Origin of the sequence: Marinobacterium sediminicola (assembly GCF_022343685.1) — a bacterium.
GTDB classification, from domain to species: Bacteria; Pseudomonadota; Gammaproteobacteria; order Pseudomonadales; family Balneatricaceae; genus Marinobacterium; species Marinobacterium sediminicola.
In genome coordinates this window covers 3,454,425-3,509,958 of record NZ_CP092123.1, presented here as the reverse complement: position 1 = coordinate 3,509,958, position 55,534 = coordinate 3,454,425, and the positions used below count along the sequence as shown (strand labels likewise).

The window sequence follows — 55,534 nt, the reverse complement described above, 5'->3', positions numbered from 1 at the left end:
AATGGTTGACATCGAAAATCGGCGTAGTAAGATATGCGCCTCGCTTGAGACAACAGGTTGCGCTACGGCGCGGTTGGCCAAGCCCGCTCTTTAACAAATTGATCAGGTAATATGTGTGGGCGCTTGTCAGGATTGAGCACGCAAAGCTTAATCAAGGCAAGCAACCTAACTGAATATTCATTTAGCGTTGTGTAATACCTTGAGCCGAGTCTGAAGGGATCATTCCTCCTTTCGTAAAAGACTCAACCAAAGATTTAAACTGAAGAGTTTGATCATGGCTCAGATTGAACGCTGGCGGCAGGCCTAACACATGCAAGTCGAGCGGCAGCGGGATCTAGCTTGCTAGATCGCCGGCGAGCGGCGGACGGGTGAGTAACGCGTGGGAATCTACCTGGTAGTGGGGGACAACAGTCGGAAACGACTGCTAATACCGCATACGCCCTTCGGGGGAAAGTGGGGGATCTTCGGACCTCACGCTATCAGATGAGCCCGCGTCGGATTAGCTGGTTGGTGAGGTAAAGGCTCACCAAGGCGATGATCCGTAGCTGGTCTGAGAGGATGATCAGCCACACTGGGACTGAGACACGGCCCAGACTCCTACGGGAGGCAGCAGTGGGGAATATTGGACAATGGGGGCAACCCTGATCCAGCCATGCCGCGTGTGTGAAGAAGGCCTTCGGGTTGTAAAGCACTTTCAGCAGTGAGGAAAGGTGTGTCGTTAATACCGGCATGCTGTGACGTTAACTGCAGAAGAAGCACCGGCTAACTCCGTGCCAGCAGCCGCGGTAATACGGAGGGTGCAAGCGTTAATCGGAATTACTGGGCGTAAAGCGCGCGTAGGTGGTTTGGTCAGTCAGATGTGAAAGCCCCGGGCTTAACCTGGGAACTGCACCTGATACTGCCAAACTAGAGTACGGTAGAGGGCAGTGGAATTTCCGGTGTAGCGGTGAAATGCGTAGAGATCGGAAGGAACACCAGTGGCGAAGGCGACTGCCTGGACTGATACTGACACTGAGGTGCGAAAGCGTGGGTAGCAAACAGGATTAGATACCCTGGTAGTCCACGCCGTAAACGATGTCAACTAGCCGTTGGGGGACTTGATCCTTTAGTGGCGCAGCTAACGCGATAAGTTGACCGCCTGGGGAGTACGGCCGCAAGGTTAAAACTCAAATGAATTGACGGGGGCCCGCACAAGCGGTGGAGCATGTGGTTTAATTCGAAGCAACGCGAAGAACCTTACCTACTCTTGACATCCTGCGAACTTGGTAGAGATACCTTGGTGCCTTCGGGAGCGCAGTGACAGGTGCTGCATGGCTGTCGTCAGCTCGTGTTGTGAAATGTTGGGTTAAGTCCCGTAACGAGCGCAACCCCTATCCTTATTTGCCAGCACTTCGGGTGGGAACTCTAAGGAGACTGCCGGTGACAAACCGGAGGAAGGTGGGGATGACGTCAAGTCATCATGGCCCTTACGAGTAGGGCTACACACGTGCTACAATGGCCGGTACAGAGGGCCGCGAACCTGCGAGGGTAAGCTAATCTCAGAAAACCGGTCGTAGTCCGGATCGCAGTCTGCAACTCGACTGCGTGAAGTCGGAATCGCTAGTAATCGCGAATCAGAATGTCGCGGTGAATACGTTCCCGGGCCTTGTACACACCGCCCGTCACACCATGGGAGTGGGTTGCACCAGAAGTAGCTAGTCTAACCTTCGGGAGGACGGTTACCACGGTGTGATTCATGACTGGGGTGAAGTCGTAACAAGGTAGCCCTAGGGGAACCTGGGGCTGGATCACCTCCTTAAACGATTGCGAAGTTCTGGCAAGCGTTCACACATATTACCTGATCGAAAGTTGAAGCAGACGGAGCTTTAAAACGTGTACTCATAGCTGAGTCCATCTTTTAAAGCTTCTTAGCTTTAAACGCTCTTTAACAAATTGGATCTGAAAGATTGTCTTGTATTGTTTGATACAAGCGCCAACCGGCGATAATCGTTACGAACCATTCATTTTTCCAGACGCCTTCGGGTTATATGGTCAAGTGAATAAGCGTGCACGGTGGATGCCTTGGCAGTCAGAGGCGATGAAGGACGTAGTAACCTGCGATAAGCCTCGGGGAGTCGGTAAACAGACTTTGATCCGAGGATTTCCGAATGGGGAAACCCACCCGCTTGCGGGTATCTCTTAACTGAATACATAGGTTTTGAGAGGCGAACCCGGGGAACTGAAACATCTAAGTACCCGGAGGAAAAGAAATCAACCGAGATTCCCTTAGTAGCGGCGAGCGAACGGGGACCAGCCCTTAAGCTGTGATGTGGTTAGCAGAACACTCTGGAAAGTGTGGCCATAGTGGGTGATAGCCCCGTATGCGAAAACCTATTTACAGTGAAATCGAGTAGGACGGGACACGTGTTATCCTGTCTGAATATGGGGGGACCATCCTCCAAGGCTAAATACTCCTGACTGACCGATAGTGAACCAGTACCGTGAGGGAAAGGCGAAAAGAACCCCTGTGAGGGGAGTGAAATAGACCCTGAAACCGTGTACGTACAAGCAGTGGGAGCCGTTTTCGGACGGTGACTGCGTACCTTTTGTATAATGGGTCAGCGACTTACTTTCAGTGGCAAGCTTAACCGTTTAGGGGAGGCGTAGGGAAACCGAGTCTTAATAGGGCGCCAAGTCGCTGGGAGTAGACCCGAAACCGGGCGATCTATCCATGGGCAGGTTGAAGGTTGAGTAACATCAACTGGAGGACCGAACCGACTACCGTTGAAAAGTTAGCGGATGACCTGTGGATCGGAGTGAAAGGCTAATCAAGCCCGGAGATAGCTGGTTCTCCTCGAAAGCTATTTAGGTAGCGCCTCATGTCTCACCTTGGGGGGTAGAGCACTGTTTCGGCTAGGGGGTCATCCCGACTTACCAACCCGATGCAAACTCCGAATACCCAAGAGTGCAATCATGGGAGACACACGGCGGGTGCTAACGTCCGTCGTGGAAAGGGAAACAACCCAGACCGCCAGCTAAGGTCCCAAAGTTCTAGTTAAGTGGGAAACGATGTGGGAAGGCTTAGACAGCTAGGAGGTTGGCTTAGAAGCAGCCACCCTTTAAAGAAAGCGTAATAGCTCACTAGTCGAGTCGGCCTGCGCGGAAGATATAACGGGGCTCAAACTAGACACCGAAGCTGCGGATGCCTTAGGGCATGGTAGAGGAGCGTTCTGTAAGCCGTTGAAGCGGAAGCTGTAAGGCACCGTGGAGGTATCAGAAGTGCGAATGCTGACATAAGTAACGATAAAGGGGGTGAAAAACCCCCTCGCCGGAAGACCAAGGGTTCCTATCCAACGTTAATCGGGGTAGGGTGAGTCGGCCCCTAAGGCGAGGCTGAAAAGCGTAGTCGATGGGAAACAGGTTAATATTCCTGTACCGCGCATAACTGCGACGGGGGGACGGAGAAGGCTAGGCCAGCGCGGCGTTGGTTGTCCGCGTTTAAGGGTGTAGGTTGAGGAGTTAGGCAAATCCGGCTCCTTAAGACTGAGACCTGATGACGAGACTCTTTATGAGTCGAAGTGGTTGATGCCATGCTTCCAGGAAAATCCTCTAAGCTTCAGGTTATGCGGGACCGTACCCGAAACCGACACAGGTGGTCAGGTTGAGAATACCAAGGCGCTTGAGAGAACTCGGGTGAAGGAACTAGGCAAAATGGTGCCGTAACTTCGGGAGAAGGCACGCCGGTGTTGGTGATGAGACTTGCTCTCTAAGCTGATGCCGGTCGAAGATACCAGGTGGCTGCGACTGTTTATTAAAAACACAGCACTCTGCAAACACGAAAGTGGACGTATAGGGTGTGACGCCTGCCCGGTGCCGGAAGGTTAATTGATGGGGTTAGCTTCGGCGAAGCTCTTGATCGAAGCCCCGGTAAACGGCGGCCGTAACTATAACGGTCCTAAGGTAGCGAAATTCCTTGTCGGGTAAGTTCCGACCTGCACGAATGGCGTAACGATGGCCACACTGTCTCCACCCGAGACTCAGTGAAATTGAACTCGCTGTGAAGATGCAGCGTACCCGCGGCTAGACGGAAAGACCCCGTGAACCTTTACTATAGCTTCACAGTGGACTTTGACATTACTTGTGTAGGATAGCTGGGAGGCTTTGAAGCTCGGACGCCAGTTCGAGTGGAGCCGTCCTTGAAATACCAGCCTGGTACTGTTGAGGTTCTAACTCAGGTCCGTAATCCGGATCGAGGACATTGTGTGGTGGGTAGTTTGACTGGGGCGGTCTCCTCCCAAAGCGTAACGGAGGAGCACGAAGGTACCCTCAGGCTGGTCGGAAATCAGCCAATGAGCGCAAGAGTAGAAGGGTGCTTGACTGCGAGACAGACACGTCGAGCAGGTACGAAAGTAGGTTCTAGTGATCCGGTGGTTCTGTATGGAAGGGCCATCGCTCAACGGATAAAAGGTACTCCGGGGATAACAGGCTGATACCGCCCAAGAGTTCACATCGACGGCGGTGTTTGGCACCTCGATGTCGGCTCATCACATCCTGGGGCTGAAGCCGGTCCCAAGGGTATGGCTGTTCGCCATTTAAAGTGGTACGCGAGCTGGGTTTAGAACGTCGTGAGACAGTTCGGTCCCTATCTGCCGTGGGCGTTTGAGATTTGAGAAGAGTTGCTCCTAGTACGAGAGGACCGGAGTGAACGAACCTCTGGTGTTCCGGTTGTCACGCCAGTGGCATTGCCGGGTAGCTACGTTCGGACGGGATAACCGCTGAAAGCATCTAAGCGGGAAGCCTCCTTCAAGATGAGATCTCACTGGACCCTTGAGGTCCCTGTAGAGCCGTCCGAGACCAGGACGTTGATAGGCTGGGTGTGTAAGCGTTGTAAGGCGTTGAGCTAACCAGTACTAATTGCTCGTGAGGCTTGACCATATAACGCCCAAGGCGTTTGAAATGAATGGTTAGAAAGATTATCGTAGCTCGTAAGAGCACCGGTTGAACGCTTGTAGCGACAACACAGACAGTCACGAATTTCAGATCTGATTTGTACCAGTTTTGCTTGGCGACCATAGAGACGTGGAACCACCTGATCCCATCCCGAACTCAGCAGTGAAACGCGTCATCGCCGATGGTAGTGTGGGGCTTCCCCATGTGAGAGTAGGTCATCGCCAAGCACTTATTTAAGCAGAACCCCGGTCTCGTTGAGGCCGGGGTTTTGCGTTATGGGGCGGTAGAACCGAGCGCAGAAAAGCAGCAGATGCTGGCTATGCCATTAGGAGAGCGAACTCATGCCTCCTTGCGGAAATGCGGCGGCATGAGTCCCCGCTGTTATTGCATGGTATCGATTAGGGATTCTCTTACCGACAGATAGTCGTATTCGGATATGGCCAGGAACCGAAGTGCTGCTTGTACACGGCTATTGGTATCGTTCGCTTGTATACGCCAGTAATAGCGGTACTCTGCACTGATATCCTGGGCCAGTGTCAGTACCGAAAGCAAATGGCGGCACTTCTCGCTGGCATCGATTCGATCTTCCAGCGTCTCAATTAGCTCGGGTTGCAACCGGATCGATTCGACGATGGCCTCTGGCAGGAACCAGCGCTCGGCCATCCGAGCTCCCAGCTGATAATGGGAAAAGCCATAGCGCGCGACTTCCTGCTGTTGGAGCGAGGTACAATCATAACCCTGGATATTACTTAGAAAGTCCCGGTAATCCTGGAACCCCTGCACCATCAGTGGAAGACCACAGTCATGCAGCATGCCCAGAGTATAAAGGTCATCCTGGTTAACTTTGAGGCCCAGTTTTGCTGTCAGTGCGATTGATAGTTGGGAAACGTCCTGTGCTGTATCCCAAAAACGCTCCATACGGCCGGTTTTGCTCAATGTATTCCGTAGAATGATTAAACGGACCATGCTGAAAACTTGGTTGATGCCAAGCAGGCTGAGTGCATGAGGGATCGAAGTGATCTGATTTGAGAGACCGTAGTAGGGGCTATTGATGACCTTCAGAATCGACGCATAGACAGCGACATCACTGCTGATCAAACGAGCGATGTGGGCTGTGTCCGGGTCATCCTGTTGGCACAGTCGGCTCAGCTGAAGCAGAACCTCAGGCTGTGGAGGAATCAATGAGCTAAAGGTGTTAGGCATGGTTTAAATCACCTGGGACGCATGTCTTGTGTGCATGTAAAGCCCCAAGTATAGTGCCGGGCTGGTCTGGATTCAGCAGGTTGTATGGTGAAAGTAGAAAACCCTCCCCGAAAACCCTTTGTTGCTCGAGGCTCAGGTGTCGTGAGGTGTGATGACTGTCGACTGCCTCAGGAAGTCTGCATCTGCGAGTGGCGTTACACAGTCCCGGCAAAGTGTCAGTTTTGGCTGCTGACACATCGATATGAACTGTATAAACCAACCAATACAGGCCGCTTGATTGTCGATTCGATAGCGCAGACCCGTATGTTTGAATGGTCCAGGACGGAGCCTACAGCAGACCTGTTGGCCGCGCTTGAGGATCAGCGGTATGCCCCCTGTCTGGTGTTTCCTGCGGGTGAGGATTACCAGCACAGGATGGTTGACGAGGTCGGAGGAGATGGGCGGATCCCGGTGTTTATAATCCTGGATGGAACCTGGCGACAGGCACGGCGGATGTTTCGCCATAGCCCATATTTACAGCACTTGCCGGTGATTGAGCCTCAGACTGAACGGTTGAGTCGCTACAAATTGCGACGCTCCACTATCGATCATCATCTTTGTACGGCAGAGGTGGCAGTTGCCCTGCTGGAACAGGTCGGTGATCAGGCGGCTGCCGATCATTTGGAAGAATATTTCGAGCGCTTCAACAGCAGTTATATCGCGACTCGCAGGCGCTGGGCCAAACGGGAGTTTGGCGAATAGACTCCCGTCTGACAAGGTGCCTTAGTGCGTCTCTTCAGCCGCTGGCTGCTCTTCGGCGCGTTGCTGCATCTGCTGAGCATAGAGCGCGTCAAAGTTGACCGGAGCCAGCATCAGCGGAGGGAAGCTGGCCTTGGTGACGAAGTTGTCGACTGCTTCACGTGCGTAAGGGAAGAGCAGATTAGGGCAGAAAGCACCCAGAGTGTGGTGCAACTCGGCGCCCTCGATACCGGCGATCAGGAAGATCGCGGCTTGCTGAACTTCAACCAGAAACGCGGTCTCGCCCGCATTCTTGGCTGTCACTGTCAGAGTCAGCACAACCTCGTGGTGGTTCTCATCCAGCGCATTGGTGCGCGTATTCATTTCCAGATTGATTTCTGGCTGCCACGGCTGAGTGAATGACTTGGCGCCCGCAGGTGTTTCCAGTGATGCATCTTTCAAGTAGACGCGCTGCAGTGCGAATTGAGGCTGGTTTGCAGTTGCTTCAGACATCTGAGAATCCTTGTATCGGTCTTGTTATGTTGGTTCAGCCGGCGAGCATTGGGTCGAGCTTGCCCTGACGCTCGAGTGCGAACAGGTCATCACAACCACCCACATGGGTTTGGCCTATGAAAATCTGAGGTACCGTACGTCGATTGCTCCGCTGCATCATTTCCTGACGCAGAGCCGGGTCGGCATCGACATCGATAGCCGTGTATTCCACCTGTTTGCTATCCAACAGAGCGACGGCACGGGTGCAAAAAGGGCACCAGCGCGTCAAATAGATAGTAACGTCAGTCATGGTTTTCACTTAATGATCGGCATGTTTTGGCCCTTCCACTCGGTCATGCCGCCACTGAGGCGCACAACCTGCTGGAAGCCGGCCGCTTTGAGTTTCTTGGCAGCGGTGCCTGCAGCCTGGCCGAGGTTACACACCACGATAACAGGCTTGTCCTTGAATTTGTCCAGTTCGCTCAGGCGGCGGTCAAGGTCGGCCAAAGGAATATGATGGGCATTGGTGATGCGACCAGTATCCCACTCCTTGCGGGTCCGAATGTCCAGTACGACACCGGACTCCTTGTTGATCAGTCGGGTGGCTTCAGCCGGGGTGACCGATTTGCCGGCCTTGCGCTTTTCGGTGGCCAGCAGAATGAGAAGTGTCAGTACCCAGGCACCGACCAGATAGTAGTGCTGTGTTGCGAATTCGATCAGGCGTTCCATAGTCATTCCGGTCAAAGGGACGGATAGAAAGTCAGCAAGTATACAATGCCACTGTGACAGCGATAAGGGCATGAACTCAAAACCTGTGCCTGAGTGGTTAGCTAATCGAGCCGCAAGACAGTAAAATAGTTGCCTGTTTTTTAATCGACCGGACAGACGTAGCACACCATGACAGAAGCACGCGCAACCAAGGCCTTGATTATTCTTGACGGCTTCGGCGTGGAGTCCACGCCCTCTTCAGCAATCGAAGCAGCCAATACCCCGACCTGGGACCGCCTGCTGTCGCAGAACCCCAATTCCCGAATCCAGACTTCCGGCATGGCGGTAGGCCTGCCGGATGGCCAGATGGGCAATTCGGAAGTGGGCCATATGAATATCGGTGCGGGTCGAACCGTGTACCAGAACTTTACCCGTATCTCCAAGTCGATCGCAGACGGCGATTTCTTTGAGAACAGTGCTCTGTGCGAAGCAATGGACAAGGCGATTGCAGCCGGGCGTGCCGTACATGTGCTGGGTTTGCTGTCACCTGGTGGTGTACACAGCCATGAAGAGCACATTTTTGCGCTGTTGGAAATGGCGGTTAAACGGGGTGCTAAAGAGGTGTATCTGCACGCAATTCTGGATGGGCGCGACATGCCGCCACGCTCGGCCGAACCCTCATTGCAGGCGGCTGAAGCGGTATTCAAACGACTGGGTACCGGCGCTATTGCCACTGTCATAGGTCGTTACTTTGCCATGGATAGAGACAACCGCTGGGATCGCGTCGAACAGGCCTATAACGCGATGACTCAGGGGCTGGCACCGCAACAGGCGGTATCTGCCGTTCAGGCGCTGGCGGATGCTTATGCCCGCGATGAAAACGACGAGTTTGTTCAGGCCACGGTTATCACGGATGCACAGGGTCAGCCGGTGGGAAGTGTTCAGGACGGTGATGCGCTGATCTGCGCAAACTTCCGTCCGGATCGTGCGCGCGAGATTACACGCTGCTTCGTGGAGGACAGCTTCGGTGGCTTTTCTCGACAGGTGCGTCCGGCACTGAGCGGCTATGTCATGCTGACTGAATATGCAGCCGACATCCAGGCGCCGGTGGCTTTCCCGCCGGAGGCGATCCGCAATGACCTGGGTGAGTACCTGTCCGGTTTGGGCAAGACCCAGTTGCGTATCTCCGAGACTGAAAAGTACGCCCATGTCACGTTCTTCTTCAATGGCGGCCAGGAAGCGGTTTACCCGGGCGAAGACCGGATTCTGGTTCCGTCCCCGCAGGTCGCTACCTACGACCTCAAGCCGGAAATGAGCGCGCCTGAAGTGACCGAGAAGCTGTGCGAAGCGATCCGCAGTGGCAAGTACGATCTGATCATTTGCAATTTCGCCAATGGTGACATGGTTGGACATACCGGCAACTTCGATGCAGCGGTGAAGGCTGTCGAAACGGTTGACCAAAGCCTGACTCAGGTGCTGGATGCATTGGCTGATGTACAGGGTGAAGCACTGATTACCGCCGACCATGGCAATGTGGAGCTGATGCGTGACCCCAACAGCGGGCAACCACACACAGCGCATACTACCTGGCCGGTGGCATTGATCTATGCCGGTCCGCGAACTGAGCAACTGACACTCGCCGACGGCGCTCTCTGTGATCTGGCTCCGACCCTGCTGGCCCTGATGGGGCTGGACGCACCGGCTGAGATGACCGGACGCTCTCTGGTCACACTGGCCTGAGCCCCACTGGAGTGCGATTTTTCCCCCGACTGCTGCTCCTGCTCTGCCTGAGCCTTGTTGGCTTGACGGTGCAGGCGGCACAGGATCCGGCCAAAACCGAGCAGCAGCTCAAGCAGGTCAAGCAGCAGATCAGTACGCTGCAAGCCAAGCTGGCCAAACGCAAGCAGGTGTTGGCCAAGGCCGAATCTGAACTGCGCAGTTTCGACAAGCGCATCGGGGCTGTAACGGCAGAGCTGCGTCAGCTGGATGACCGCCAACAACAGCTGGAGACGCGACGCGGCAGCCTCGGTGATGACGAGGCTCGGCTGGCGGCACAGTTGCAACAGCAGGAAGCGCTGATTCGCGATTTGCTTCGCGAACAGTACAAGCTCGGCCGTCAGCCTGCTATTGAGCTGCTATTATCACAGCAGGACCCTCAGCAGTTGTCGCGGATGCTGCACTACTACGACAGCCTCACCTCACGTTTAAGCGACGAGTTGCAATCCTATCGTGCGCGCTTGCAGCAGTTGACCGAGACGCAAAGCGCCATTTCGATGACGGACGATGAGCTGCTGGCAACACGTACACGGCTGCAGCAACAGCGCAAGGCACTGGCCGAGGCACGAGAAGGTCAGGCCCAGACACTCGCCACGCTGCGCCAGGCTCACCAGCAGGACAGTCGACAGCTTGGACGGCTGAAAGACGATCAGGCAGAGCTGGAGGCGGTCCTGAAGGAAATCCGCCGCTCACTGGAACAGATTCGGCTGGAGCAGGATGGACTTAAGTTCAGTCAACGCAAGGGCAAGATGGACTGGCCCGTCGCAGGTGGCGTCCAGCGTGCCTTTGGTAGTCGAGTCGATAATGTGTCTTACGAAGGGATGTTGATCTCGGCCAAGGCCGGCGCCACCGTAAAGGCGGTCCATCATGGTCGAGTGGTGTTTGCCGACTGGTTGCGCGGTTATGGTCTGGTCCTTATTCTGGATCACGGCAACGGCTACCTGTCACTCTATGGACATAATGAAAGCCTGCTGCGCGAGCCCGGTGAGTGGGTTGGTACCGGTGAGAGTCTGGCATTGGCGGGCAGCAGTGGTGGCAGTGCGGAACCCGGACTCTATTTCGCTATCCGATATAAGGGGCGTTCGATCGATCCGATCGTCTGGCTAAAACGGCGCTAACTTACCTGCAGGGAATCTGATGATGAAGCTTTTCAGTCGTGTACCACTCGCAGCTGCCCTTCTGGGCTGCACCCTGGGCCTGTCGGCTCCGGCTCTTGCAGAGGAGGTGGTTGAGAGCGAGCAAAAGGCCCTGCCCCTGACCGAATTGCGCATGTTTGCCGATGTGTTTGATCGCATCAAGCAGGCATACGTTGAACCGGTGGATGACCGTCAGCTGCTGGAAGATGCGATTCGTGGCATGCTGACAGGACTGGACCCGCATTCAGCCTATCTTGAGGCTGAAGCATTTGAAAGTCTGCAAATCCATACCACCGGCGAATTTGGTGGTTTGGGGATCGAAGTGGGACTGGAAGATGGCTTCATTCGCGTGATTGCACCGATTGACGATACCCCGGCGCAGAGAGCCGGTGTACGCGCTGGTGATCTGATCATCAAGCTTGACGATACGCCGGTACAGGGCATGGACCTGAATGAAGCGGTCGACATGATGCGCGGGGAAGTGGGTACGACGATTCGCCTGACGATCATGCGCGATGGGCGAGATCAGCCGCTGGAGCTGGACATTGTGCGTGATGTGATCAAGGTTGCCAGTGTGCGCCACGAGCTGCTTGAGCCCGGATACGGCTATCTGCGGATTTCCCAGTTCCAGGCCCATACCGGTGAGGACCTGATCGCGGCAATTCGCAAGATGCAGCAGGATGACGTCTTGAAAGGCCTGGTACTGGACCTGCGTAACAACCCTGGTGGGGTACTTCAGGCCGCGGTGGAAGTGGGTAATGCATTTCTCGATGAAGGTCTGATCGTCTACACCGAAGGCCGCCTGCCGAACTCTGAGCTGCGCTTCAGTGCCAGCGAGGAAACCGTGGCACCCGATACACCCCTGGTGGTACTGATTAACGGTGGCAGCGCGTCTGCCTCGGAAATTGTGGCGGGGGCTCTTCAGGATCACCAGCGGGCCGTGATCATGGGGACCGACAGCTTTGGCAAGGGCTCGGTGCAGACGGTGCTGCCGCTGGGCGAGGATCGTGCCATCAAGCTGACAACGGCACGTTACTTCACTCCGAATGGGCGCTCCATCCAGGCGCAAGGGATCAAACCGGATCTGCGTGTCGACGATGCCCGCCTGACACGGATTGAGGGAGGCAGTCGGATCAAGGAACGCGACTTGGCTGGCCATCTTGAGAATGGCACCAAGGGGGACGTGACCGAAACGGCGGAACAGTCCTCGGATCTGTCTGCACGGGACTTCCAGCTCTATGAGGCCCTGAATCTGCTCAAGGCGATGCAGATCCTGCAACGCAGCCAATCGAGCGGCTGAAATGACAAGGGGGCTTAAAGCCCCCTTGTCATTTTATGCCGGCCTGTCGATCAGGCCGTTAAGGGTCTGAACAACCCGGCAGCAAGACGGCCCCACTGTTCAGCCCAAAGCTCTGTAGGGCGGCGTTTGAACTCAGAGCGCACGAATTGACGAATCCTGCCTTCGGCCGCGGCCAGCATCAGGTTAGCGGCGGAGCCGGCAGGAATTTCGGTCCGCAGGCCTTCGCGCAGCTCGGCTTCCCGCATCACCTGCTTAAGCTGCGTCTCGAGGCGCTCAAACAACTGGTTGACCCTGACCCGCAGGCGCTCGGTCTCGCCTGAGAGGGCATCCCCGGTCAGGATACGTGCCATCCCCGGATTTTTTTCCACGAACGCCAGCAACAGCGTCAGGATCTGTTCGCACTGGCGTGTTGCGGATATCTCGGAGCCGATGATTAGCTTGATTCGTGAGAACAATGTCTCCTCGATAAAACCGATCAAGCCCTCGAACATCCGCGCCTTGCTGGGAAAATGGCGGTAAAGAGCGGCTTCGGATACGCCGACCTCGCGTGCCAGGGCGGCCGTGGTGATCCTCTGTCCGGGGTTGCTTTCCAGCATCTGTGCCAGCGCCTGCAGGATCTGCTCACGGCGGGATATCTTCTGTGCCTTGTCTGTCATGCCGCCGGAATCTGATTGCTGGTGTTGGTGATCAGGGTACCCACACCCTCGTCAGTGAAGATCTCCAGCATGCAGGCATGCTCGACGCGACCGTCGATGATGTGCGCGCTGCTGACACCGCTTTTCACCGCGCTCAGGGCGCAGTCGATCTTCGGCAGCATGCCACCGTAGATGGTGCCGTCCTCGATCAGCGCGTCCACCTGAGCGGTCGTCAGGCCGGTCAGGACATTGCCTTCCTTGTCGAGCAGACCTGAGATGTTGGTCAGCAGCATCAGCTTTTCGGCCTTGAGGACCTCGGCTACCTTGCCGGCAACCAGGTCAGCGTTGATGTTGTAGGCGTGACCATCCTCGCCGACACCGATGGGTGCGATGACCGGGATGAAGTCGGAATTCACCAGCATATCGAGGACCTGGACATTGACGCTTTCCACTTCGCCCACGTGGCCGATATCAATGATTTCCGGTGCTTCCATTTCCGGAGTCTTGTGCTTGACCTTCAGCTTGCGGGCGCGCAGCAGTTCGCCGTCCTTGCCGGTGAGGCCGATGGCCTTGCCGCCGGCAGTATTGATCAGGCCCACGATCTCCTTGTTCACCATGCCGCCCAGCACCATCTCGACCACATCCATGGTCTTGGAGTCGGTTACGCGCATGCCGTTGATGAAGTGGGATTCGATCTTCAGTTGCTCCAGCAGGCTGCCGATCTGAGGGCCGCCGCCATGAACCACGATCGGGTTGATGCCGATCAGCTTCATCATCACGATATCGCGGGCAAAGCTTTCCTTGAGCTTCTCGTCGATCATGGCATTACCGCCGTATTTGATGACGATGGTCTTGCCGACGAAACGCTGAATATAGGGCATGGCGACTGACAGCACGTCGGCGGTCGAGATCGCTTGGGTACGGGACAGAGGCATAATCTCTCCTTGCTTGGTCACATCCGGTTCAGGCGTCTGGAATCAGGAGCGCACTGTCGATGGCGCTCAGGCGGGCCTGAAACTCGGTCTTGATTCGATTGAGGGCATTGGCATTCTCCGCTTCGAAGCGAAGCACCAGCACGGGTGTTGTATTGGACGCGCGCATCAGGCCCCAGCCATCAGCATAGTCGACACGGACGCCGTCGATATGGCTGACGTTGCCACCCGGGAATTCGGCCTGCTGCAAGGCCGCGACCAGTGTGAACTTGTTGTCTTCACGTACTTCGATGTTGATCTCGGGAGTGCTGACGTCTTCCGGATAGGCGGCAAAGATGGCGTCGGCATCCTCGTGACGGCCAGACAGAATCTCCAGCAGACGAGCCGCGCTGTAAAGGCCGTCGTCAAAGCCATACCAGCGCTCCTTGAAGAAGATATGTCCGCTCATCTCACCGGCCAACAGGGCGCCACAGGCCTTCATCTGGCGTTTGATCAGCGAGTGGCCGGTCTTCCACATGGTTGCCTTGCCGCCTGCCTGCTCGATCACCTGCGGCAACAGGCGCGAACATTTGACGTCGAACAGGATCTCGGCGCCGGGATTACGGCTGAGCACATCTTCGGCGAACAGCATCATCACTCGGTCAGGATAGATCACATGACCGGAGGGGGTGATGACACCAACACGGTCGCCATCACCGTCAAATGCCAGACCCAGATCGGCCTGGTGATCCGCTACGGCCTTGATGGCATCCTGCAGGTTCTTCAGTTTGCCCGGGTCCGGGTGATGGTTGGGAAAGGTGCCATCCACATCACAGAACAGCGGGATGACTTCGCAGCCCAGTTGCTCGATCAGCGCCGGGGCCAGCTTGCCGGGAATACCGTTGCCGCAGTCGACGACGACCTTCATGCCACGCTTGAGACGGATGTCGCCCAGAATACGCTCAAGGTAGTCCTGCTCGACTTCCAGTGCCTCTTGCTGACCAGGGCCATCGACGTAGTCAGCCGCTTCGATACGGTCGGCCAGCGCCTGAATCTGGTCACCGGACAGGGTTTCACCGCCCAGCATCATTTTGAAGCCGTTGTAATCCGACGGGTTATGGCTGCCGGTGATCATGATCCCGGTCTTGTCGGTACGCTGATGGGCCGCGTAGTAGAGCACCGGGGTGGGGACATAGCCGATATCCAGCACTGTGCAGCCGCTGTCGGTCAAGCCCTGAATCAGGACCTCCTTCAACCGTGGGCCTGATAGTCGACCGTCGGCGCCGACTACAACTTCATGGATCTGCTTCGCGGCTGCTTCGGCCGCAAAGGCGCGACCGATGTGATAGACGCAGGCATCGGTCAGAGACTGATCGACGATGCCGCGGATATCATAGGCGCGGAAGATATCACGATCGAAGCTCTCAAGCGGATAAGGCATCAGCAGGCTTTCCCGTAGTCAGTAAGTGTTCACATAGATCAATCAGTGGCGACCGGATGAACCGAAGCCACCGGCACCGCGATCCGAGTCACTGAACTCGTCGACGATCTCGAATTCGGCCTGAACCACCGGGACCAGCACCATCTGTGCGATACGTTCTCCCGGCTCGATGGTGAAGGTGGTCTGCCCCCGGTTCCAGCAGGACACAAACAGCTGTCCCTGATAGTCGGAGTCGATCAGGCCAACCAGGTTACCCAGCACAATGCCGTGCTTGTGGCCCAAGCCGGAGCGCGGCAGGATCATCGCGCACAGGCTTGGGTCCTCGATATGAATGGCCAGACCGGTCGGAATCAGCTCGGTTTGGCCCGGCTCCAGCGTCAGTGCCTCATCAAGGCAGGCGCGCAGGTCGAGGCCGGCGGAACCCTCGGTAGCGTATGAGGGCAGGGGAATATCGCGACCGATACGGTCATTCAGGATTTTGACTTGCAGTGCTTTCATTTCGTGCTCTGATGATAGTGCTGGGCGATCTGTTCGATCAGTTGGCGTGCCAACTGACGCTTGGAAGCCTGGGGCAGGGCCACTTCGTCATCGGCGCTGACCAGGGTGACGGCGTTGTCGTCACTGTTGAAGCCGATATCCGGATTGGAGACATCATTGGCGACGATCAGGTCCAGACCCTTGCGGGCCAGTTTACTGCGCGCATAGCCGATGACGTCCCGGGTCTCGGCGGCAAAACCGACGGTGTAGGGGCGCTGCTCGCTCAGGCCAGCGACAGTGGCGACAATATCCGGGTTTTTGGTCAGACGAAGTTCCATGATCTCTTCGTTGCCCTTCTTGATCTTGTGCTCGGCCACCGAAATCGGGCGATAGTCCGCAACGGCGGCTGCCGCGATGAACAGGTCGCAGCCAGCGATGCCGTCCAGTGAAGCGGCGAGCATCTCCTCGGCAGTCTCCACCTGCACGCAGTCGACTCGTGACGGTGGTGTGAGGGTGACTGGACCGCTGATCAACTTGACGCTGGCACCCGCATCAACGGCAGCCTCGGCCAGCGCATACCCCATCTTGCCGGAACTGTGGTTAGAGATGTAACGCACAGGATCCAGAGGCTCTCGGGTGGGGCCGGCGGTGATGAACACGCGCAGGCCCGACAGGGCGCCATGTTCGAACTGTTCTGCGGCCAACTCTGCCAGCTCCTCAGGCTCGAGCATGCGTCCCGGCCCGGTATCGCCACAGGCCTGAGCACCAACACCGGGACCCAGCAGGGTAACACCCTGGGCCGACAGCTGGCGGACGTTATCCTGTGTGCGTGGGTCGCGCCACATCGCCTGGTTCATCGCCGGAGCCAGACAGATGGGGGCGTCGGTTGCCAGGCACAGGGTGGTCAGCAGGTCATCTCCCATGCCGGCGCTGAAGCGGGCGATGAAGTCCGCGCTGGCCGGTGCGATCAGGATCAGGTCGGCCCACTTGGCCAGCTCGATATGGCCCATGCCGGCTTCTGCTTCTGGATCAAGCAGTTGCAGGTGGACGGGGTGGCCCGACAGGGCCTGCAGTGTCAGCGGGGTGATGAATTCCGTGGCGGCCGGTGTCATGACGATGCGCACGTCGGCGCCAGCCCCCTTGAGCAGGCGGGTCAGTTCGGCACTCTTGTAGGCGGCGATGCCGCCGGTGATGCCGAGCAGGATGCGCCGGTTAGTAAGTCTCTGCATACCCTGAGTATCCGGTTGTTTCTCATCTTGGGACAGGGCGCTAAGATACCACTTCGGCTGGCCAAAGCGTAGGGACCCGTCAGCCGGTCAGGATCAACTCACAAGGAGGTGAGTATGGCGATAACGGATTGGCCGGCCGAGGAACGGCCGCGGGAAAAGCTCTTGGCGCGAGGGCCTGAAGCACTGTCGGATGCGGAGCTGCTGGCGATTTTTCTGCGTACCGGGGTGCAGGGCTGCAGCGCCGTGGACCTTGCGCGGAGAGTGTTGGAGCACTTCGGCGGTCTGAGGCCGCTGCTGGAGTGTAATGCCAGCGACTTCTGTGCAGCTCATGGGCTTGGGCCCGCCAAGTATGTGCAGTTACAGGCGGTGCTGGAGATGTCCCGCCGCCACCTTGAGGCACAACTGACACGGGAGTCGGCGCTGGAAAGTCCGGCGATGGTGCGACGCTATCTTGCCAGCCGGCTGCGTCATGAGCCGCGTGAAGTATTTGCCTGCCTGCTGCTGGACAACCGTCATCGGGTGATCCGCTACCAGGCGCTTTTTTTCGGTACCATCAATGCGGCCAGCGTACACCCCCGCGAAGTGGTTAAGCTGGCGCTGGCTCATAACGCCGCCGCGCTGATTCTGGCCCATAACCACCCATCCGGCGTTGCCGAGCCCTCGTTGGCGGATCGACAGATCACAGACCGCCTGATACAGGCGCTGGGGCTGGTGGAGATAAGGGTCCTGGATCACATCGTCATTGGCGATGGGGAGTCGATCTCCTTTGCCGAAAGGGGACTGATCTGAGTGGTTGGTGAAAAAATCGACAATTGTCTGGCCAAAAGGCGAGGGTGGCTGTATAATTCGCGGCCTTCTGTTCCTTAATGGTACGGTATTCTGTCCGGGTACGTTTGGACGCTCCGCCTGAGATCCTGCCGTTTGCTGGGTCAATAAACATCGAACAGAAGTTACTTAACCCTTTCAAGAAAGGTTTTTTACAATGTCTCGAGTTTGCATGGTAACGGGCAAGGGCCCGGTAACCGGGAACAACGTTTCCCACTCAAACCGCAAAACCCGTCGTCGCTTCCTGCCGAACCTGCACTGGCACCGTTTCTGGGTAGAAAGCGAAAACCGTTTTGTACGTCTGCGTGTTTCCTCCAAGGGCATGCGTATCATCGACAAGAAGGGCATCGACACAGTTCTGGCTGAACTGCGTGCCCGCGGCGAGAAAGTCTGAGGAGATTGAATCATGGCTAAAGGCGCACGCGAGAAGATCCGCCTGGTATCCTCTGCTGGTACTGGTCACTTCTACACTACTGACAAGAACAAGCGTAACACTCCGGACAAGTTCGAATTCAAGAAATACGACCCGGTTGTTCGCAAGCACGTGATCTACAAGGAAGCCAAGATCAAGTAATTGATTCTGGACTGGAGATCCCGGAACCCCGTAAGGCCCTGTGCTTTGCGGGGTTTTTTTATGCTGGTCTGGGCTGGGGCGTGTCAGCTAGGATAATGCTCATTACAGTTTTGCGAGGCCCCCAGTCATGTCCCTGTCACCCGGTCTGATCCGTTTCGTTCCCCTGGCGTTCGTGCTGTTGTGGAGTACCGGCTTCATCGGTGCGCGCTATGGCTTGCCCTATATCGAGCCCTTCTACCTGCTGCTGGTGCGTATGCTGATGACGCTGGTGGTGTTTGCTGGCTTGATACTGATGTTCCGCTCCCCCTGGCCAACGCCGCGGCAGGCGTTGCATCAAATGGTGACCGGAGCTCTGGTACATGGCTGTTACCTGGGCGGGGTGTTTGCCGCGATCAAATGGCAGCTGCCGGCCGGAGTAACGTCTATTCTGGTCGGCTTGCAGCCGGTGCTGACCGCCGTACTGGCCTGGAGCCTCTGGGGGCAGCGTCTACAGCTGAGGCAATGGCTGGGGTTGTTGCTGGGACTGCTCGGTGTCATGCTGGTGCTGGGCACCGGGCTGCAGCCGGGTCAGTTTGAAGTGCGCCTGGAAGCGGTATTGGCGGCGGCTGTGGCGTTGGTCGGCATCTCTGTCGGAACGCTGTACCAGAAGCGCTTTGGCACCGGAACCGATTTGCTGACAGGCTCCTTTTATCAGTACCTGTCTACGGCACTGATGATGGCGGTACTGACTTTCAGTTTTGAGACGCAGCAGATCGAATGGCATTCGGAGCTGATCGGGGCGTTGCTATGGCTGGTGTTCGGTTTGTCGGTCAGCGCCATTCTGTTGCTGATGTTGATGATTCGCGAAGGGGAAGTTTCCCGGGTTGCCAGCTATTTCTATCTGGTGCCGTCGGTCACGGCTCTTGAAGCCTGGTGGCTGTTCAATGAGCAGCTGTCGCCGCTGGCGCTGGGTGGGATGGTGCTGGCTGTGGCTGGCGTCTATCTGGTATTGAGAGCACGTCCAGCTATTTGATGTTGAGTCTCCCCATGGGTGTTGTTTTGAGGAGTATCCATGCCTGAATTGCCTGAAGTCGAGACCACCCGTCGAGGCATTGCTCCCCATGTTGAGCAATGCCAGGTGGTGGCATTGCGAGTGCGTCAGCCGCGTTTGCGCTGGCCGATCCCGGAGCAGCTGGCGCAGTGGATCGAGGGGGACCGAGTACAGCGAATCGAGCGTCGATCCAAGTATCTGCTGTTCCGCTTTGCCCGGGGTACGATGATTGTCCATCTGGGCATGTCCGGTAGCCTGAGAATTCTTGCCAGTGATGTGCCGCCCGGCAAACATGATCATGTGGATCTGGTGCTGGACTCTGGGCAGTTGTTGCGCCTGACGGACCCGCGTCGCTTCGGTGCCGTGCTCTGGCAGGAAAATGGTACAGAACACAGCCTGTTGACCACACTGGGGCCTGAGCCGCTCAATGACGCGTTCAATGCCGAGTACCTGCAGCAGAGCTGTGCTGGCCGCCGTACGGCCATCAAGGCGCTGATCATGAATGCGTCAGTGGTCGTTGGTGTGGGTAACATCTATGCCAATGAAGCGCTGTATGCTGCAGGGATCGACCCGCGCCGTGCCGCGGGCCGAATTTCGGCGGCACGGCTGGAACGGCTGACGGAAGCGATCAAGCAAGTGCTGGCAGCCGCGATTGAGCAGGGCGGTACCACCCTGCGCGACTTTGTCGGCGGTGACGGCAAGCCGGGCTATTTCAAACAGGAACTGCATGTATACGGTCGTGCCGGCCAGCCCTGCCATCAATGTGGCCAGCCACTGTCGGAAGTCAAGCTGAGTCAGCGCAGCACCGTATTTTGCCGTCAGTGTCAGCGCTAACCGGGGCAAGCAATGAATCGCAAGCGGGAAGAAAATGTCGATCTGCAGCGGCTGAACCTGAGACGCAAGCTGGGCATAGAGTCACAGCTTCGCCAGCGTGAAGTGATCACGATAGGTGATTTGCCACTGCATACCGAGTATTACCATCATGATACCGAGGCACCCTTGCTGCTGTTTCTCCCAGGCATCGGTACCTATTCCGAACTCTATGCCGAGCTGCTGCACGGCCTGTGCGAGCAGGGCTTCAACGTCGTGGGTGTTGATCTTCGCGGGCATGGCTATTCTGGGGGGCAACGCGGTCTCTACACCGTCGAGCAGGTGGTGGCCGACTGTATGCAAGTGATCGATCACTATCGCCAGATAGCCGAGGGACCGGTCTATCTCTATGGGTATTCGATTGGGGCTCTGCTGGCTGTTGCCGCCGCTGAGCAGGATCCCCGGATTGAAGCGGTCGTCTGCGGTACGCTGCTGGTGCCCGGAGTGGCGCCAGACATGCTGCACCAGCTTGGGTGGTCCTGGATATGGGGCAGCGCACTACTGATGCCCGGGGTGTCGTTGCCAATGAAAAGCTTCATCGATTACGACCGCCTTCTGGCAGGGCACCCAGCGGGAGAGGAGATCAATTCGGATCCAAGGATCGTGTTTGACTACCCGCTGAAAACCCTGTCGAGCCTGTTTACCCATCGTCTTGGTGTCATGCATGAGCGCTTTCGCTTTAGAGGTCTGATCATCCATGGCGAGCGTGATGAAGTCCTGCCGTTGAGCTACTCGGAGCGGGTTGTTGAGGTGCTGACACACCCCTTTGAATTGCAACCGGTGGAGGGTGAGGGGCATATGCTGCCCTGGGATGATCCTGCCAGGCTGATTCGTATGATCTGCCACTGGCTGCAGCCGGAGGCTGTCACCAAAGCTTAAGAAAGCGGTCACGCGGCTGTCATTCCCGACTGGCGACAATGCGAAGAAGCCAAGTCAGGGGTGTTTGCCATGAACCGTCTGCAGAAACTCAGCGCCTTCGATACGCGTGCCTTCCACTGGTGTAATGGTTACGGTCGTTCGCTGCCGGTACTGACCAGCAGTCGCTGGATCTCCCGTCTGGGTGACGGCGGGCTTTATCTCGTGCTGGGCATCGCCCTGGCGCTCTGGGAAGCGCAGGATGGAGAAGCCTTCCTGCTGGCCGGGCTGCTGGCCTATGCCATTGAGCTTCCACTCTATCTGCTGTTGAAAAACACCATCCGCCGAGACCGCCCCTGTCACCGGCTTGAGGACTTCCAGGCGGCGATCGAGCCTTCGGACAAATTCAGTTTTCCCTCTGGTCATGCTGCCGCCGCGTTCGTGTTTGCCATGCTGGTCGCCGAATTCTATCCGTCCATGATGTTGCCCGCCTTCGTGCTGGCGGGACTTGTCGGCGCGTCACGGGTGATGCTGGGCGTGCATTATCCCACCGATATCGCCGCCGGTGCGTTGTTGGGGATTGGCACCGGGCTGTTGGGGCTGGGCCTCTGGGGGATGCTCTGATGCGGATTCTCTACGGGGTGCAGGCAACGGGCAATGGCCATATCACTCGGGCGCGAGTGCTGGTGCCTGCGCTGGAGGCCTGTGGTGTCGAAGTGGACCTGCTGTTCAGCGGCAGGGAGCCTGATCGCCTGTTCAACATGGAGCCTTTTGGTGACTATCGGGTGTACCCGGGGTTTACCTTTGTCACCGAGGCCGGGCAGGTTCGCCGGCTGGAGACGCTGAAACGGAGCCGGCCCCTGAGGTTTTTTCGCGACTATCGCCAGCTGGATCTGGATGGCTATGACCTGGTCCTGAGTGACTTTGAGCCGATCACGGCCTGGGCGTCGAGACGGCAAGGAGTGCCTTCGCTGGGTATAGCTCATCAGTACGCCTTTCATCACCCTATCCCGGGGACCGAATCCGCGCCCTTGCTGAAGCCGTCGCTCCGTTTTTTCGCGCCGGTCGATGACGCCATCGGGGTGCACTGGCATCACTTCAACGCACCAGTACTGCCACCGCTGATTGCCCCTTCTCCCTATCCGCTGACGGAAGAAGAGAACAAGATTCTGGTCTATCTGCCGTTCGAGTCGGTCGACGAAACACTGTATCTTTTGCGCGACTTTCCACGCTACCGCTTTCGCATCTACTGCAATATCGCTGCGCCTGAACGGCGTGGACATCTTGAACTGGAGCCTTTTTCGCGTGATGGCTTTCAACAGGATCTGTGCAGTTGCGCTGGCGTAATCGCCAATGCCGGCTTTGGCCTGTGCAGCGAAGCGATTCAAGCGGGCAAGAAGCTGCTGGTAAAGCCTTTGAAATGCCAGATTGAGCAGCGATCGAATGCCGTGGTACTGGAGCAGTTGGGGCTGGGCCGGAGCGTGCCGGTGCTGGAGGCCGCAGCGGTGGAAGACTGGCTTTCTCAGGCATCGGCAGCTCCCTCTCGCTGGCCGGATGTGGCTTCGGGGTTGGCCGGCTGGATCAGCTCCGGGCGTCAGGTGCCGATTCAGAGTATGGCCGATGAACTCTGGTGTACCGATAGCGGAAACAGGCTATCCCTTTGCTGAACTGGCCTTAATTCATGTCCAGAGCCAAAATGCCCGCTTTTGGCTGGAGAACATGGCATGGTAGCGGGAATCATTCTGGGCCTGATGGCGGCCAGCCTGCAGGCTTTAAGCTATCTTTTCTCTGCCCGGTTTGGCCTGCGTTACCAGGCTTCGCCCGTGACCCTGCTGGTACTGATGCATGTCTGGATCGGTGCTGTGGCTCTGCTGGCGTTCCCTTTCCTGTGGCATCCACAGATTCTTGGCAGCACGAAGTGGCTGCTGCCGCTGGGCGTCATGACGTTCTCCTATCTGTTGGCGCAGCTGGCGCTGTTCCAGTCACTGCGGCATGCCGAAAGTTCACGGGTTTCGCCACTGCTCGGCCTCAAGATCATGGTGCTCGCCTTTCTGGGCAGTGTCTGGCAAGGCGAGCATTATTCCGTTCTGCAATGGGGAGCCGTGGCACTGTGTGCGCTTGGCGGGATATGGCTCAGTCGCAGCGGTGGCTCCATCCCCTGGCAGGCATCGGGCTGGATCGGTCTGGCCTGTGTAGGCTATGCCCTGTCCGATCTGTCGGTGGTTTATCTGGTCCGGGCGTTTGATCAACTGGAGTTGTTGCACGCGGCAGTGCTCAGCGTGGCGATGAGTTATCTGCTGTGTGGATTGGGGTGCCTGCTTTGGTGGCCTCGTCTGACGCAGCGCCACTTGATACTGCAGAGCACACCGGTCGCGTTGAGCTGGTTGTTGGCGATGGTCTGTCTGTTTACCTGCTTTGCACTGCTGGGAGCGGTTTTCGGCGGTATAGTGCAGTCTGGCCGGGGGTTGATCTCGATCCTGTTGGGGTTGCTGGTGGTGCGACTCGGCTGGAGTGCCGGTGAGCAGAGTTCAGACCCAAGGGTACTGATTCAGCGATTACTGGCGGCAGGACTGATGCTCGTAGCCATCGTGCTCTTTGCGCTTGGAGGAAATACGGTTGCACTCTGATGAGTGCCACTCAAGGGGCATCTTCCGGCAATCGAGCCTTGCCAATGAGCAATCGTCAGTAACGGGGGAGTAAAGCGAGCAGGTAATGGGGACAGTCAGACCAAGAAGGTGGGGGCCATCTGATAAGCGAAAGAAGTGCGTTGATCCATCAACACACTCCTTCCTCTGGCTGTCCTATCCGTGCGGTCGAGAGGCTTCTTGCCTGGTACATCCTGTATTCCTGTACCGCTGCGGGGCCATCCAAATATTCATTCCCTGAACAGGAGATCCACAATGACCATTATGACGATCAGGGAAATTCTGGATATAGGAATTTTTCCTATTTTTTGGTTCAGGCCAGTTTAACGACCTCGTCCACCAGCCGGTTGATGCCAGAGGCGGCCTCGGTGATGGAGCCCGCCAGCATATAGGCCGGCGTGGTTACAATCTTGCTGGAGCTGTCGACGACGATCTGGTCCACACTGCAATTCTGGTGTTGGCCGCCCATGGCGTTGATCGCACCGGCGACGCCTTCGTCGTTACCGATGGTGCATTGAATGCCGGTGCCCAGCAGCTTGGGAATCATGGCCGGTGCGATACAGATGAGACCGACCGGCTTGCCGGACTGGTGGATGGCGCGTGCGAAGTGCACCAGGTCGTCGTTGATACTGCAATTGATACCGTTGACGGCAAAATCGCTCAGGTTCTTGGCGGCACCGAAGCCTCCCGGGATGATCAGCGCGTCAAACTCATCCGGGTTGGCATCTGCCAGGTCCTTGATGTCACCACGTGCCAGTCGAGCCGCCTCGACCAGAACATTGCGTTTCTCCCCTTCGGCGACTTCTCCGGTCAGGTGGTTGATAACATGCAGTTGCTCGATATTGGGCGCGAAGCACTGGTAGCGCACGCCGTTATGTTCCAGACGCAGGAATGTCAGCACTGATTCGTAGATTTCAGAGCCATCGAATACGCCGCTGCCGGACAAGATCACCGCAATATTTTTCATGTTTTCTTATCTCCTAAGTTCCTGGCCTGTTGAGAGCTGACGGGCATTGCCAAGCGTCATGTCGAAGTTGTCACAGATTACGTTAAGATGGAAAACAATACCAAATGAAGTGGTGACGCCCTAAATGTGTTCAGTTGCAGACTGTCACATAAGCGTCACAATTCTGTCGTCAAATACTGCCGAGAAAGGAAGTGAACCGTGGCCTTTACCAATAGCCAGCGTTTTTACCCGGAAACCCGGATGCGCCGCATGCGTGCGGATGAGTTTTCCCGACGTCTGATGCGCGAGAACGTCCTGACCACCGATGACCTTATCTATCCGGTGTTCGTACTTGAGGGGGAAGGACAGGTCGAGGATGTGCCGTCGATGCCCGGCGTCAAGCGTTACAGCATCGACCTGCTGGTGGAAAAAGCACATGAGTGGCATGCGTTGGGTATTCCCGCGCTGGCACTGTTTCCGGTAACGCCGGCCTCGGCCAAGAGCGAGTTTGCCGAAGAGTCATACAACCCGAATGGGCTGGTGCAGCGTACCGTACGTGCGCTCAAGGCAGCCCTGCCCGAATTGGGCATCATGACCGATGTGGCGCTGGATCCCTTCACCACTCATGGTCAGGACGGCATCATCGACGAGGACGGCTACGTACTCAATGACCGCACCGTGGATACTCTGGTCAAGCAGGCTCTGTCCCATGCTGAGGCCGGTGCCGATATTGTCGCACCCAGTGACATGATGGATGGTCGTATCGGCGTCATCCGTGATGAGCTGGAAAGCCACGGCTTCGTCAATACCCGGATCATGGCGTATTCCGCCAAGTATGCCAGTGCATACTACGGTCCTTTCCGTGATGCAGTGGGTTCGGCGGGTAACCTGGGCAAGGGCAACAAGTTCAGTTATCAGATGGACCCGGCCAACAGTGACGAGGCGCTGCATGAAGTCGCCCTTGATCTGGCCGAGGGGGCTGACATGGTGATGGTCAAGCCGGGGATGCCTTATCTGGATATCGTGCATCGTGTCAAAACGGAACTGAAAGCGCCGACTTTCGTCTATCAGGTCAGCGGGGAGTATGCCATGCACGTGGCAGCTTTCCAGAACGGCTGGCTGGACGAAGAGGCCATCATCATGGAGAGCCTGCTGGCATTCAAGCGAGCGGGCGCCGATGGCATTCTGACCTACTTTGCGGTCAGGGCGGCGGAGATACTTAATCGCTAATAGAGAATATACTCGAATGGATGACAGCTTGGACCTGGGAGGTTACATCATGAGCACAACCCCGTTGGACCCGGAGGTGCTGCAGGAACAAAGCGAGGCGACCGCCGCGCTGCTGGAGAGCCGCGAGATCCTGCCCACCATCGACCCGATCGAGGAGGTGCCGGTCGACCTCAAGGCGCCCGAGCTGTACATCAACCGTGAACTGAGTCATCTGCAGTTCAACGTGCGGGTGCTGGAGCAGGCGCTGGACGAGAGCTACCCGCTGCTGGAGCGGCTGATGTTCCTGCTGATTTTCTCCAGCAATCTGGATGAATTTTTCGAGATCAGGGTCGCCGATCAGCTGCGCCAGCTCAAGTATGGTCGCGAGGCGGTTGGCCCGGATGCCATGCACCCGCAGAAGGTGCTCGACAAGATCAGCGAGATCTGTGCGGTCAATGTGGATCGTCAGTACCGGATTCTCAACGACATCATGTTCCCGGCGCTGGAAGCGGAGAATATCCGTTTCGTTCGCCGTGCCGAATGGACCGATGCCCAGCGTGCCTGGGTGCAGGAATATTTCGAGGACCAGGTGCTGCCGGTGATCAGTCCCATCGGTCTGGACCCGTCGCACCCTTTCCCCCGTCTGGTCAACAAGAGCCTCAACTTCATCGTCGAGCTGGATGGCAAGGACGCTTTCGGGCGTGAGACCGGTATGGCGATCATTCCGGCACCTCGTTCGCTGCCACGGTTGATCCGTCTGCCCGACGAGCTGTGCGAAGGGGGCGATAACCTGATCTTCCTGTCCTCGATCATCCACGAGTTCGCCGAAGAGCTGTTCCCGGGGATGAAGGTGGATGGCTGCTATCAGTTCCGCATTACCCGTAACGCGGACCTGAGCTTCGATTTCGAAGAGATCGAGGACCTGGCGCGTGCGCTGCGGGGGGAGTTGCACTCGCGCAAGTTCGGTGATGCGGTCCGTCTTGAGGTCGACAGCCGTACTCCGGCGGAGCTGATCGGTTTCCTGCAGGCCGAGTTCAGCCTTCCGGACAGCCATGTCTACCGTGTTAACGGGCCGGTGAACCTGACACGGCTGATGGCGGTGCGTGACCTGGTCGATCGTCCCGAGCTGCGCTGGAAGCCGTTCACCCCGGGCATGCCCAACAAGCTCAAGAGCTCCGACGACATCTTTGTCGCTCTGCGCAAGAATGACCAGCTGCTGCAGCATCCTTTCCAGTCCTTTACTCCGGTGGTGGATCTGCTGCGTCAGGCGGCCAAGGATCCTCAGGTCGTGGCGATCAAGCAAACGCTTTATCGTACCGGGGTCAATTCCGATATTGTCAACGCACTGGTAGAAGCCGCTCGCAACGGCAAGGAAGTCACCGTTGTGATTGAGCTGCGCGCGCGCTTCGATGAAGAGAGCAACCTGCAGCTGGCCAGCCGCCTGCAGGAAGCCGGTTGCCTGGTGGTATATGGAGTGGTCGGCTACAAGACACACGCCAAAATGATGCTGGTCGTGCGTCGAGAGGGCAGTGAACTGGTGCGCTACAGCCATCTGGGCACCGGTAACTACCACTCGGGTACGGCTCGGCTGTATACCGATTACAGCTTCATGACGGCTGACCCTGAGATCGGTGAAGACGTGCACAAGATCTTTCAGCAGCTGACCGGAATGGGCAAGATCCAGAAACTGCAGAAGCTTTACAATGCTCCCTTCACGCTGCACGCCAAGATGCTTGAGCTGATGCAGAACGAAATTCGTAACGTGAAGGCCGGCAAGAAGGGCCGTATCATCATCAAAGTGAACGGGCTGACCGAACCCAAACTGATCCGGGGTCTTTATGAGGCGTCTCAGGCCGGGGTACAGGTCGATCTGATCATTCGAGGCATGTGCCGTCTGCGTCCGGGTCTGGAAGGCGTTTCGGATAACATCCGGGTACGTTCGATTATTGGGCGTTTTCTCGAGCACACGCGGGTTTACTGGTTTGCCAACGAGGGTGGCAAACCGGTCGTGATTGGCTCCAGTGCCGACTGGATGGAGCGTAACATGCTCAACCGAGTCGAAACCGCCTTTGAGCTCTCTGGCAAGCACGCAGAGCGGATTCGCCGTGAGCTGGACTACTACCTGCGAGACAACACCCAGGCCTGGGAGCTGCACTCCGATGGCAGTTACACCCTGGTCCAGCCCGGTGAAGGTGAAGAGCGTTTCAGTGCCCAGCAGGCGCTGCTGGACGAACTCGCTTCCTGATCAGCCTCGCAGCAGGCTGGCATAGCCGCTGCGATAATCCGGATAGAGGAAACGGTAGCCGCTGGCCTTGAGCCGGCGGTTGCTGCAACGCTTGCTGCCGCCGCGGCGCACCGGCTGGCGCGTCTTGATTTTGACCCCCATCTGCTTGGCCAGCCACTCCATCACTTCATGAATGGGTGTAGGCGCGTCATCACTGGCCAGATACAAAGGCTTGAGCGTCATGCCGTCCTCTGCTCGCTGCAGCAGATGCATCAACACCCCGACGCAGTCATCCCGGTGAATACGATTGCTGTAGTGCAAGGGCTCGGCGGGCGCTGCGATCCCGGCCTGGACCTGGCGTTGCAAATGGGTTCTGCCCGGTCCGTAAATACCGCTGAAGCGCACGACGGTGGCCGGAATACCGCTGTTGAGGGCCAGTTGCTCGCTGGCCAGCAGAATACGGCCGCGCTCGTTGTCCGGCTGCACCGGTGACTGCTCGTCGACCCAGTCATGCTCATGCTGGTGGTACACCCCGGTACTGCTTGCGAGGAACAGATGACGGGGAGCATCCGGCAAGGCCTCCAGCAGATGGCGCAGACCATCGACATAGGTGGCCCGATAGACCTCAGGGTCTGCACTCTTGGCGGCGGCCGTATAGAACAGATAATCGCAGGCCGGCAGGTTGACGAGGCTGGCCGGATTGCTCAGATCGGCAGCAATGCCGTGGATGCTGTCCGGCAGCTGGTTTATAGTACGGCGAAGCCCGAACACCTGTGCCCCGGTGGCACTGAGTCTGAGCCCCAGTTGGGTTCCGATGTCGCCACAGCCGGCGATGAGCACGCGTTGTTCCCGCATTTCGACCCCTATTGCATTTGGTTTTGTTCATCCTAACAGAGGTACGCCCCGATGACGCTGACGGAGCTTCGATACATTGTCACCCTGGCCCAGGAGCAGCATTTTGGCCATGCCGCCGAGCGCTGTTTTGTCAGCCAGCCGACATTATCGATAGCAGTCAAGAAGCTGGAAGAGGAGCTGGGGGTAGCGCTGTTTGAGCGCAGCAAGAATGCGGTGAGGGTCACGCCGGTAGGCGAAAAGGTCGTGCGCCAGGCGCAGACCGTGCTGGAACAGGCTGAAGCGGTAAAGGAGCTGGCGCGAGAAGGTCGCGACCAGTTGGCGAGCCCGCTGCGGATTGGTGCCATTTACACCATCGGCCCCTACCTGTTCCCCCAGCTGATCCCGCAAATTCAGCGTCTGGCGCCCAACATGCCGCTGTACATCGAGGAAAATTTCACCGACAACCTGCGTACCAAGATTCGCAACGGTGAGCTGGATGCCATCATTATTGCGCTGCCGTTCCACGAGGCCGACGTGTTGACCCGCCCGCTGTATGACGAGCCGTTCCTGATGGTGATGCCCAAGGGGCACGAATTGGCCGGGCAGGATGAGATCGACACCAAGCAGATGAATGAAATCCGCATGTTGTTGCTGGGTGAGGGTCACTGCTTCCGTGATCAGGTGCTTGAAGCCTGCCCGACACTGAATCAGTCGTTCCACGATCAGCACACGGTGACCGAGGGCAGTTCGCTGGAAACCATCCGCATGATGGTAGCCTCCGGCCTGGGGACCAGTGTGTTGCCGCTGTCGGCGATCGATAACCACCCGGCCAGTGATCTCATTGAAATCCGTCCCTTCAAGCAGCCGCAGCCCATGCGCACAGTGGCGGTGGCCTGGCGTGCCAGTTTTCCCCGCCCGCAGGCGATCGATGTTCTGGTCGAAGCCATCAACCATTGCCAAGTGAAGGCCGGGGGTGATGGGCAGCGCTGAGCAGGGACGGGAGATGCAGAGTGCTCCCGTGCAGGGTGTTCCCGTTACCGAACTCAAAGGTGTCGGGACGGCACTTGAGCTCAAGCTTGAGCGGCTGGGGGTGCGCACGGTTCAGGACCTGATCCTGCATCTGCCGCTGCGGTATCAGGATCGTACTCGGGTGGTACCGATCGGTAGCCTGAAGCCCGGCGATGAGGTTGTGATTGATGCCACGATTCGTGCGGCGGATGTGGTTCAGGGCCGTCGGCGTAGCCTGTTGTGCCGGGTGCAGGATGGCAGCGGCACGCTGACCTTGCGTTTTTTTCACTTTAACGCCGCGCAGAAAAACAGCTTCCGCCCCGGCAAGCGTCTGCTCTGCTTCGGAGAGGCCCGGCCCGGTCCCGGTGGGCTGGAGATGGTGCACCCCGAATACAAGCTGCTCAAGAGCGATGGCCCGGCCCTGATGGCCGACCGGCTCACGCCAGTCTACCCACTCACCGAAGGCATGACTCAGGGGCGGGTGCGGTCGTTGATTACATTGGCACTGGAATGGATGGATCGAGAAGGGCTGGAAGATCTCTTGCCTGAAGCTCTGCTGGCCAAGTGGCAACTGCCCCCGTTAACCACTTCGTTGCATTATCTGCACCACCCACCGGTGGATGCCGATCAAACATTGCTTCTGGAAGGCAAGCACCCTGTGCAGCGCCGACTGGCGATGGAGGAGCTGCTGGCGCATCACCTCTCATTGCAGAAGATCCGCCAGCAGGTGCAGCAGCAGGGCGCACCTGCGCTCAAAGCCAGCGGGGAGCTGAGCCGCCCCTTTCTGGATGCACTGCCCTTTGCGCTGACAAACGCGCAGCTGCGCGTGGCCCGAGAAGTGGCCCGGGACCTGCAAAAGCCGGTACCGATGCTCAGACTGGTGCAGGGGGATGTCGGTTCGGGCAAGACAGTGGTAGCGGCGCTGGCAGCGCTGCAGGCGGTGGAGAACGGGCTGCAGGCGGCCGTGATGGCCCCGACCGAGATTCTGGCCGAGCAGCATCATATCAATTTCACGGCCTGGCTTGAGCCGCTGGGCATCAAGTTGGCCTGGCTGGCCGGCAAGGTGAAGGGCAAAGCGCGGGAAACCCAGCTGGCAGCAATCCGCAGTGGTGAGGCCCAGGTCGTAGTGGGCACCCATGCGCTGTTTCAGGAAGAGGTGGCCTTTGCTGACCTGGGTGTCGTGGTGATTGACGAACAGCACCGTTTCGGCGTGCATCAGCGTCTGAGCCTGAAGGAGAAGGGGCGTAACGGCGAGCGCAGCCCCCACCAGCTGATCATGACGGCGACTCCTATTCCGCGCACCCTGACCATGAGCGCCTATGCCGATCTGGACTGCTCGATTATCGATGAGTTGCCGCCGGGGCGCACACCGGTGCAGACCGTTGTGATTGCGGATTCTCGCCGTGACCAGGTCATTGAACGGGTCCGTCAGGCCTGTGAGCAGGGGCGGCAGGCCTATTGGGTCTGCACCCTGATCGAAGAATCGGAAGCCCTGCAGTGTCAGGCCGCCGAGGTGGCGGCTGAGAGCCTCAAGGAAGCCTTGCCGCAATTGCGTGTCGGTCTGGTGCACGGGCGCATGAAACCGGCGGAAAAGGCCGAGATCATGGCACGCTTCAAGGCAGCCGAGCTGGACCTGCTGGTGGCGACCACGGTGATTGAGGTTGGGGTTGATGTGCCCAATGCCAGTCTGATGATCATCGAGAACCCGGAGCGCCTAGGGTTGGCCCAGTTGCACCAGCTGCGTGGACGCGTCGGTCGCGGCAGTGTCGAAAGCTTCTGCGTGCTGATGTACCATGCGCCCCTCTCGAAGCAGGGGCGCGAACGGCTGGCGGTGATGCGTGAGACCACCGACGGTTTCCGCATTGCCGAGAAGGATCTGGAACTGCGTGGCCCGGGCGAAGTATTGGGTACCCGACAGACCGGCATGATGCAGTTTCGCATTGCCGATCTGCAACGCGATGCCGATCTGCTGCCGAAAATACATCAGGTGGCGGCCGAGCTGAATCAGCTGCCAGCCCTCAACGAAGCCCTGATCCGACGTTGGCTGGGCAATGGAGATATCTATGCACAAGTTTGATACCCGTCGCCTGTCACCGACCGCGGCCCAGCTGGCGCTGATCGAACAACAGATTGGGCGCGAGCCCCGCGGTATAGAGGCGGTCGCCTGTGCCACGACCGGCGGTCTGCCGTTGGTGCTGCAGATGCGAACTCTGGTTGCGGACCAGCCTTTTCCTACGTTGTACTGGCTCAGCTGCCGGGATTTGTGTCGCGCGATCGGTCGAATCGAAGACAGTGGCTGGGTGAAGCAGATCGAGCAGGAGCTGCAGGACAATGAGGCGCTGCGTACGGAGTATCTGGCTCAGCAGCAGCGTTATGTGGAGCTGCGCTGGCGGCTGATGCGCGACGATGACCGCGCCCGAATCGAGCAGCTGGGTTTCACCGAACTGTTCGACCGTTACGGGATTGGCGGCATAGCCCAGTGGGACAAGGTGCGTTGCCTGCATATGCAGTATGCGCACTGGCTGGCAGATGGAGATAACGTCATCGGTGAACGTTTGGAGCAGGAATTTGCCCTCAGCAGTACCGATATTCGTCTCTAGTCGTTTCGGTTCTGACGGCACAAACAAAAACGGCGACCCAGGGTCGCCGTTTTCATAAACTGCTCAGCAATTACTTGCCGGTCAGCTTGTGGTATTTGTCCATCAGCATCTCTTCGGTTTCGACATGATCCGGATCTTTCGGGATACAGTCGACCGGGCAGACTTCTACGCACTGCGGCGTATCGTAGTGGCCCACACATTCGGTGCATTTGTTCGGGTCGATCTCATAGATCTCGTCACCCGGAGAGATCGCCTCATTGGGGCATTCCGGTTCACATACATCACAGTTGATGCATTCATCGGTAATCATCAAAGCCATGACTGGCTACCTCACTCAATCTGACAGGTTCTTTATTTCTGGCTCAGGTGCTGCTTTAGCGCGCTGGCTACGGCCGGATGCACGAACTGGTCAACATCGCCGCCCAGAGACGCGATTTCGCGGATCAGCGTCGACGAGATGAACGATAGATGTTCGGCCGGTGTCAGGAACAGGCTTTCCGCTTGGGGAGCCAGTTTCCGGTTCATGTTGGCCAGCTGGAATTCGAATTCGAAATCGGACACGGCACGCAGTCCGCGCAGAATAATATTGGCATTCTGCTCACGGACCAGATTGGCCAGCAGGCAATCGAAACCGATCACTTCCACATTAGGCAGATGGGCCAGTGCGGTGCGTGCCAGCTCGACGCGCTGTTCCAAAGGCAACATCGGCTGTTTTTTGGGGCTGGCTGCCACGGCGAGCACGACGCGATCAAACATGCGCGCAGCACGACCGACCAGGTCGGAGTGACCGTTGGTAATCGGGTCGAAGGTACCGGGGTAGATTGCCGTATTCATAGCGGTTCAGCTGACCTTGTTGGGGCTAATGGGCAACACTGTTGAGCGGATGTTAGCCGAATTGGGCAAGTGGCACAAATAGATTAGAGGAATGATAAATACAAAAAAGGTTATTAAAAAATAATCCTTTATTTTAAAAGGTTATATTTGAGGATGACATATTTATGACATTTTGATTAAGGTTGATCTGTCGGCCTTGAGCTACAGGAACAGGCTCAATAAGGTTTGCTATCGAAACATGCTAATGCCAATGTCATAAGGAGCCCCCGCATCATGGCACGAAGAACCCCGGAAGAAGCCGCTCAAACCCGGCAGCAGCTCATTGAGACCGGATTGCAGCTGTTCAGCCGTCAGGGTATTGAAAATACGACGTTGAAACAGGTTGCCCAGGCGGCCGGTGTCACCCATGGTGCGCTCTATTGGCATTTTCGCAATCGTGCCGATCTGCTGCTACAGATTCATCATGCCTACGAGTTACCCTTTGAAGCCCAGTATCTTGAGCAACGCCAGGGCGCTCAGCAGGATGCTTTGGCAGCTTTGCGCCAGTACGTCATGGGGGTGCTGGCTGAATTTGCCCGCCTGCCAGCAGCTGGAGCGATCTATAAAATCTTTTACATGGCTGCCACACCGGTCGCGGACCTTGCCGAAGTCGAGCCTGAATTGAGCGATAATCGAACGCTGTGGCAGGATCAGCTCAAGTTTTTTCTCAAGCAGGCTCGCAAGCAGAAGCAGTTGCGTAAAAACAGTTCGCCTGCCGCACTGGCGTTCTGTCTGCAGGCGGCTTTGAGTGGGCTGTTGCAGGAGTGGCTGAAGTCAGAGGGCCGCTTCGATCTGCAGGCCGAAGGTCAAATGTTAATCGATATCCTGCTGGCCGGGTTGCCGCATAAATAGTCGGTAGGCAACCTGTCCGGCCTGCTTCTCTCGATACAGTTGCCAGTTATGTGGCAGTTGCTCCAGTTGCAGCTCCACCTCGGTCTCAACGTAGATCAGCGCTTCGTCAGCCAGTAACTGATGCTGCTCCAGCAGGGCACACACAGGGGCGGCCAGCCCCTTTCTGAATGGCGGATCCATGAAAACCAGGTCATAGCGTACCTCCTCATTGGTGGAGCGTTGCTCCAGCCAGGTCGGCACCGAGTTGCCGATCAGCTCGGCATTTTGAGCCTTCAGCGAGTTCAGGTTACTGCGCAGCTGGCGGACGACTTCCGGCGCCTGATCAACGAAGGTAACCGAGGCCGCGCCACGAGACAGGGCCTCCAGTCCCAACGCTCCGCTACCACAGAACAGATCCAGGCAGCGAGCACCCGGCACATAGGCTTGCAGCCAGTTGAACAGTGTTTCGCGCACGCGGTCGGGTGTTGGCCGCAATCCCTCAATCGCCGGGAAGTCCAGCTTGCGACCGCGCCACTCGCCCCCAATGATTCGAACGTTGGACTGGGGCTGGGGAGCTGCTGGGCGGCGGGAACGGGAGTTGTTGCGGCGTGGCATCGCGGCGGTCCTTAAGGTGAAGCGGGCAATGAAAGGGTGTGATAGTAATCAGACTCAAGCCGCGCCTGCAACCAGAGTTGCAATTCATCGGGTGTAATCGTCATCAGTGCCTTCGGTAACCGAGTCAATGTATCCGCGGGCAATTGGTGAATGGCCAGCAGGTCTACCCAGAACTGCTGGCGCTCTGGATGCCTGATCTGCTCCATAACCGCTTCTCGTGCCGGTTCCAGATCAACCGAGGCCAGCTGTTGCGGTAGCCAGCCCTTCAGTGCCGGCCAGCTGTCACCTTGCAGTATCAGTGTGGTGCGCCCGTGTGGCAGAGCAGGTATCCAGCTGAGGCTATAGCCGGCCTGGATGCCGTTGTTCTGATGCTGTTCCAGCCACATCGACAGTTGCTGTTGAATGCTCTCTCTGGCCAGCAGGTTGAGTGCAAACAGCTCCACAGAGCCCACCGCCGGCAGTGACCAGCGGTGCAGATGCAGACCCGTTGGGGTGGCGGGTGCCGCGACCGGTAGCGCCTTGAGCAGCAGCTCTTGGGTCGATGCTATCGGTGTCGGTGGGTGATCGGTCGGCAGCTCCAGCGATAGCGGCTCGGGCGAAGACAGAGTCAGCTGCCATCGCCCCGGTTGCAGCCAGGCCTGATAAGCGGTGAGGGGATTCAACCTGTAGCCATCGGGCTCCTGGTCCGGGAACTGGCTCTTAAGCCAGGCTTCGGGCTCCTGCCGGGCAAGGTAGTGCTCCGCCTGAGCTCGCTTGAGCAGTGCCGGCCAGTCAACGGATGGAGGAACCTGGAGTTCTTGCAGCAGCCAGGACAGCTCGGCAGATACAGGAGCCTGATCCAGGTTGAGGGCAAGCAGCACGTGTCCGGGCTGGCGCTGGAATGTGGGCAATGCCCCCAGTCGTTGCTGCCAGTGGGTTTGAACGTTTTTATTGCCCAGTCGCTGTTGCAGGGCATGCAACAGCAGTTGCTGTTCGAGTTGATGACCACTTGAGATATCCAGCGGCTGGGGCAGCAGTAGATGAAGTCGGTAGGTGCTCTGGGCTGGTGCCGTTTGCTGATAAACGCGCAGGTCCGGGTTCGCTTGCCAGGCCGAAGGCTCGGGGTCGGAGCCCAGTCGGGACAGCAGCAGAATGATGCCTGGTAAAAACAGGATCAGCAGGCTGAGGTGGCGGCGGCTGAGTAATGGTCGTGTCATGGGCAGAGATCAGCCTGTTGTTGGCCGGGTTTGTCCGGGGTGGCTCTGTGCTAAGATAGCCGCCCAGTGAATCATTGAATTTCAGCGGCGCCCTGACAGGCTGTCGAAAAGTAGAACTGTGCAGCCTGCGCAGCGTTAATCTGGCTACCAGAATAACCTTTTCAACACCCTTCGAGGGGCTCTCTACAGCGGATATTACAGATTATGGAAGCGCTCTACACCTGGATGACTGAACAAGGTCTTGATCCTGCAACCTTCCCCTATATTGCCGGTGCCATACTGGTGATCCTGCTGCTTGTTATCGTGCGCCTGAGCCGTCGGCAGGCCGGTATTGCGGCTGAGCGTGAAGCCGCTGAGCAGGCGCGCCTGCAGGCTGAAGCGGATCGCAAGGCCGCTGCTGAGGCTGAACAGGCAGCGGCACGGCGTCAGGCTGAGGAGCAGGCGGAAGCCGAACGTCTGGCTGCTGAGCAGGAAGCCATCCGCAAGGCGAGCGAGGAAAAAGCGGCTCGAGTAGCGGCAGAACAGGCCGCCGCCGAACGTCAGGTTCAGGCTCAGGTTCAGGCAGAAGCAGAACAGCGGGCGAAAGCCGCGCAGGAACAGGCTGAGTCCGAACGTCAGGCGGCTGAGGCCGCAGCTGTTGCTCGTGAGGCTGCACAAGCTGAAGCGGCCCGTGTGGCCGCAGAAGTGGCTGAAGCTGCAGCACTCAAGGCCAAGCAAGAGGCTGAGGTTCAGGCCGCCGAGGCGGCTGAGCGCGAACGTCAGGCGAAGGCGGAAGAAGAGCGTCGTGTACGTGAGGAAGCGGAGCGTCAGGCGGCTGAAAAAGCAGTGGCAGAAGAAGCAGCGCGCCGGGCTGCCGAGGAAGCCGAGCGTCAGGCACGTGAAGAAGCCGAACGCATTGCAGCCGAAGAAGCGGCTGCACGCCAGGCCGCGGAAGAAGCGGAACGTCGCGCTGCTGAGCAGGCCGCTGCCGAAGAGGCGGAACGAATTGCGGCTGAAAAGGCTGCTGCAGAGGCAGAACGTCAGGCCGCCGAAAAGGCTGAGGCTGAAGCGGCCGAGCGCAAGGCGGCAGAAGAAGCGGCTGCTGCGCAGGCTGCAGCCACTGAAGACAAGAAGGGCGGTTTCTTCGCGCGTATCAAGAGTGGCCTCAGTCGCACCAAGGCCAACCTGACCGAACAGCTGGGTGATCTTTTCCTCGGTGCCAAGGAGATCGATGAAGACCTGCTTGAAGAGATCGAAACCACGTTGCTGATGGCTGATGTGGGAGTTGAAGCAACCACTGAAATCATTGAGCGTCTGACGGACCGTGTGGAACGCAAACAGCTTAAAGATGCTGATGCGCTGAAAGAGGCGCTGCAGCAGGAATTGGCTGCGCTGCTGGGTAACGTTGAGCATCAGTTGCAGTTGCCGGAGAAAAAGCCGGCAGTGATCCTGATGGTGGGCGTCAATGGTGTCGGCAAAACCACAACCATCGGCAAACTGGCGAAGAAATTCCAGGCCGAGGGCAAGTCGGTCATGCTGGCCGCCGGCGATACCTTCCGTGCTGCCGCGGTAGAGCAGCTGCAGGTCTGGGGTGAGCGTAACAACGTGCCCGTGGTGGCCCAGCATACCGGTGCCGACTCTGCTTCGGTGATCTTCGATGCGCTGCAGTCGGCCCAGTCCAAGGGGATCGACGTGCTGATCGCGGATACCGCCGGTCGCCTGCAGAACAAGGATAACCTGATGCAGGAACTGCAGAAGGTGGTGCGTGTGATGCAGAAGCTGGATCCGGAGGCACCACACGAAGTGATGCTGGTTCTGGATGCCGGTACCGGACAAAACGCCATCAGTCAGGCCAAGGAGTTCAAGAGCGCGGTGGGTGTCAGCGGTATCACCCTGACCAAGCTCGATGGTACTGCCAAGGGCGGCATCATCTTTGCCATCGCCAAACAGTTCGATCTGCCGATTCGCTTTATCGGTGTGGGTGAGCAGGTCGACGATCTGCGACCCTTTGAGGCCGAGGAGTTCGTCAAGGCGCTGTTCGATTGAGGTGACGCATGGCTGCAATCCGGTTCAGTAATGTCTTTAAACGCTACGCCAGCGGCCAGGATGCCCTGCTGGGAGTGAACTTCGAACTCGCATCGGGTGAGATGGCATTCCTGACCGGACATTCGGGGGCTGGCAAGAGTACCCTGTTGAGGCTGATCATGTTGATGGAAAGGCCCAGCCGTGGCCAGGTCTGGGTGGGACAGCAGGACCTGTCCCGTCTGCACCGATCGCAGATCCCCTATTTGCGTCGACAGATTGGCGTCGTGTTCCAGAATCACCAGCTGTTGTTTGATCGCTCGGTTTTCGACAACGTCGCTCTGCCGTTGCAGATCAGCGGTTACGATCCGGCCGATGCGGCGCGACGCGCCCGAGCTGCGCTGGATAAGGTCGGGCTGCTGGCGCGGGAAAAGCATAACCCTGTCACCCTGTCGACGGGGGAGCAGCAGCGGGTGGGTATCGCCCGGGCCATTGTGCACAAGCCGAAACTGCTGCTGGCCGATGAGCCAACCGGTAACCTGGACCCAGAGCTGTCCGAAGACATCATGCGCCTGTTTGGCCAGTTCAACAGCATCGGCACGACGGTGCTGATTGCCAGTCATGATCTGTCTCTGATCAATCGCATGCAGCATCGCATGCTGACACTGAGGAACGGGAGGCTGGTGGCCGATGTCTAGACCAAGACGCAAGGAGCCGGAAACTCCGGCGCAGCGTTCGACCGAACGGGGTGCGACCGCACCGCGCCGAGGCGCCCAGCAGCACCAGATCCTGTTCGCGGACCGCAGCCGAAGCTGGCGTCGTCACCACCTGAATGTCGCCCGTGAGTCACTGTTGCGACTGAAGCAAACCCCGGTGGCATCCGTGATGACGCTGGCGGTGCTGGCGATTGCACTGGCGTTGCCGGGTTTTTTGCTGGCGGCGCTGGGCAATTTGCAGGCTCTGACCGATGGCTGGGACCCTCAGCCACGCATTGCGCTATACATGCAGACCGAACTCAGCGATGCCGCAATCGACAGTTTCAGTCGCGAGCTGCTGCTGCGTGAGGATCTCAGCTCCGTTGAGCTGATCAGTCGCCAGAAAGGACTGGAAGAGTTTCGTCAGTACAGCGCATTTGCGGACCTGCTGGAGCGCTTCGACAGCAACCCGCTGCCGGCGGTGATCATGGTGTTGCCGAAGGACAGCGATCCGCTGCAGCTGCCGCTGGTTCGCAACGAGCTGGCGGCACTGCCGGGAGTGGATGAGGCTCAGCTCGATATGGAATGGGTGCAGCGCTTGGCGGCCGGGCTGGCCTTGGCCCAGCGTGGCAGTTACGTGCTGGGAGGATTGCTCGCACTGGCCGTGCTGCTGGTCGTGGGGAATACGGTGCGCATGACCATCGAAAGTCGGCGAGACGAAATTCTGGTAAGCAAACTGGTCGGTGCGACCGATGCCTGGGTGCGACGTCCTTTTCTGTACAGCGGTTTCTGGTTCGGCCTGCTGGGCGGCCTGCTGGCCTGGTTGTTGGTCCAGGTGGCCCTGATGTTGCTGGCTCAACCGGCACAGGCACTGGCGGATCTCTATTTGAACGAGTTCGAGTTGCAGGGTCTGGGCTTTCAGGGTTCGATGATCATGCTGGCGTCTGCAACCCTGTTGGGGCTGTCAGGCTCTTGGCTGGCCGTTTCCCGACATTTGCGGGAAATCGAACCGGGTGCTGCCATCCCGGGTGATGTCTAGGCGAGGGTAAGGTATTTGTAACACTTGCCCCGCAGACTGATTCACGTTAAGTTTTCCTGTCCGTTGATGGGCGGTTGGTGCCGGAAGCGAACTTTTTCCGTGTTCGGGCGTCAAACCATCGAGTTTATCCACGGCACACTTGTTACAAGTGAACCAAAGAGTTTTGCGAGGTCATTCCTGAATGGGCACAAGCTTGCAAGTTGTTGAACAGCTATCACCGGGCCGCAATGTCGATGCCTATGTTCAGACTGTGAGTGCCATCCCGATCCTTTCCGCAGAAGAGGAACGGGAACTGGCAGAGCGCCTGCATTACCAGAGCGATCTTGAAGCGGCACGCCAGCTGGTTATGTCGCACCTGCGTTTCGTGGTTCATATTGCCCGCAGCTATTCCGGCTATGGTCTGCCGCTGGGCGATCTGATCCAGGAAGGCAACGTCGGCCTGATGAAGGCCGTCAAGCGTTTCGACCCGACCATGGGCGTGCGTCTGGTGTCCTTCGCCGTACACTGGATCAAGGCCGAAATGCATGAATTCATTCTGCGCAACTGGCGAATCGTCAAGATTGCCACTACCAAGGCCCAGCGCAAGCTGTTCTTCAACCTGCGTTCGCAGAAGAAAAAGCTGAGCTGGATGACCAATGAAGAGGTGGAAGCGGTCGCTGAGGATCTTGGTGTGGATGCCAAGACCGTGCGTCAGATGGAGGGTCGCCTGGCGTCCACGGATACCGCCTTCGATGCACCGGTGGGTGAGGATGAAGACAGCAGCTACCTGTCACCCTCTGCCTATCTGGAAGATCATTCGGCGGATCCGGCCGTGCAGCTGGAAGAGGCCAACTGGGAGGAAGACTCTCAGCGTCGACTGCTCTGTGCGATGAATGCGCTGGATGAGCGCAGTCGTGACATTCTGGCGCGACGCTGGCTGGCCGAAGAGAAGGCCACGCTGCATGAGCTGGCAGCCGAATACAATGTGTCTGCCGAGCGCATCCGCCAGCTGGAAAAAAACGCCATGAAGAAAATTCGCGGCGCCATGCTGGAAGCCTGACGTTTCGCGCCGCCGCGTCACTGAAGCCGCCGTCGAGCGGCTTTTTTCATTTCAGGCGCTGGTCGCAAACCCGTTATAATGCTGCCCAGGAGAGACGATGTCCGCCCGTTTTACATTGGTAACAGCCGCCCTGCTGGGCGCCATCGCCGTTGCGTTAGGGGCTTTTGCCGCCCATGGCCTCAAAACGGTGCTCAGTGAACGCCTGCTGGAGGTCTTTCAGACTGGTGTCGAATATCAGTTCTGGCACGTCGGAGCCCTGTTGGTGACCGGACTGCTGCAACGCAAAGGCAATAGCCGAGGGCTGCAAATCAGCGCGGTGGCGTTTCTGACCGGTGTTGTCTGCTTCAGCGGCAGCCTCTACGTCCTGGCCTTGAGCGGCATACACTGGCTGGGCGTGATTACGCCGCTGGGCGGCATCGCTTTCATCATCGGCTGGCTGAGTCTGGCCGTATCGATCTATCAACAGGAAAAACAGTATGCAGATTCAGGTAAATGGTGACGCTCTGGATGTCAGCGAGAACGTGACACTTGCCGAGCTGGTCGATCAGCTCGAACTGACCGGCAAAAGGATCGCGATTGAACTGAATCTGGAAATCATCCCGCGCAGCGAGCACGCATCAACTCGGCTGAATGCCGGTGATCAGGTCGAAATTGTCCATGCCATCGGTGGCGGCTGAAGCCCAGCGGCCAGGCGCACCATACAACCACATTCATACCAGGGTACAGATGATGTCAGAGCTAGAGAACAACGATCCGCTGATCATTGCCGGACAGTCCTTCAAATCCCGTTTGCTGGTGGGGACCGGAAAATACAAGGATATGGCGGAAACCGGTGCTGCGATTGAGGCCAGTGGAGCCGAGATCGTCACCATGGCTGTCCGCCGAACCAATCTCGGCCAGAATCCGGATGAGCCCAACCTGCTGGACGTGATCAGCCCCGACCGTTACACCCTGCTGCCCAACACCGCTGGCTGCTATACGGCCGAAGATGCGGTTCGCACCTGCCGACTGGCGCGAGAGCTGCTGGATGGCCATGATCTGGTGAAGCTGGAAGTGCTGGGAGACCAGAAAACCCTGTACCCCAACATCATCGAGACCGTGAAAGCCGCTGAAACGCTGGTCAAGGACGGCTTCAAAGTGATGGTGTACACCAATGACGATCCGATTGTGGCCAAGCGGCTGGAAGAGATCGGCTGTGTGGCGGTTATGCCGCTGGGCTCACTGATCGGTTCGGGTCTCGGGATTCAGAACCCGCACAATATTCGCCTGATCATGGAAGAGGCTCGGGTGCCGATTCTGGTCGATGCCGGTATCGGCACGCCCTCTGAAGCTGCCATGGCCATGGAAATGGGATGTGCCGGCGTGCTGGTCAACTCGGCGATTGCCGGTGCCCAGAACCCGGTGCTGATGGCCAAAGCGATGCAGAAGGCCGTTCAGGCTGGCCGTGAGGCCCACCTGGCCGTGCGCATGCCGCGCCGTGCCTATGCCAGTGCTTCCTCACCGCTGGATGGCGTGATCAGCGGCCGCTAAACGCAAATATTCGGAGCCCCGAGGGGCTCCAGCAACTGACAGATGTGATGATGACTGAAGAACAGAAACCCTTGCGCCGGATTCGCAGCTTTGTGGTAAGGGCCGGTCGCATGACCGAAGGCCAGCAGCGTGCCATGGAGCAGAACTGGCCCAAGTATGGGCTGGAGTTGAAAGATGGCAAGATCGACTATGCCACCGTGTTTGGTCGTGAGGCCCCGGTTGTGCTGGAGATCGGCTTTGGCATGGGCGATTCGCTGATCGAAATGGCACGTCGTGCACCGGAAAAGGACTTCATCGGCATCGAGGTGCACCCTCCAGGCGTCGGACGCCTGTTGTCCCGGGTTGAGGAGGAAGGCCTGACCAACATCCGTGTTTACTGTGATGATGCGGTTGAGGTGCTGGCCCAGTGCATTCCCGATGCCAGTCTCGACACGCTGCAGCTTTTCTTTCCCGACCCCTGGCACAAGAAGCGCCATCACAAGCGCCGCATTGTTCAGCCGGAATTTGCCCAGAAGATCCGCCAGAAGCTCCGCATCGGTGGCTGCTTCCACATGGCAACCGATTGGGAAAACTACGCTGAACACATGATGGAGGTGATGTCTGCAGCAGACGGATATCGCAATCAGGCGGGGTCAGGGCAGTATTCTCCTCAGCCCGAGTGGCGCCCGGTCACCAAGTTCCAGCAGCGTGGCGAACGCCTGGGGCATGGCGTCTGGGATCTGATGTTTGAGCGTATTGAATAAGCAGTAGAGGAGATTGCCCGATGACCGATACATTGGCAGCAACACAGCAGACGCTGGATTATCGCGCTGCCCTGAAAGCCGTGACAGCAGCCAGCGAGCAGGCTGAAACCCTGGGCGTGAAGGTCAGCATTGCCGTGGTAGGACGGGCTGGTCAACCGCTGGCTCAGCTGAGCCTCAATGATGCACCGCCCCAGACGGCATTGTTGGCGCTGCGCAAGGCGCGTACCTCGGCAGGCTTCAAGGTACCCAGCAACTTCTTCCGTGACAACAACGCTGAAGACATACACCTGCTGGCAGCGCTGGATACTCACCCGGATCTGCTGATGCTGGGCGGAGGGCTGCCGATCAAGCTGGCTGGCGAGTGTATTGGTGCCATCGGCGTTTCCGGTGCCTCTCAGGCGGAGGACATTGCCTGTGCTGAAGCGGCACTGGCGGCGCTGGGCGTTCTCGTGGACTAGACCGGCTGATGAGCAAGCACACACAGGGGGCTGGTTCAGCCCCCTTTCTGTTTATGGCGGTTGTCTCCGCCGTGCTGATGGGCACCATCGGTGTGATCTCGCAATATGCCGGGCTCAGCGCCGAGACTCTGACCTTCTACCGTCTCGGATTCGGGGCGGCACTGATGCTGGGTTATCTGCTGCTGGTGGGGCAGGTCGGTCTGCTGCGGGTCTGGCCCTCCTGGCGGGTGCTGGCCAACGGCGGTCTGCTCGCCGCCTTTATCGTCTGCTACGTTCAGGCGATGCTCTATACCAGCATGGCCAATGCGATCATGATGGTCTATCTGTCACCGGTGATGGCGTCGGTCGTGGCCCATTTTGCCATGGGGGAGCGCCTGACCGCTGCCGGCGTTGGCCTGATTCTGCTGGCACTCTTCGGCTTTGCCACGATGATGGAGTTCGAGCTGAGCTTTGAAAACGCCGAGGATGCGACCGGCATGGCATTTGCGGCGGTGGCGATGCTGGCCTACGCCGGATTCATCCTGCTGAACCGAGTGATGCCGACACACCTGCATGCCTATACCCGTTGCTGGTACCAGTTGCTGGCTGGTGCGTTGTGCATGCTCCCGTTGATGCTGCAGCAAGGTGAGAGCATTCATCTGGAGCAGTGGGGGTGGCTGTTGCTGGCCGGTCTGTTGCCGGGCTTTTTGGCGATCCTGTTTGCCGTCATTGCACTCAGAGAACTACCGGCGGCCACCTTTGGTACTCTGGCCTATATGGAGCCGATCGCCGTGGTGAGCTTTGGCTGGGTTCTCTTCGATCAGTCGCTCAGCCCGCAGCAACTGACCGGATGCGGCCTGATACTGGGCTCTGGTGTGGCTCAGGCATTGCTGAGCCAGCACCATGAGCGTCGGGTGCGAGCCGAACTGGCGGTTCAGTCCTGAGCGCTGACCTCACCAGCGCTCGTGCCCGCCATCCCGGTGATGACCTTGACCCTTGTGGTCATGCCGGTCGCCTCGGTGATCACGCATCTCGGCCAGCTTCTGTTCCTGTTCCGGCGTCAGGATGGCATAGAGGGATGCCTTGAAGTCGGCCTGCGCCTGCATCTTTTCCGCCAGCTGCTGTTGCATCCGAACGATATGCTGTTTCACCTGCTGCTGGTAGTCAGGAGCGTTGGGGTCCAGTTCGGCCAGCAGCGCATGCCGCTTCGGGGGTTGACCCTGCATACGGTCAGCTTGGTCAGCGAACAGTGCTCGTACTGATGCCTGCTGTGCTTCATCCAGTTGCAGCTGACGCGTCATTCGCTCGACCCGCTTATCGGCCCGGTCGGCTGCGCTGCAGCCACCCTGTTGTCCAGCATAAGCCAATGCACTGCTGCCTGCGACCAGCGTAATGGCCAGTGCGGATACGATCATCTTGCGTGTTTTCATCGGGAATTCCTTCTGTGTTGATCTGCTGGCCAGTATGGCCAAGCGGTGCGCAAAGTTGTGTGCACAGGGAGTAAAGTTAGGTAAAGCCTGACCGAGGCTGCAGGGGCTCGGGCTAGAATGGTCGCAGGAGGAAGGTAGATGCAGAACAAGACATTGCTGCTGGTGGATGATGACCGCGAGCTCTGCGCCATGTTGGCCGAGTATCTGGGGCATGAGGGCTATCAGGTCGAGACAGCATACTCCGGGGAGGCGGCGCTGGCGGCGCTGCAGCGGAGTACTCCGGACTTGCTGGTGCTGGATATCATGATGCCGGGTATGAGTGGGCTGGAGCTGCTGCAGCTGCTGCGCCCTCACAGCGAGGTGCCGGTGCTGATGCTGACCGGCCGGGGTGAGGCGATCGACCGCATTCTGGGGCTGGAAATGGGGGCGGACGATTATCTGTCAAAGCCTTGCCATCCTCGTGAGCTGTCAGCACGGATCAAGGCAATCCTGCGCCGCTGTGATACGGGGGGCAGAACAGCCGATGAGATGCCTGCAGGAGCCTTTCCAACGCAGCCGTTGGCATTAGAGGGCTTAACGCTCGATCCCGGGCAGCGAGAGGTGCGCTTTCAGGGTCAAATGCTGCAGCTGACCAGTGCCGAGTTCAATGTGCTGGCCTACCTGATGCAGCATGCAGGCCGTGTGCTGGGCAAGGCCGAACTGACTCGGTGGGTTTTGCACCGAGAGCTGGGTGCCTATGACCGTGCTATCGATGTCCATGTGAGTCGAGTACGCCAGAAGCTGGCGGTTGTATCGGGTGATGAGTGCGAGCTGATCAAGACCGTGCGCGGGCAGGGTTATCAGTTCATCCGGAGCCTCATATGAGATGGTATAAGCGACTGTTCTGGAAAATGTTCCTGGTGATCTGGCTGGTCAGCCTTCTGGGCATGAGCGGCGTGTTTCTTCTGGTCAGCAACCGTTACGACCAGGAGCATCGTCTGGAGCTGCTGGAAGCCCGGGCACGTGGGCAGGCCACGTTGATGCTGGAACGTTTTGAAGCCGGAGTGGCCAACTGGCATATGCTGCCTGGGCGGCACCGCCCGGTTCCTCTTTGGTTGTATGAAGGCGATAGCCGCATGCCCTTGATGCCCTGGTTGCCTGAGCCGCCACGCAAAACGCTGAAGCTGACGCTGACCACGGACAGTGGGCGGGAGTACCGTGCACGAGTGGCGCTGCCCCGAGAGGCTTTCCATGCCGAGCGCCTGCTGGGCAGGCTGTTCTCATTGCAGATGGTCCTGATTCTGATTATCTCGGCACTATCGGGGCTGGTTCTGGGGGCGCTGGTCGTCAGACCCATCCAGCGTTTACGTGAACATGTACGAGAGTTGCATCAGGCGCAGGATCTTACCCTCAGAGCGGATGCAGGCCTGAGCCGGCGGCAGGATGAAATCGGTGAGTTGACCCGTGAATTTGATCGATTGGTGGGATCGGTGGAGCAGACGCTGCTGGCCCAGCAACGCTTGTTGCAGGATGTCTCTCATGAGCTAAGGGCTCCACTGGCACGCCTGCAGGCGGCGGCCGGTCTGATTGAGCAGCGATTGGCACCGGATGACTCGATGATGGACAGGATCAATCGGGAATGCGATCGCCTGGACGCACTGATCGGCGAGATTCTCAGTTTCAGCCGTCAGCAGCGTGATCAGAGTGCGACCGACTTTTCGTTGACCGAACTGTGTCTCGAGTTGCAAGAAGAGGTGCGCCTGCGTCAGCCAGAGCGCCGCTTCAGCCTTGAATTGCCCTCCAGCGAAGTGTGCTATCACGGGGTGCCTGAGCTGCTGCGTTGCGCATTGCAGAACGGCATTGAAAATATTCTTCGCCATACCTCAGAGCAGACTGCGGCCTGTCTGAGCGTGCAGCCATTGGCCGATGGGCGTCTGTTGTTGCGGCTCAGTGATGCGGGGCCCGGTGTTGATCCCGAGGTGTTGCCGAGGCTTTTCGAGCCCTTTGTGCGGGACGAACACGCTGGCGGTGATGGCTTTGGTCTGGGCATGAGTATTGCGCGTCGCGCCGTACGGCAGCTGGGAGGAGAGATCAGCGCACACAACCGGCCGGAAGGTGGACTGGAACTCAGGCTGTTGTTGCCCCCGGCAGGCTGACCAGCCTTACCGGGTCACCGCTGTTAATCTCAAGCGCGTTTGCCAGTTCGGGGGTAACCCTGACCCGGGTCAGGGTCGGCTGAAGCCTGGCCTGAATACAGCGGAAGTCGCTGCTGCCGGTGTTACTCACCAGATAACTGCGGGCATCTTCGGGGGCAGGTGTGGGGTCGACCACGGCTTCAACGCGCCGGCTGCGGCGGATCGCATCAACCTCGTCGGGTCGTGCCGCCAGGGTGGGGCCTGCATCGAAGATATCGACATAGTTTTCGAAGCGGAAGCCCTGTGTCTGCAACAATCGACAGGCGGGTTCAGTGTTGGGATGGACCCGGCCGATGATGGCCTGTGCCTCCGGAGGCAGCAGGTGGATATAGATCGGGTGCTTGGGCATCAGTTCAGCGATGACCACCTTGTTGCCGGAGCCGGTCAGGAAATCCGCCTGCTGATAGTGCATGGAGAAAAAGTGTTGGCCCAACCCTTCCCAGAAGGGGTTACTGTCGTGCTGGTCGGTAAAGCCGCGCATTTCGGCGATAATGCGGTCGGCAAATCGCTGCCGGTGCTCGGCCATGAACAGGAAGCGGGCACGGGACAGCAGACCACCGCCGCCACTGCCGCGATAGGCCGGACGCAGGTAGAGCGAACAGAGCTCACTGCTGCCGGTGTAGTCGTTACACAGATAGAGAGTGCGGAACTCGTTATAAATTCCCAACTGGTGTGACGCATGCACGATGGTGCCGATGTGGTAGTGGTACCAGGGGGCATCAAGGCCAACGGCCGAGGTGATACCGCAGGTGCCCAGTACCTCGCCTGTGTCGGTTTCCTCCAGAACAAACAGATAGGTGACCGGTGAGGGGCCTTCGGCCGGGCGGGACAGGTAACTGATCGACTGTTCGATCTTGTGTTCGAGTAATGCCTCGTCGTCAGGCAGTGAGGTGAAGCCGGTGCCGGATTCGATGGCGATCGTTTTCAGCAGGTCATTATCCCTGGTGGTAATCGGACGTACGCGTAACATGCCGTCTGCCTCCTGCTGCAATAACATTCAGCTTAGAGTATAGGCGGCCTTGGCATAATGACAGGCGTTGCAGCACAGAGGTATGATTTGCAACAGGTTGTCATTGAGGAAGAAACGATGCACAAAAAACTGGTCAGTCTAGTGTTCAGCGCGCTGGTAATGCTGGGGTTGGGGACCGCTGTCAGCGGCTGCAGCACCATAGAAGGCGCAGGCAAGGATATCGAAAAGGCGGGTGAAGCGATTCGGGACGCGGCGCGTAACGCGAGCGACTGATCCCGTGCAGCCGGCACCGGCCCGGTCATGGTGACACGGGCCGGGCGGATGTATCAGAGTGCGTCCGGGCCGGTCTCGCCGGTACGGATGCGGATGACCTGCTCCAACGGCATGACAAAGATCTTGCCATCGCCGATCTTGCCAGTGTTGGCGGTCTTGCTGATCGCCTCGATCACCTGATCGAGCATATCGTCGTCGATGGCGACTTCGATTTTCACTTTCGGCAGAAAGTCGACCACGTATTCAGCACCACGATAGAGTTCGGTATGGCCTTTCTGGCGACCGAAGCCCTTTACTTCCGTCACGGTCACGCCCTGAATCCCAATATCGGACAGAGCTTCACGAACGTCATCCAGCTTGAACGGCTTGATCACCGCGGAGACGAGTTTCATCATTCAAGTCCTCATAGATCTGTGGCTGTCCCACTTCGCTCCAGCCGGAAGGCCGGTGGAGAAACCATTGGCGCCAGTATACCCATAATCAAAAGGCTGCGCATATTATGCGCAGCCTGAATGTTGTCCGAAGGCAGGGAATTATTTCTTGCCGCCGGTAAATTCGGGGTAGGCTTCCATACCGCACTCAGCCAGGTCGACCCCTTCGTATTCTTCTTCTTCGCTGACGCGAATACCCATGACGGCTTTCAGAATCAGCCAGACAATCAGGCTTGCCACGAATACCCAACCGAAGATGGAGACGATACCCAGCAGCTGTGCGCCGAAGGTTGCGTCCGCATTGTTCAGCGGTACTGCCAGCAGACCCCAGATACCCACAACACCGTGAACGGAGATGGCGCCGACTGGGTCGTCGATGCGCAGCTTGTCCAGAGTGACGATGGAAATGACCACCAGGGCACCGCCGATTGCACCGATCAGGGTGGAAGCCAGCGCGCTCGGCGACAGCGGGTCAGCCGTGATGGCTACCAGACCAGCCAGTGCACCGTTCAGCGCCATGGTCAGGTCGGCCTTGCGGAACCAGAGGCGGGCCACGATCAGCGCGGCGATGACACCACCAGCGGCAGCTGCGTTGGTGTTGACGAACACTTCAGCAACAGCGTTGGCTTCACCGACGTCAGACAGCTTCAGTTCGGAACCACCGTTGAAACCGAACCAGCCCATCCACAGGATGAAGGTACCCAGTGTGGCCAGCGGCAGGTTGGCACCCGGAATCGCGTTGATTTCGCCATTCTTGCCGTATTTGCCCTTACGAGCGCCCAGGATCAGAACACCTGCCAGAGCGGCGGATGCGCCTGCCATGTGCACAATACCTGAACCGGCAAAGTCGGAAAAGCCTGCTTCGCTCAGGAAGCCACCACCCCAGGTCCAGTAACCTGAAGTCGGGTAGATGAAACCGGTCATGACAACAGCAAAGGCCAGGAAAGCCCAGAGCTTCATGCGTTCAGCCACGGCACCGGAGACGATGGACATGGCGGTTGCCACGAACACCACCTGGAAGAAGAAATCGGAACGAGCCGAGTAGTAGGGTGCGTCATCACCGCCAGCAAGCACGGCATCGACACCGTTCTCGTCACCGATCAGGGCGCCCAGGCTTGGCAGTACACCACCGGCATCGGAGCTGTACATGATGTAGTAGCCACACAGCAGGTACATGGTACAGGCGATGGCATAGAGAGCGACGTTCTTGGTCAGGATCTCGGTCGTGTTCTTGGCACGCACCAGACCTGCCTCAAGCATGGCGAAACCGGCCGCCATCCACATCACCAGCGCACCACACACCAGGAAGTAGAAGGTATCGACCGCATATTTCAGCTGGGTCAGATCCCCGGCTGTTGAGTTCAGCAGTTCTTCCATTGTTGTATCCTCCAGAGATAAATGGAATCGTGTTCAGACGGGGTCAAAGCGCATCGTGACCGGTTTCACCGGTACGGATACGAATCACCTGCTCCAGCGGGGTGACAAAAATCTTGCCATCACCGATTTTGCCGGTGTGAGAAGCCTTGGTGATGGCCTCAAGTACCTGATCGACAATTTCGTCGGCCACGGCGGCATCAATGCGCACCTTGGGCAGGAAATCGACGATATACTCGGCCCCGCGATAAAGTTCTGTGTGGCCCTTCTGACGGCCGAAGCCCTTGACCTCGGTAACGGTGATACCCTGCACGCCGATGTCGGACAGGGCTTCGCGTACGTCGTCAAGTTTGAATGGCTTGATGATCGCTGAAATCAGTTTCATGGCATCATTCCTCTGCTCAGTGTTCAGCTGGCGGCCACCCCGGAGTGGATGGCTGCGTTATGCCCGGTATAAGCGAAGGTTGTGCCAACTTGTTTTTATCTTTTTAAAACAGCTGGTTATGAGGAGAAGGTGTGATTGAGGCCTGGCACATGGCACTTAAACGGGCATCAGAGAGGTGATTTCATGCACCAGTATAGTGCATGCACCGCATGGGTGCGTGGCATCCAGTCTGACCTGACTGGCGTTCTGGTTTATAGTGACGGCTGAGAACCTATTGAATGTGGAGACCCGGATGATTCACCAAAAACTGATCGACAGCCTGTCCAGCCAGTTCAGCCAGCTGTTGAGCCATCGCCCTGAAATGCCGGGGCAGCAGGAGCTGCAGGGGCAGATTCGGAGCATGCTGCAGAGCAGCTTTGCCCGTCTGGATCTGGTGACACGGGATGAATTCGATGCCCAACAGGCGGTGCTGATGCGCACCCGTGAGCGCCTGGAGCAGCTGGAAGCGCGTCTGGCTGCGCTTGAGTCTGAGGGCATGGCCGCCGCAGAAGCGCCCGCCAGTGAGGCTGATGAGGCTGCCGACGCCCGCAATAACTGATTTTTCCTCTTCCCTGCATCTGAGCCAAGGATGGCCATATGTCGCTTGCCGTAATTCATACCCGGGCTCAGCTCGGTATCGAAGCACCTCCCGTTGCAGTTGAGGTGCATCTGTCCGGAGGCTTGCCCTCCATGTCGATCGTGGGGCTGCCTGAAACCGCAGTCAAGGAAAGTCGTGAGCGGGTGCGTAGCGCGCTCATCAACGCAGGTTTCGACTTTCCGCAACGCCGCGTCACCATCAACCTGGCACCGGCGGACCTGCCCAAGGAGGGTGGTCGTTATGATCTGGCCATTGCCATTGGTATCCTCTCGGCGTCCGGTCAGCTGAAGGGCTGGAAGGCGAGCACAACCGTGGAGGTGATCGGTGAGCTGGCGCTGTCCGGTGATATCCGTCCGGTGCGCGGCATTCTGCCTGCCGCCGTTGCTGCCGGTCGGATCGGTCGCTCGCTGGTCGTCGCCAGGGAAAATGCTGATGAAGCGGTGATGGCAGAAGGTACAGAGATATTTGCAGCCAGTCATCTGCTGGAACTGGTCGCTCACCTGACGCGGCAACAGCCGCTGGCTGCTGTGGTTGCCGGTGAATGCACTGAAAGAGTGCATTCGGTGCCGGACCTGGCGGATGTCAAAGGCCAGTTGCAGGCCCGTCGGGCCTTGGAAGTGGCGGCCGCGGGTGGGCATAACCTGCTTTTTTCAGGGCCTCCGGGGAGCGGTAAGAGCATGCTGGCTTCGCGTTTGCCAAGCCTGTTACCGCCACTGGATGTGGCACAGCGACTGGAAGTGGCGGCAATCGCATCCGTTTCGGGTCAGAGTGTGGCCCCGGCCTGTGCCGGGGTTCGGCCTTTCCGTAGCCCGCACCATACCGCATCGGCCATCGCCCTGGTTGGCGGTGGCAGTCACCCTCGGCCAGGCGAGATCTCTTTGGCCCATCAGGGCGTGCTGTTTCTTGATGAACTCCCCGAGTTTCCTCGCAGGGTGCTGGAAGTGTTACGTGAGCCTCTGGAAACCGGCGAGATTCTGATTTCAAGGGCGGCACGACAGACCCGCTATCCGGCTCGGTTCCAGCTCATAGCGGCCATGAATCCCTGCCCTTGCGGCTACCACGATGATGGCAGTGACCGCTGTATCTGCACGCCGGATCAGATTCGTCGATACCAGATGAAGATTTCGGGGCCCTTGCTCGACCGCATTGATCTGCAACTTCAGGTGCCGGCGTTGCCAGTCGAAACCCTGCTGCAATCGGCAACGGCGGGGGAGTCCAGTGCCGCTGTGCGGCAACGTGTGATCATTGCACTGGAGCGTCAACTTGAGCGGCAGGGTTGCATGAACCGCGAGCTGTCGGGGGCAGAACTGGAACAGGTATGCAGGCTGGACAGTGCAACTGAGGCTCTGCTGGTCAGAGTGATGCAGCAGAGTCAGCTATCGGCTCGGGGCTGTCATCGGTTGTTGCGAGTCGCCCGTACCCTGGCCGATCTGGCGGGACAGGCGGATGTCGGGCGTGAGCAGTTGCTGGAGGCGTTGGCGTTCAGAGGGCTTGCTGGCGGCGGTTGGTGTTGAGCAGACTGAGGAACTGCTCAAGGCAAACCGGGCGGCTGAAGAAGTACCCCTGGACCTGGTCACAATCATGACGAATCAGGAATTCCAGCTGAGCGCGGTTCTCGACGCCTTCGGCAATCACCTGTTTATTGAGATTGTGAGCGAGGTTGATGATGGCGCGCACGATCTCTTCGTCATCCGGGTTGCCGGGGATACCATCGACGAAGGACTTGTCGATTTTCAGAGTCGTGATCGGCAGCTTCTGCAGCAGGCTGAACGAGGAGTAGCCGGTGCCGAAGTCATCGAGCGAGAACTCCACCCCCTGGCTGCTCAGCTGGCGGATGGTTGAGCGTACATGCTCTTCGTCGCTGCACAGCGCGGTCTCGGTGAGTTCAAATTCCAGCGTACGGGTGTCCATCAGGTGTTGTTGCATCAAGCGCTCGATGGTGGGTGCCAGGTGGCGGTCCTGAAACTGACGGAATGACAGGTTGACACCAATACGCCCGTCCAGACCGGCCTCTTTCATCGCCGGCAGGGTCTTGCCTACCTCCTGGATGATCCAGTAGCCCAGGGGCACGATCAGTCCCGATGCCTCACAGGAGGGGATGAAACTGTCCGGTGTCTGCAGGCCGCGCTCGGGGTGCTGCCAGCGGATCAGGGCTTCGGCACCGCAGATGGAGCCGCGGCGCAGGTCGATACGTGGCTGATAGAAGAGCTCGAACTCTTCCCGTTGCAGAGCACGCCAGAGCTCGGGGTCGTAGCCGTTCATCAGGCTGGTGTCGATCGGCGGTATGGACGCATCGGTGTGGTCGTTGTGCAGCAGTTGCTGACAGTACCTCAGGATGCGGCGAATGGTATCCAGACTGCTGCCAGGCAGATAGAGGTAATCGTTCCAGGGGTCAGTCAGCAGAGGTTGCCAGTCCAACTGTTGCGGTGAGGAGCTCAACAGAACGACGGGCAGCCGGCTCAGTTGACTGCGTAGCTGCTCCATAAGCTGCCGGGCCTGCTCGGGACTTTCCACATCCAGAAGCACGATAGGCGCATCCAGGTGCTGCAGCACCGGAAGGGCAGCATCAACCGAATGGCAACGGCAAAAGCGGCCGCTCCACCAGGGTTGTAGCCAGTCCTGCCAGCATACTTCCAGTGCTTCAGAGGTACTGATCAGCACCAGCGGCGGCTGGGCAACAACTGATTCTGTGTTCGCTGTATCTACCTGCATGGTACTGCTTCCCCGTCACACCTGAATAAATTCCATTCAGCGGGAACTGAATTTCATCAGGGGGCCATGTCATAATAGGCGATGGCGTTCATCGCCCGAGGAGATTACCACGGTTTTTCAGTGTCCAGAAACAGTGTGGTGCAGCGGAAGCTTCAAGGGCAAGAATACGGCTCCAGATACAGCCACTTTCTTCCTTATCGACCGTTTTCTGACCAGGTTTAGTGTTTTTGAGGTGTCATGAGCAGACTTAATCCCCGTCAGCGTGAAGCGGTGCACTACATTGGCGGCCCGCTGCTGGTGCTGGCCGGTGCCGGCTCGGGCAAGACCAGCGTGATTACCCGCAAGATTGCCTGGATGATCCAGGAGGCCGGCTTCGAGGCTCGGCGCATCGCTGCGGTGACGTTCACCAACAAGGCGGCGCGCGAGATGAAAGAGCGTGTTAGCCAGTTGCTCAGTGGTCAGGAAGGGCGTGGGCTGACGGTGTCGACCTTTCACACTCTGGGGCTGTCGATCATCCGCCGCGAACGTAAGCATCTTGGCTTAAAGGCGGGATTCTCGCTGTTCGATGATCAGGACACCCGGGCGTTGTTGCGCGACCTGATGCTGCAGCATGACGAGGACACCGACAGGGTCAATGATATCCAGCATCGTATTTCCAACTGGAAAAACGATATGGTCACGCCGGATCAGGCGCTGGCGGAGGCGGAGCTGCCGGAGGACATTCTCGCGGCACGGGCCTATGAGTCGTACAACAGCCATCTGCGTGCCTACAACGCGGTCGATTTTGACGATCTGATTCTGCTGCCGGTGCAACTGTTCGCGGATCATCCGGATGTGCTGGAGCGCTGGCAGCGGCGCATCCAGTACCTGCTGGTGGACGAATATCAGGACACCAACCTGTCGCAGTACCGCCTGGTTCGCCAGCTGGTGGGGCATCGTGGCGGCCTGACCGTGGTCGGCGATGACGACCAGTCGATCTATGCCTGGCGGGGGGCCCGCCCCGAGAATCTGGCACAGTTGCAGACCGACTTTCCCAGTTTGAAAGTGGTCAAGCTGGAGCAGAACTACCGCTCGACCAGCCGTATCCTCAAGGCGGCCAACACCTTGATCGCCAACAATCCGCACGTGTTCGAGAAGACGCTGTGGAGCGAGATGGGCTTCGGTGAGCCCTTGCGGGTGATCCATGCCCGCAACGATGATGCCGAAGCGGAGCGGGTGGCGACCGAGATTCTGGATCGCCATCTGCGTCAGCGTATCGCCTTTCGCGATTTTGCCATTCTCTACCGCGGCAACCATCAGTCGCGCCTGGTGGAGATGAAACTGCAGAGCTACCAGATTCCCTACAAGCTGAGCGGTGGCACCTCGTTTTTCGCCCGTGCCGAGATCAAGGACCTGATGAGTTACCTCAAGGTGCTGATCAACCGTGACGATGACAACGCCTTTTTGCGCATCATCAATCTGCCGCGGCGCGAGATCGGTCCCAGTACCCTTCACAAGCTGGGGGAGTATGCCTCAGGACGAGAAGTAAGCCTGTTTGAAGCCTGTGGCGAGCTGGGTCTGGAGCAGGTGTTGCCG

56 protein-coding genes and 3 rRNA genes (1 of these 59 running past the window's edge) are annotated in these 55,534 nt (G+C 58.2%); 38 read left to right on the top strand and 21 right to left on the bottom strand.

What is annotated here, in order from left to right; translation table 11 throughout:
• Positions 1–256: 256 nt before the first annotated feature.
• The 3 genes from LN244_RS16175 (at position 257) to rrf (ending at position 5,156) form a co-directional block, all read left to right on the top strand.
• A 16S ribosomal RNA gene (locus tag LN244_RS16175) occupies positions 257–1,798 on the top strand.
• 231 nt (positions 1,799–2,029) lie between these two features.
• Positions 2,030–4,914: ribosomal RNA gene (locus tag LN244_RS16170) — 23S ribosomal RNA — on the top strand.
• Positions 4,915–5,040: 126 nt separating this feature from the next.
• Positions 5,041–5,156: ribosomal RNA gene (rrf, locus tag LN244_RS16165) — 5S ribosomal RNA — on the top strand.
• The 16S, 23S and 5S rRNA genes sit together here, the layout of an rRNA operon.
• Before the next feature lie 154 nt (positions 5,157–5,310).
• On the opposite strand, the gene LN244_RS16160 is transcribed toward rrf, so the two are convergent.
• Entirely contained in the window at positions 5,311–6,132 is an 822-nt protein-coding gene (locus LN244_RS16160) for an HDOD domain-containing protein (RefSeq protein ID WP_239040778.1), read from the bottom strand.
• Positions 6,133–6,216: 84 nt separating this feature from the next.
• On the opposite strand from LN244_RS16160, the gene LN244_RS16155 reads away from it, so the two are divergent.
• Entirely contained in the window at positions 6,217–6,873 is a 657-nt protein-coding gene (locus LN244_RS16155; RefSeq protein ID WP_239040777.1) for a tRNA-uridine aminocarboxypropyltransferase, read from the top strand.
• Between the two features lie 21 nt (positions 6,874–6,894).
• On the opposite strand, the gene secB is transcribed toward LN244_RS16155, so the two are convergent.
• From secB to LN244_RS16140, 3 genes are read right to left on the bottom strand one after another with little or no spacing between them, the layout of a single operon-like run.
• Positions 6,895–7,362, bottom strand: coding sequence for a protein-export chaperone SecB (secB, locus tag LN244_RS16150; protein ID WP_239040776.1), 468 nt, complete (start codon positions 7,360–7,362; stop codon positions 6,895–6,897).
• Between the two features lie 34 nt (positions 7,363–7,396).
• Positions 7,397–7,651, bottom strand: a complete 255-nt coding sequence (grxC, locus tag LN244_RS16145) for a glutaredoxin 3 (protein ID WP_239040775.1) — start codon at positions 7,649–7,651, stop codon at positions 7,397–7,399.
• Between the two features lie 5 nt (positions 7,652–7,656).
• Positions 7,657–8,070 (bottom strand): rhodanese-like domain-containing protein, encoded by a 414-nt coding sequence (locus LN244_RS16140; RefSeq protein ID WP_239040774.1) that lies wholly within the window; start codon positions 8,068–8,070, stop codon positions 7,657–7,659.
• A gap of 168 nt (positions 8,071–8,238) precedes the next feature.
• Between LN244_RS16140 and gpmI the strand changes: the two genes are divergently transcribed.
• Genes gpmI through LN244_RS16125 form a run of 3 tightly spaced genes read left to right on the top strand, consistent with a single transcriptional unit; the run spans position 8,239 to position 12,261 of the window.
• A complete protein-coding gene (gene gpmI / locus LN244_RS16135; protein WP_239040773.1) occupies positions 8,239–9,789 on the top strand; it encodes a 2,3-bisphosphoglycerate-independent phosphoglycerate mutase in 1,551 nt (516 codons plus the stop codon).
• Positions 9,790–9,800: 11 nt separating this feature from the next.
• On the top strand, positions 9,801–10,943 hold the full coding sequence (locus LN244_RS16130) for a murein hydrolase activator EnvC family protein (RefSeq protein WP_239040772.1): 1,143 nt from the start codon (positions 9,801–9,803) through the stop codon (positions 10,941–10,943).
• Positions 10,944–10,965: 22 nt separating this feature from the next.
• Positions 10,966–12,261: a S41 family peptidase gene (locus tag LN244_RS16125; protein ID WP_239042439.1), complete on the top strand. Its 1,296-nt coding sequence runs from the start codon at positions 10,966–10,968 to the stop codon at positions 12,259–12,261.
• A gap of 50 nt (positions 12,262–12,311) precedes the next feature.
• On the opposite strand, the gene slmA is transcribed toward LN244_RS16125, so the two are convergent.
• Genes slmA through coaBC form a run of 5 tightly spaced genes read right to left on the bottom strand, consistent with a single transcriptional unit; the run spans position 12,312 to position 16,954 of the window.
• On the bottom strand, positions 12,312–12,917 hold the full coding sequence (gene slmA, locus LN244_RS16120; RefSeq protein WP_239040771.1) for a nucleoid occlusion factor SlmA: 606 nt from the start codon (positions 12,915–12,917) through the stop codon (positions 12,312–12,314).
• On the bottom strand, positions 12,914–13,831 hold the full coding sequence (gene argB / locus LN244_RS16115; RefSeq protein WP_239040770.1) for an acetylglutamate kinase: 918 nt from the start codon (positions 13,829–13,831) through the stop codon (positions 12,914–12,916). Before argB ends, slmA begins: the two co-directional genes overlap by 4 nt.
• A gap of 28 nt (positions 13,832–13,859) precedes the next feature.
• Positions 13,860–15,248, bottom strand: a complete 1,389-nt coding sequence (locus LN244_RS16110; protein WP_239040769.1) for a phosphomannomutase/phosphoglucomutase — start codon at positions 15,246–15,248, stop codon at positions 13,860–13,862.
• A 42-nt stretch (positions 15,249–15,290) separates the two neighbouring features.
• Complete coding sequence (gene dut, locus LN244_RS16105) at positions 15,291–15,746, bottom strand: dUTP diphosphatase (protein WP_239040768.1); 456 nt, start codon at positions 15,744–15,746, stop codon at positions 15,291–15,293.
• Positions 15,743–16,954 carry a bifunctional phosphopantothenoylcysteine decarboxylase/phosphopantothenate--cysteine ligase CoaBC gene (coaBC, locus tag LN244_RS16100; protein WP_239040767.1) on the bottom strand — a complete coding sequence of 404 codons (1,212 nt, stop codon included), beginning with the start codon at positions 16,952–16,954 and terminating at the stop codon, positions 15,743–15,745. The genes dut and coaBC overlap by 4 nt, the downstream gene beginning before the upstream one ends.
• Before the next feature lie 114 nt (positions 16,955–17,068).
• Between coaBC and radC the strand changes: the two genes are divergently transcribed.
• From radC to LN244_RS16055, 9 genes are all read left to right on the top strand, one after another.
• Positions 17,069–17,743, top strand: a complete 675-nt coding sequence (gene radC, locus LN244_RS16095) for a RadC family protein (RefSeq protein ID WP_239040766.1) — start codon at positions 17,069–17,071, stop codon at positions 17,741–17,743.
• A gap of 193 nt (positions 17,744–17,936) precedes the next feature.
• Positions 17,937–18,173: a 50S ribosomal protein L28 gene (gene rpmB / locus LN244_RS16090; RefSeq protein ID WP_239040765.1), complete on the top strand. Its 237-nt coding sequence runs from the start codon at positions 17,937–17,939 to the stop codon at positions 18,171–18,173.
• Between the two features lie 12 nt (positions 18,174–18,185).
• Positions 18,186–18,353: a 50S ribosomal protein L33 gene (gene rpmG / locus LN244_RS16085; protein ID WP_027854336.1), complete on the top strand. Its 168-nt coding sequence runs from the start codon at positions 18,186–18,188 to the stop codon at positions 18,351–18,353.
• Between the two features lie 127 nt (positions 18,354–18,480).
• The gene (locus tag LN244_RS16080) at positions 18,481–19,365 is read left to right on the top strand and encodes a DMT family transporter (RefSeq protein WP_239040764.1); all 885 of its coding nucleotides are present in this window, start codon (positions 18,481–18,483) and stop codon (positions 19,363–19,365) included.
• Between the two features lie 39 nt (positions 19,366–19,404).
• Positions 19,405–20,217 (top strand): bifunctional DNA-formamidopyrimidine glycosylase/DNA-(apurinic or apyrimidinic site) lyase, encoded by an 813-nt coding sequence (gene mutM / locus LN244_RS16075; RefSeq protein ID WP_239040763.1) that lies wholly within the window; start codon positions 19,405–19,407, stop codon positions 20,215–20,217.
• A 12-nt stretch (positions 20,218–20,229) separates the two neighbouring features.
• Positions 20,230–21,132 (top strand): alpha/beta hydrolase, encoded by a 903-nt coding sequence (locus tag LN244_RS16070; RefSeq protein WP_239040762.1) that lies wholly within the window; start codon positions 20,230–20,232, stop codon positions 21,130–21,132.
• Positions 21,133–21,201: 69 nt separating this feature from the next.
• Entirely contained in the window at positions 21,202–21,732 is a 531-nt protein-coding gene (locus tag LN244_RS16065) for a phosphatase PAP2 family protein (protein ID WP_239040761.1), read from the top strand.
• A complete protein-coding gene (locus LN244_RS16060; RefSeq protein WP_239040760.1) occupies positions 21,732–22,775 on the top strand; it encodes an MJ1255/VC2487 family glycosyltransferase in 1,044 nt (347 codons plus the stop codon). The genes LN244_RS16065 and LN244_RS16060 overlap by 1 nt, the downstream gene beginning before the upstream one ends.
• Before the next feature lie 57 nt (positions 22,776–22,832).
• Positions 22,833–23,735 (top strand): EamA family transporter, encoded by a 903-nt coding sequence (locus tag LN244_RS16055; RefSeq protein WP_239040759.1) that lies wholly within the window; start codon positions 22,833–22,835, stop codon positions 23,733–23,735.
• 331 nt (positions 23,736–24,066) lie between these two features.
• Here LN244_RS16055 and elbB read toward each other — a convergent pair whose 3' ends face one another.
• Positions 24,067–24,720 (bottom strand): isoprenoid biosynthesis glyoxalase ElbB, encoded by a 654-nt coding sequence (gene elbB, locus LN244_RS16050; RefSeq protein ID WP_239040758.1) that lies wholly within the window; start codon positions 24,718–24,720, stop codon positions 24,067–24,069.
• Positions 24,721–24,918: 198 nt separating this feature from the next.
• On the opposite strand from elbB, the gene hemB reads away from it, so the two are divergent.
• Positions 24,919–25,929: a porphobilinogen synthase gene (gene hemB / locus LN244_RS16045; RefSeq protein ID WP_239040757.1), complete on the top strand. Its 1,011-nt coding sequence runs from the start codon at positions 24,919–24,921 to the stop codon at positions 25,927–25,929.
• 49 nt (positions 25,930–25,978) lie between these two features.
• Positions 25,979–28,153, top strand: a complete 2,175-nt coding sequence (gene ppk1, locus LN244_RS16040; protein ID WP_239040756.1) for a polyphosphate kinase 1 — start codon at positions 25,979–25,981, stop codon at positions 28,151–28,153.
• Here the strand turns inward: ppk1 and LN244_RS16035 are convergent, their stop codons facing one another.
• Positions 28,154–28,987: an SDR family oxidoreductase gene (locus LN244_RS16035; RefSeq protein ID WP_239040755.1), complete on the bottom strand. Its 834-nt coding sequence runs from the start codon at positions 28,985–28,987 to the stop codon at positions 28,154–28,156.
• Between the two features lie 51 nt (positions 28,988–29,038).
• Between LN244_RS16035 and LN244_RS16030 the strand changes: the two genes are divergently transcribed.
• The 3 genes from LN244_RS16030 to LN244_RS16020 are packed head-to-tail and all read left to right on the top strand — an operon-like array spanning position 29,039 to position 32,574.
• Positions 29,039–29,956, top strand: coding sequence for a hydrogen peroxide-inducible genes activator (locus LN244_RS16030; RefSeq protein ID WP_239040754.1), 918 nt, complete (start codon positions 29,039–29,041; stop codon positions 29,954–29,956).
• Positions 29,943–32,051 (top strand): ATP-dependent DNA helicase RecG, encoded by a 2,109-nt coding sequence (gene recG / locus LN244_RS16025; RefSeq protein ID WP_239040753.1) that lies wholly within the window; start codon positions 29,943–29,945, stop codon positions 32,049–32,051. Before LN244_RS16030 ends, recG begins: the two co-directional genes overlap by 14 nt.
• Complete coding sequence (locus tag LN244_RS16020) at positions 32,038–32,574, top strand: DUF501 domain-containing protein (RefSeq protein ID WP_239040752.1); 537 nt, start codon at positions 32,038–32,040, stop codon at positions 32,572–32,574. Before recG ends, LN244_RS16020 begins: the two co-directional genes overlap by 14 nt.
• Before the next feature lie 70 nt (positions 32,575–32,644).
• On the opposite strand, the gene LN244_RS16015 is transcribed toward LN244_RS16020, so the two are convergent.
• Positions 32,645–32,893: a YfhL family 4Fe-4S dicluster ferredoxin gene (locus tag LN244_RS16015; protein ID WP_239040751.1), complete on the bottom strand. Its 249-nt coding sequence runs from the start codon at positions 32,891–32,893 to the stop codon at positions 32,645–32,647.
• Positions 32,894–32,925: 32 nt separating this feature from the next.
• Positions 32,926–33,408, bottom strand: coding sequence for a pantetheine-phosphate adenylyltransferase (gene coaD / locus LN244_RS16010; RefSeq protein WP_239040750.1), 483 nt, complete (start codon positions 33,406–33,408; stop codon positions 32,926–32,928).
• Positions 33,409–33,681: 273 nt separating this feature from the next.
• Here coaD and LN244_RS16005 point away from each other — a divergent pair, with 273 nt between their 5' ends.
• Entirely contained in the window at positions 33,682–34,299 is a 618-nt protein-coding gene (locus tag LN244_RS16005; protein WP_239040749.1) for a TetR family transcriptional regulator, read from the top strand.
• Here LN244_RS16005 and rsmD read toward each other — a convergent pair.
• Positions 34,261–34,893, bottom strand: a complete 633-nt coding sequence (gene rsmD, locus LN244_RS16000) for a 16S rRNA (guanine(966)-N(2))-methyltransferase RsmD (RefSeq protein WP_239040748.1) — start codon at positions 34,891–34,893, stop codon at positions 34,261–34,263. The two genes, LN244_RS16005 and rsmD, sit on opposite strands and share 39 nt — an antisense overlap.
• An 11-nt stretch (positions 34,894–34,904) precedes the next feature.
• A complete protein-coding gene (locus LN244_RS15995) occupies positions 34,905–36,089 on the bottom strand; it encodes a hypothetical protein (RefSeq protein ID WP_239040747.1) in 1,185 nt (394 codons plus the stop codon).
• 684 nt (positions 36,090–36,773) lie between these two features.
• On the opposite strand from LN244_RS15995, the gene ftsY reads away from it, so the two are divergent.
• The 10 genes from ftsY (at position 36,774) to LN244_RS15945 (ending at position 44,517) form a co-directional block, all read left to right on the top strand.
• Positions 36,774–38,114 carry a signal recognition particle-docking protein FtsY gene (ftsY, locus tag LN244_RS15990; RefSeq protein ID WP_408904470.1) on the top strand — a complete coding sequence of 447 codons (1,341 nt, stop codon included), beginning with the start codon at positions 36,774–36,776 and terminating at the stop codon, positions 38,112–38,114.
• 8 nt (positions 38,115–38,122) lie between these two features.
• Positions 38,123–38,788, top strand: coding sequence for a cell division ATP-binding protein FtsE (ftsE, locus tag LN244_RS15985; RefSeq protein WP_239040746.1), 666 nt, complete (start codon positions 38,123–38,125; stop codon positions 38,786–38,788).
• The gene (gene ftsX / locus LN244_RS15980) at positions 38,781–39,824 is read left to right on the top strand and encodes a permease-like cell division protein FtsX (protein ID WP_239040745.1); all 1,044 of its coding nucleotides are present in this window, start codon (positions 38,781–38,783) and stop codon (positions 39,822–39,824) included. The genes ftsE and ftsX overlap by 8 nt, the downstream gene beginning before the upstream one ends.
• A 181-nt stretch (positions 39,825–40,005) precedes the next feature.
• Entirely contained in the window at positions 40,006–40,863 is an 858-nt protein-coding gene (gene rpoH / locus LN244_RS15975; protein ID WP_239040744.1) for an RNA polymerase sigma factor RpoH, read from the top strand.
• A gap of 97 nt (positions 40,864–40,960) precedes the next feature.
• Positions 40,961–41,362 (top strand): DUF423 domain-containing protein, encoded by a 402-nt coding sequence (locus LN244_RS15970; RefSeq protein ID WP_239040743.1) that lies wholly within the window; start codon positions 40,961–40,963, stop codon positions 41,360–41,362.
• The gene (thiS, locus tag LN244_RS15965; protein ID WP_239040742.1) at positions 41,340–41,540 is read left to right on the top strand and encodes a sulfur carrier protein ThiS; all 201 of its coding nucleotides are present in this window, start codon (positions 41,340–41,342) and stop codon (positions 41,538–41,540) included. The genes LN244_RS15970 and thiS overlap by 23 nt, the downstream gene beginning before the upstream one ends.
• A gap of 52 nt (positions 41,541–41,592) precedes the next feature.
• A complete protein-coding gene (locus LN244_RS15960) occupies positions 41,593–42,393 on the top strand; it encodes a thiazole synthase (RefSeq protein ID WP_239040741.1) in 801 nt (266 codons plus the stop codon).
• Between the two features lie 50 nt (positions 42,394–42,443).
• Entirely contained in the window at positions 42,444–43,136 is a 693-nt protein-coding gene (gene trmB / locus LN244_RS15955; protein ID WP_239040740.1) for a tRNA (guanosine(46)-N7)-methyltransferase TrmB, read from the top strand.
• Between the two features lie 20 nt (positions 43,137–43,156).
• On the top strand, positions 43,157–43,594 hold the full coding sequence (locus LN244_RS15950) for a GlcG/HbpS family heme-binding protein (protein WP_239040739.1): 438 nt from the start codon (positions 43,157–43,159) through the stop codon (positions 43,592–43,594).
• An 8-nt stretch (positions 43,595–43,602) separates the two neighbouring features.
• Positions 43,603–44,517, top strand: coding sequence for a DMT family transporter (locus tag LN244_RS15945; protein WP_239040738.1), 915 nt, complete (start codon positions 43,603–43,605; stop codon positions 44,515–44,517).
• A 9-nt stretch (positions 44,518–44,526) separates the two neighbouring features.
• Here the strand turns inward: LN244_RS15945 and LN244_RS15940 are convergent, their stop codons facing one another.
• Positions 44,527–45,003, bottom strand: coding sequence for a Spy/CpxP family protein refolding chaperone (locus tag LN244_RS15940; RefSeq protein ID WP_239040737.1), 477 nt, complete (start codon positions 45,001–45,003; stop codon positions 44,527–44,529).
• Between the two features lie 138 nt (positions 45,004–45,141).
• Here LN244_RS15940 and LN244_RS15935 point away from each other — a divergent pair, with 138 nt between their 5' ends.
• Positions 45,142–45,867 carry a response regulator transcription factor gene (locus tag LN244_RS15935; RefSeq protein ID WP_239040736.1) on the top strand — a complete coding sequence of 242 codons (726 nt, stop codon included), beginning with the start codon at positions 45,142–45,144 and terminating at the stop codon, positions 45,865–45,867.
• Positions 45,864–47,138, top strand: a complete 1,275-nt coding sequence (locus LN244_RS15930; protein WP_239040735.1) for a sensor histidine kinase — start codon at positions 45,864–45,866, stop codon at positions 47,136–47,138. The genes LN244_RS15935 and LN244_RS15930 overlap by 4 nt, the downstream gene beginning before the upstream one ends.
• Here the strand turns inward: LN244_RS15930 and astA are convergent.
• Entirely contained in the window at positions 47,110–48,147 is a 1,038-nt protein-coding gene (astA, locus tag LN244_RS15925; protein ID WP_239040734.1) for an arginine N-succinyltransferase, read from the bottom strand. The two genes, LN244_RS15930 and astA, sit on opposite strands and share 29 nt — an antisense overlap.
• Before the next feature lie 117 nt (positions 48,148–48,264).
• On the opposite strand from astA, the gene LN244_RS15920 reads away from it, so the two are divergent.
• Positions 48,265–48,420, top strand: a complete 156-nt coding sequence (locus tag LN244_RS15920) for an entericidin A/B family lipoprotein (protein ID WP_239040733.1) — start codon at positions 48,265–48,267, stop codon at positions 48,418–48,420.
• 53 nt (positions 48,421–48,473) lie between these two features.
• Here LN244_RS15920 and glnK (LN244_RS15915) read toward each other — a convergent pair whose 3' ends face one another.
• The 3 genes from glnK (LN244_RS15915) to glnK (LN244_RS15905) form a co-directional block, all read right to left on the bottom strand.
• Positions 48,474–48,812 (bottom strand): P-II family nitrogen regulator, encoded by a 339-nt coding sequence (gene glnK, locus LN244_RS15915; RefSeq protein ID WP_106591655.1) that lies wholly within the window; start codon positions 48,810–48,812, stop codon positions 48,474–48,476.
• 141 nt (positions 48,813–48,953) lie between these two features.
• Positions 48,954–50,228: an ammonium transporter gene (locus LN244_RS15910; protein ID WP_239040732.1), complete on the bottom strand. Its 1,275-nt coding sequence runs from the start codon at positions 50,226–50,228 to the stop codon at positions 48,954–48,956.
• A 43-nt stretch (positions 50,229–50,271) separates the two neighbouring features.
• Positions 50,272–50,610 (bottom strand): P-II family nitrogen regulator, encoded by a 339-nt coding sequence (gene glnK, locus LN244_RS15905; protein WP_239040731.1) that lies wholly within the window; start codon positions 50,608–50,610, stop codon positions 50,272–50,274.
• Positions 50,611–50,902: 292 nt separating this feature from the next.
• Between glnK (LN244_RS15905) and LN244_RS15900 the strand changes: the two genes are divergently transcribed.
• A complete protein-coding gene (locus LN244_RS15900) occupies positions 50,903–51,208 on the top strand; it encodes an accessory factor UbiK family protein (protein ID WP_239040730.1) in 306 nt (101 codons plus the stop codon).
• A gap of 38 nt (positions 51,209–51,246) precedes the next feature.
• The gene (locus tag LN244_RS15895; protein WP_239040729.1) at positions 51,247–52,761 is read left to right on the top strand and encodes a YifB family Mg chelatase-like AAA ATPase; all 1,515 of its coding nucleotides are present in this window, start codon (positions 51,247–51,249) and stop codon (positions 52,759–52,761) included.
• Here the strand turns inward: LN244_RS15895 and LN244_RS15890 are convergent.
• Positions 52,730–53,959 carry a two-component system response regulator gene (locus tag LN244_RS15890; RefSeq protein WP_239040728.1) on the bottom strand — a complete coding sequence of 410 codons (1,230 nt, stop codon included), beginning with the start codon at positions 53,957–53,959 and terminating at the stop codon, positions 52,730–52,732. The two genes, LN244_RS15895 and LN244_RS15890, sit on opposite strands and share 32 nt — an antisense overlap.
• 237 nt (positions 53,960–54,196) lie before the next feature.
• Between LN244_RS15890 and rep the strand changes: the two genes are divergently transcribed.
• Positions 54,197–55,534, top strand: the 5' portion of a protein-coding gene (rep, locus tag LN244_RS15885) for a DNA helicase Rep (RefSeq protein ID WP_239040727.1). It continues 678 nt past the right edge of the window; 1,338 of the gene's 2,016 nt are visible here — the first part of the coding sequence; the start codon lies at positions 54,197–54,199; its stop codon lies beyond the right edge, outside the window.

Excerpts from the sequence above, each read along its gene's own strand:
- LN244_RS16015 (WP_239040751.1), bottom strand. The coding sequence starts at position 32,893 with ATGGCTTTGATGATTACCGATGAATGCATCAACTGTGATGTATGTGAA.
- trmB (WP_239040740.1), top strand. The coding sequence starts at position 42,444 with ATGACTGAAGAACAGAAACCCTTGCGCCGGATTCGCAGCTTTGTGGTA.
- argB (WP_239040770.1), bottom strand. The coding sequence starts at position 13,831 with ATGCCTCTGTCCCGTACCCAAGCGATCTCGACCGCCGACGTGCTGTCA.
- LN244_RS16035 (WP_239040755.1), bottom strand. The coding sequence starts at position 28,987 with ATGCGGGAACAACGCGTGCTCATCGCCGGCTGTGGCGACATCGGAACC.
- LN244_RS16155 (WP_239040777.1), top strand. The coding sequence starts at position 6,217 with ATGGTGAAAGTAGAAAACCCTCCCCGAAAACCCTTTGTTGCTCGAGGC.
- LN244_RS16005 (WP_239040749.1), top strand. The coding sequence starts at position 33,682 with ATGGCACGAAGAACCCCGGAAGAAGCCGCTCAAACCCGGCAGCAGCTC.
- LN244_RS16020 (WP_239040752.1), top strand. The coding sequence starts at position 32,038 with ATGCACAAGTTTGATACCCGTCGCCTGTCACCGACCGCGGCCCAGCTG.
- LN244_RS16070 (WP_239040762.1), top strand. The coding sequence starts at position 20,230 with ATGAATCGCAAGCGGGAAGAAAATGTCGATCTGCAGCGGCTGAACCTG.
- coaD (WP_239040750.1), bottom strand. The coding sequence starts at position 33,408 with ATGAATACGGCAATCTACCCCGGTACCTTCGACCCGATTACCAACGGT.
- ftsX (WP_239040745.1), top strand. The coding sequence starts at position 38,781 with ATGTCTAGACCAAGACGCAAGGAGCCGGAAACTCCGGCGCAGCGTTCG.
- LN244_RS15950 (WP_239040739.1), top strand. The coding sequence starts at position 43,157 with ATGACCGATACATTGGCAGCAACACAGCAGACGCTGGATTATCGCGCT.
- secB (WP_239040776.1), bottom strand. The coding sequence starts at position 7,362 with ATGTCTGAAGCAACTGCAAACCAGCCTCAATTCGCACTGCAGCGCGTC.
- mutM (WP_239040763.1), top strand. The coding sequence starts at position 19,405 with ATGCCTGAATTGCCTGAAGTCGAGACCACCCGTCGAGGCATTGCTCCC.
- LN244_RS15995 (WP_239040747.1), bottom strand. The coding sequence starts at position 36,089 with ATGACACGACCATTACTCAGCCGCCGCCACCTCAGCCTGCTGATCCTG.
- thiS (WP_239040742.1), top strand. The coding sequence starts at position 41,340 with ATGCAGATTCAGGTAAATGGTGACGCTCTGGATGTCAGCGAGAACGTG.
- LN244_RS15890 (WP_239040728.1), bottom strand. The coding sequence starts at position 53,959 with ATGCAGGTAGATACAGCGAACACAGAATCAGTTGTTGCCCAGCCGCCG.
- LN244_RS16030 (WP_239040754.1), top strand. The coding sequence starts at position 29,039 with ATGACGCTGACGGAGCTTCGATACATTGTCACCCTGGCCCAGGAGCAG.
- LN244_RS16125 (WP_239042439.1), top strand. The coding sequence starts at position 10,966 with ATGAAGCTTTTCAGTCGTGTACCACTCGCAGCTGCCCTTCTGGGCTGC.
- astA (WP_239040734.1), bottom strand. The coding sequence starts at position 48,147 with ATGTTACGCGTACGTCCGATTACCACCAGGGATAATGACCTGCTGAAA.
- LN244_RS16110 (WP_239040769.1), bottom strand. The coding sequence starts at position 15,248 with ATGCCTTATCCGCTTGAGAGCTTCGATCGTGATATCTTCCGCGCCTAT.
- rpoH (WP_239040744.1), top strand. The coding sequence starts at position 40,006 with ATGGGCACAAGCTTGCAAGTTGTTGAACAGCTATCACCGGGCCGCAAT.
- LN244_RS16160 (WP_239040778.1), bottom strand. The coding sequence starts at position 6,132 with ATGCCTAACACCTTTAGCTCATTGATTCCTCCACAGCCTGAGGTTCTG.
- LN244_RS16065 (WP_239040761.1), top strand. The coding sequence starts at position 21,202 with ATGAACCGTCTGCAGAAACTCAGCGCCTTCGATACGCGTGCCTTCCAC.
- rsmD (WP_239040748.1), bottom strand. The coding sequence starts at position 34,893 with ATGCCACGCCGCAACAACTCCCGTTCCCGCCGCCCAGCAGCTCCCCAG.
- ppk1 (WP_239040756.1), top strand. The coding sequence starts at position 25,979 with ATGAGCACAACCCCGTTGGACCCGGAGGTGCTGCAGGAACAAAGCGAG.
- LN244_RS15960 (WP_239040741.1), top strand. The coding sequence starts at position 41,593 with ATGTCAGAGCTAGAGAACAACGATCCGCTGATCATTGCCGGACAGTCC.
- LN244_RS16080 (WP_239040764.1), top strand. The coding sequence starts at position 18,481 with ATGTCCCTGTCACCCGGTCTGATCCGTTTCGTTCCCCTGGCGTTCGTG.
- LN244_RS15970 (WP_239040743.1), top strand. The coding sequence starts at position 40,961 with ATGTCCGCCCGTTTTACATTGGTAACAGCCGCCCTGCTGGGCGCCATC.
- LN244_RS15945 (WP_239040738.1), top strand. The coding sequence starts at position 43,603 with ATGAGCAAGCACACACAGGGGGCTGGTTCAGCCCCCTTTCTGTTTATG.
- grxC (WP_239040775.1), bottom strand. The coding sequence starts at position 7,651 with ATGACTGACGTTACTATCTATTTGACGCGCTGGTGCCCTTTTTGCACC.
- glnK (WP_106591655.1), bottom strand. The coding sequence starts at position 48,812 with ATGAAACTCGTCTCCGCGGTGATCAAGCCGTTCAAGCTGGATGACGTT.
- LN244_RS15895 (WP_239040729.1), top strand. The coding sequence starts at position 51,247 with ATGTCGCTTGCCGTAATTCATACCCGGGCTCAGCTCGGTATCGAAGCA.
- ftsE (WP_239040746.1), top strand. The coding sequence starts at position 38,123 with ATGGCTGCAATCCGGTTCAGTAATGTCTTTAAACGCTACGCCAGCGGC.
- LN244_RS15930 (WP_239040735.1), top strand. The coding sequence starts at position 45,864 with ATGAGATGGTATAAGCGACTGTTCTGGAAAATGTTCCTGGTGATCTGG.
- rpmB (WP_239040765.1), top strand. The coding sequence starts at position 17,937 with ATGTCTCGAGTTTGCATGGTAACGGGCAAGGGCCCGGTAACCGGGAAC.
- LN244_RS15940 (WP_239040737.1), bottom strand. The coding sequence starts at position 45,003 with ATGAAAACACGCAAGATGATCGTATCCGCACTGGCCATTACGCTGGTC.
- gpmI (WP_239040773.1), top strand. The coding sequence starts at position 8,239 with ATGACAGAAGCACGCGCAACCAAGGCCTTGATTATTCTTGACGGCTTC.
- elbB (WP_239040758.1), bottom strand. The coding sequence starts at position 24,720 with ATGAAAAATATTGCGGTGATCTTGTCCGGCAGCGGCGTATTCGATGGC.
- rpmG (WP_027854336.1), top strand. The coding sequence starts at position 18,186 with ATGGCTAAAGGCGCACGCGAGAAGATCCGCCTGGTATCCTCTGCTGGT.
- LN244_RS15935 (WP_239040736.1), top strand. The coding sequence starts at position 45,142 with ATGCAGAACAAGACATTGCTGCTGGTGGATGATGACCGCGAGCTCTGC.
- recG (WP_239040753.1), top strand. The coding sequence starts at position 29,943 with ATGGGCAGCGCTGAGCAGGGACGGGAGATGCAGAGTGCTCCCGTGCAG.
- coaBC (WP_239040767.1), bottom strand. The coding sequence starts at position 16,954 with ATGCAGAGACTTACTAACCGGCGCATCCTGCTCGGCATCACCGGCGGC.
- LN244_RS16140 (WP_239040774.1), bottom strand. The coding sequence starts at position 8,070 with ATGGAACGCCTGATCGAATTCGCAACACAGCACTACTATCTGGTCGGT.
- LN244_RS15920 (WP_239040733.1), top strand. The coding sequence starts at position 48,265 with ATGCACAAAAAACTGGTCAGTCTAGTGTTCAGCGCGCTGGTAATGCTG.
- radC (WP_239040766.1), top strand. The coding sequence starts at position 17,069 with ATGGCGATAACGGATTGGCCGGCCGAGGAACGGCCGCGGGAAAAGCTC.
- LN244_RS15900 (WP_239040730.1), top strand. The coding sequence starts at position 50,903 with ATGATTCACCAAAAACTGATCGACAGCCTGTCCAGCCAGTTCAGCCAG.
- LN244_RS15910 (WP_239040732.1), bottom strand. The coding sequence starts at position 50,228 with ATGGAAGAACTGCTGAACTCAACAGCCGGGGATCTGACCCAGCTGAAA.
- dut (WP_239040768.1), bottom strand. The coding sequence starts at position 15,746 with ATGAAAGCACTGCAAGTCAAAATCCTGAATGACCGTATCGGTCGCGAT.
- LN244_RS16055 (WP_239040759.1), top strand. The coding sequence starts at position 22,833 with ATGGTAGCGGGAATCATTCTGGGCCTGATGGCGGCCAGCCTGCAGGCT.
- glnK (WP_239040731.1), bottom strand. The coding sequence starts at position 50,610 with ATGAAACTGATTTCAGCGATCATCAAGCCATTCAAACTTGACGACGTA.
- slmA (WP_239040771.1), bottom strand. The coding sequence starts at position 12,917 with ATGACAGACAAGGCACAGAAGATATCCCGCCGTGAGCAGATCCTGCAG.
- LN244_RS16060 (WP_239040760.1), top strand. The coding sequence starts at position 21,732 with ATGCGGATTCTCTACGGGGTGCAGGCAACGGGCAATGGCCATATCACT.